Source organism: Bacillus yapensis (assembly GCF_005280205.1).
Classification (GTDB): Bacteria; Bacillota; Bacilli; order Bacillales; family Cytobacillaceae; genus Robertmurraya; species Robertmurraya yapensis.
This window is the reverse complement of record NZ_SUND01000006.1, coordinates 115,344-173,014: the sequence shown is the minus strand read 5'-3', so window position 1 is coordinate 173,014 and position 57,671 is coordinate 115,344. Positions and strand designations below refer to the sequence as shown.

60 protein-coding genes (1 of these 60 only partly in view) are annotated in these 57,671 nt (G+C 37.1%); 17 read left to right on the top strand and 43 right to left on the bottom strand.

What is annotated here, in order from left to right; all coding sequences use genetic code 11:
• The first annotated feature begins 5 nt into the window (after nucleotides 1-5).
• Nucleotides 6-395 (top strand): DUF7147 family protein, encoded by a 390-nt coding sequence (locus tag FAR12_RS09735; RefSeq protein ID WP_126408504.1) that lies wholly within the window; start codon nucleotides 6-8, stop codon nucleotides 393-395.
• Between the two features lie 34 nt (nucleotides 396-429).
• Here the strand turns inward: FAR12_RS09735 and FAR12_RS09730 are convergent, their stop codons facing one another.
• The 5 genes from FAR12_RS09730 to FAR12_RS09710 all read right to left on the bottom strand — a co-directional run bounded on the left by FAR12_RS09730 (nucleotide 430) and on the right by FAR12_RS09710 (nucleotide 2,549).
• Nucleotides 430-705, bottom strand: coding sequence for a YlbG family protein (locus FAR12_RS09730; protein ID WP_126408503.1), 276 nt, complete (start codon nucleotides 703-705; stop codon nucleotides 430-432).
• Between the two features lie 134 nt (nucleotides 706-839).
• Complete coding sequence (locus FAR12_RS09725; RefSeq protein WP_126408502.1) at nucleotides 840-1,283, bottom strand: YlbF/YmcA family competence regulator; 444 nt, start codon at nucleotides 1,281-1,283, stop codon at nucleotides 840-842.
• A 78-nt stretch (nucleotides 1,284-1,361) separates the two neighbouring features.
• Entirely contained in the window at nucleotides 1,362-1,772 is a 411-nt protein-coding gene (locus FAR12_RS09720) for a hypothetical protein (protein ID WP_126408501.1), read from the bottom strand.
• A gap of 114 nt (nucleotides 1,773-1,886) precedes the next feature.
• Nucleotides 1,887-2,126, bottom strand: a complete 240-nt coding sequence (locus FAR12_RS09715; protein WP_126408500.1) for a YlbE-like family protein — start codon at nucleotides 2,124-2,126, stop codon at nucleotides 1,887-1,889.
• Nucleotides 2,127-2,141: 15 nt separating this feature from the next.
• On the bottom strand, nucleotides 2,142-2,549 hold the full coding sequence (locus FAR12_RS09710; protein WP_126408499.1) for a YlbD family protein: 408 nt from the start codon (nucleotides 2,547-2,549) through the stop codon (nucleotides 2,142-2,144).
• Between the two features lie 124 nt (nucleotides 2,550-2,673).
• On the opposite strand from FAR12_RS09710, the gene FAR12_RS09705 reads away from it, so the two are divergent.
• Together FAR12_RS09705 and FAR12_RS09700 are read left to right on the top strand one after the other, a co-directional pair.
• The gene (locus tag FAR12_RS09705; protein ID WP_246010362.1) at nucleotides 2,674-3,174 is read left to right on the top strand and encodes a PaaI family thioesterase; all 501 of its coding nucleotides are present in this window, start codon (nucleotides 2,674-2,676) and stop codon (nucleotides 3,172-3,174) included.
• Between the two features lie 32 nt (nucleotides 3,175-3,206).
• On the top strand, nucleotides 3,207-3,584 hold the full coding sequence (locus FAR12_RS09700; protein WP_126408498.1) for a hypothetical protein: 378 nt from the start codon (nucleotides 3,207-3,209) through the stop codon (nucleotides 3,582-3,584).
• Between the two features lie 75 nt (nucleotides 3,585-3,659).
• Here FAR12_RS09700 and FAR12_RS09695 read toward each other — a convergent pair whose 3' ends face one another.
• Nucleotides 3,660-4,682, bottom strand: a complete 1,023-nt coding sequence (locus FAR12_RS09695) for a CAP domain-containing protein (RefSeq protein WP_126408497.1) — start codon at nucleotides 4,680-4,682, stop codon at nucleotides 3,660-3,662.
• A gap of 172 nt (nucleotides 4,683-4,854) precedes the next feature.
• Entirely contained in the window at nucleotides 4,855-5,289 is a 435-nt protein-coding gene (locus tag FAR12_RS09690) for a CBS domain-containing protein (protein ID WP_126408496.1), read from the bottom strand.
• Between the two features lie 227 nt (nucleotides 5,290-5,516).
• Between FAR12_RS09690 and FAR12_RS09685 the strand changes: the two genes are divergently transcribed.
• Nucleotides 5,517-5,876 carry a YugN family protein gene (locus tag FAR12_RS09685; protein WP_126408495.1) on the top strand — a complete coding sequence of 120 codons (360 nt, stop codon included), beginning with the start codon at nucleotides 5,517-5,519 and terminating at the stop codon, nucleotides 5,874-5,876.
• A gap of 217 nt (nucleotides 5,877-6,093) precedes the next feature.
• Here the strand turns inward: FAR12_RS09685 and ulaA are convergent, their stop codons facing one another.
• The 11 genes from ulaA to cyoE form a co-directional block, all read right to left on the bottom strand.
• Complete coding sequence (gene ulaA / locus FAR12_RS09680; RefSeq protein WP_126408494.1) at nucleotides 6,094-7,356, bottom strand: PTS ascorbate transporter subunit IIC; 1,263 nt, start codon at nucleotides 7,354-7,356, stop codon at nucleotides 6,094-6,096.
• A 4-nt stretch (nucleotides 7,357-7,360) separates the two neighbouring features.
• Nucleotides 7,361-7,633 carry a PTS sugar transporter subunit IIB gene (locus tag FAR12_RS09675; RefSeq protein WP_126408493.1) on the bottom strand — a complete coding sequence of 91 codons (273 nt, stop codon included), beginning with the start codon at nucleotides 7,631-7,633 and terminating at the stop codon, nucleotides 7,361-7,363.
• A gap of 2 nt (nucleotides 7,634-7,635) precedes the next feature.
• On the bottom strand, nucleotides 7,636-8,073 hold the full coding sequence (locus FAR12_RS09670; RefSeq protein WP_126408492.1) for a PTS sugar transporter subunit IIA: 438 nt from the start codon (nucleotides 8,071-8,073) through the stop codon (nucleotides 7,636-7,638).
• 128 nt (nucleotides 8,074-8,201) lie between these two features.
• A complete protein-coding gene (locus FAR12_RS09665) occupies nucleotides 8,202-10,223 on the bottom strand; it encodes a BglG family transcription antiterminator (protein WP_126408491.1) in 2,022 nt (673 codons plus the stop codon).
• Nucleotides 10,224-10,452: 229 nt separating this feature from the next.
• The gene (locus FAR12_RS09660; RefSeq protein ID WP_126408490.1) at nucleotides 10,453-10,920 is read right to left on the bottom strand and encodes a DUF420 domain-containing protein; all 468 of its coding nucleotides are present in this window, start codon (nucleotides 10,918-10,920) and stop codon (nucleotides 10,453-10,455) included.
• Nucleotides 10,921-11,137: 217 nt separating this feature from the next.
• Nucleotides 11,138-12,043, bottom strand: coding sequence for a cytochrome c oxidase assembly factor CtaG (gene ctaG, locus FAR12_RS09655; RefSeq protein ID WP_126408489.1), 906 nt, complete (start codon nucleotides 12,041-12,043; stop codon nucleotides 11,138-11,140).
• Nucleotides 12,044-12,130: 87 nt separating this feature from the next.
• On the bottom strand, nucleotides 12,131-12,463 hold the full coding sequence (ctaF, locus tag FAR12_RS09650; protein ID WP_126408488.1) for a cytochrome c oxidase subunit IVB: 333 nt from the start codon (nucleotides 12,461-12,463) through the stop codon (nucleotides 12,131-12,133).
• Nucleotides 12,464-12,466: 3 nt separating this feature from the next.
• The gene (locus FAR12_RS09645) at nucleotides 12,467-13,096 is read right to left on the bottom strand and encodes a cytochrome (ubi)quinol oxidase subunit III (RefSeq protein WP_126408487.1); all 630 of its coding nucleotides are present in this window, start codon (nucleotides 13,094-13,096) and stop codon (nucleotides 12,467-12,469) included.
• The gene (ctaD, locus tag FAR12_RS09640) at nucleotides 13,096-14,964 is read right to left on the bottom strand and encodes a cytochrome c oxidase subunit I (RefSeq protein ID WP_126408486.1); all 1,869 of its coding nucleotides are present in this window, start codon (nucleotides 14,962-14,964) and stop codon (nucleotides 13,096-13,098) included. The genes FAR12_RS09645 and ctaD overlap by 1 nt, the downstream gene beginning before the upstream one ends.
• A 66-nt stretch (nucleotides 14,965-15,030) precedes the next feature.
• On the bottom strand, nucleotides 15,031-16,101 hold the full coding sequence (coxB, locus tag FAR12_RS09635; protein WP_126408485.1) for a cytochrome c oxidase subunit II: 1,071 nt from the start codon (nucleotides 16,099-16,101) through the stop codon (nucleotides 15,031-15,033).
• Nucleotides 16,102-16,345: 244 nt separating this feature from the next.
• Nucleotides 16,346-17,284, bottom strand: coding sequence for a heme o synthase (cyoE, locus tag FAR12_RS09630; RefSeq protein WP_126408484.1), 939 nt, complete (start codon nucleotides 17,282-17,284; stop codon nucleotides 16,346-16,348).
• A gap of 642 nt (nucleotides 17,285-17,926) precedes the next feature.
• Here cyoE and FAR12_RS09625 point away from each other — a divergent pair.
• Entirely contained in the window at nucleotides 17,927-18,904 is a 978-nt protein-coding gene (locus tag FAR12_RS09625) for a COX15/CtaA family protein (RefSeq protein WP_126408483.1), read from the top strand.
• Between the two features lie 33 nt (nucleotides 18,905-18,937).
• On the opposite strand, the gene pyc is transcribed toward FAR12_RS09625, so the two are convergent.
• The 3 genes from pyc to FAR12_RS09610 form a co-directional block, all read right to left on the bottom strand.
• Nucleotides 18,938-22,411, bottom strand: a complete 3,474-nt coding sequence (gene pyc / locus FAR12_RS09620; protein WP_126408482.1) for a pyruvate carboxylase — start codon at nucleotides 22,409-22,411, stop codon at nucleotides 18,938-18,940.
• Between the two features lie 141 nt (nucleotides 22,412-22,552).
• Nucleotides 22,553-23,758: an FtsW/RodA/SpoVE family cell cycle protein gene (locus FAR12_RS09615; protein WP_126408481.1), complete on the bottom strand. Its 1,206-nt coding sequence runs from the start codon at nucleotides 23,756-23,758 to the stop codon at nucleotides 22,553-22,555.
• A 162-nt stretch (nucleotides 23,759-23,920) separates the two neighbouring features.
• Nucleotides 23,921-24,202 carry an Fpa/YlaN family protein gene (locus FAR12_RS09610; RefSeq protein ID WP_126408480.1) on the bottom strand — a complete coding sequence of 94 codons (282 nt, stop codon included), beginning with the start codon at nucleotides 24,200-24,202 and terminating at the stop codon, nucleotides 23,921-23,923.
• Nucleotides 24,203-24,383: 181 nt separating this feature from the next.
• Here FAR12_RS09610 and FAR12_RS09605 point away from each other — a divergent pair, with 181 nt between their 5' ends.
• Nucleotides 24,384-24,881 (top strand): peptidyl-prolyl cis-trans isomerase, encoded by a 498-nt coding sequence (locus FAR12_RS09605; RefSeq protein ID WP_126408479.1) that lies wholly within the window; start codon nucleotides 24,384-24,386, stop codon nucleotides 24,879-24,881.
• Nucleotides 24,882-24,916: 35 nt separating this feature from the next.
• Here FAR12_RS09605 and FAR12_RS09600 read toward each other — a convergent pair whose 3' ends face one another.
• Nucleotides 24,917-26,245 carry a PhoH family protein gene (locus FAR12_RS09600; protein ID WP_126408478.1) on the bottom strand — a complete coding sequence of 443 codons (1,329 nt, stop codon included), beginning with the start codon at nucleotides 26,243-26,245 and terminating at the stop codon, nucleotides 24,917-24,919.
• 188 nt (nucleotides 26,246-26,433) lie between these two features.
• Between FAR12_RS09600 and FAR12_RS09595 the strand changes: the two genes are divergently transcribed.
• Nucleotides 26,434-27,036 (top strand): YhcN/YlaJ family sporulation lipoprotein, encoded by a 603-nt coding sequence (locus FAR12_RS09595; protein WP_126408477.1) that lies wholly within the window; start codon nucleotides 26,434-26,436, stop codon nucleotides 27,034-27,036.
• A 164-nt stretch (nucleotides 27,037-27,200) separates the two neighbouring features.
• Nucleotides 27,201-27,401 carry a YlaI family protein gene (locus FAR12_RS09590; protein ID WP_126408476.1) on the top strand — a complete coding sequence of 67 codons (201 nt, stop codon included), beginning with the start codon at nucleotides 27,201-27,203 and terminating at the stop codon, nucleotides 27,399-27,401.
• Nucleotides 27,402-27,484: 83 nt separating this feature from the next.
• On the opposite strand, the gene FAR12_RS09585 is transcribed toward FAR12_RS09590, so the two are convergent.
• From FAR12_RS09585 to typA, 3 genes are read right to left on the bottom strand one after another with little or no spacing between them, the layout of a single operon-like run.
• A complete protein-coding gene (locus FAR12_RS09585; protein WP_126408475.1) occupies nucleotides 27,485-27,772 on the bottom strand; it encodes a hypothetical protein in 288 nt (95 codons plus the stop codon).
• A 12-nt stretch (nucleotides 27,773-27,784) separates the two neighbouring features.
• On the bottom strand, nucleotides 27,785-28,105 hold the full coding sequence (locus FAR12_RS09580; protein WP_126408474.1) for a YlaH-like family protein: 321 nt from the start codon (nucleotides 28,103-28,105) through the stop codon (nucleotides 27,785-27,787).
• A 24-nt stretch (nucleotides 28,106-28,129) separates the two neighbouring features.
• Nucleotides 28,130-29,968 (bottom strand): translational GTPase TypA, encoded by a 1,839-nt coding sequence (gene typA / locus FAR12_RS09575; RefSeq protein ID WP_126408473.1) that lies wholly within the window; start codon nucleotides 29,966-29,968, stop codon nucleotides 28,130-28,132.
• Between the two features lie 154 nt (nucleotides 29,969-30,122).
• Between typA and FAR12_RS09570 the strand changes: the two genes are divergently transcribed.
• Nucleotides 30,123-30,308 (top strand): YlaF family protein, encoded by a 186-nt coding sequence (locus FAR12_RS09570; RefSeq protein ID WP_126408472.1) that lies wholly within the window; start codon nucleotides 30,123-30,125, stop codon nucleotides 30,306-30,308.
• A gap of 50 nt (nucleotides 30,309-30,358) precedes the next feature.
• Here FAR12_RS09570 and FAR12_RS09565 read toward each other — a convergent pair whose 3' ends face one another.
• Both FAR12_RS09565 and FAR12_RS09560 read right to left on the bottom strand, forming a co-directional pair.
• Nucleotides 30,359-31,156, bottom strand: coding sequence for an inositol monophosphatase family protein (locus FAR12_RS09565; RefSeq protein ID WP_126408471.1), 798 nt, complete (start codon nucleotides 31,154-31,156; stop codon nucleotides 30,359-30,361).
• 199 nt (nucleotides 31,157-31,355) lie between these two features.
• Nucleotides 31,356-31,550, bottom strand: a complete 195-nt coding sequence (locus FAR12_RS09560; RefSeq protein ID WP_126408470.1) for a hypothetical protein — start codon at nucleotides 31,548-31,550, stop codon at nucleotides 31,356-31,358.
• A 168-nt stretch (nucleotides 31,551-31,718) separates the two neighbouring features.
• Between FAR12_RS09560 and FAR12_RS09555 the strand changes: the two genes are divergently transcribed.
• Nucleotides 31,719-32,339: a YktB family protein gene (locus tag FAR12_RS09555; protein WP_126408469.1), complete on the top strand. Its 621-nt coding sequence runs from the start codon at nucleotides 31,719-31,721 to the stop codon at nucleotides 32,337-32,339.
• Nucleotides 32,340-32,469: 130 nt separating this feature from the next.
• Here FAR12_RS09555 and FAR12_RS09550 read toward each other — a convergent pair whose 3' ends face one another.
• Nucleotides 32,470-32,739 carry a UPF0223 family protein gene (locus tag FAR12_RS09550; protein ID WP_126408468.1) on the bottom strand — a complete coding sequence of 90 codons (270 nt, stop codon included), beginning with the start codon at nucleotides 32,737-32,739 and terminating at the stop codon, nucleotides 32,470-32,472.
• Nucleotides 32,740-32,997: 258 nt separating this feature from the next.
• Between FAR12_RS09550 and FAR12_RS09545 the strand changes: the two genes are divergently transcribed.
• From FAR12_RS09545 to FAR12_RS09535, 3 genes are all read left to right on the top strand, one after another.
• Nucleotides 32,998-34,467: an aminotransferase class I/II-fold pyridoxal phosphate-dependent enzyme gene (locus FAR12_RS09545; protein WP_126408467.1), complete on the top strand. Its 1,470-nt coding sequence runs from the start codon at nucleotides 32,998-33,000 to the stop codon at nucleotides 34,465-34,467.
• Nucleotides 34,468-34,701: 234 nt separating this feature from the next.
• Entirely contained in the window at nucleotides 34,702-34,818 is a 117-nt protein-coding gene (locus tag FAR12_RS09540) for a GapA-binding peptide SR1P (RefSeq protein WP_126408466.1), read from the top strand.
• A gap of 129 nt (nucleotides 34,819-34,947) precedes the next feature.
• The gene (locus FAR12_RS09535; protein ID WP_126408465.1) at nucleotides 34,948-35,382 is read left to right on the top strand and encodes a DUF1885 family protein; all 435 of its coding nucleotides are present in this window, start codon (nucleotides 34,948-34,950) and stop codon (nucleotides 35,380-35,382) included.
• A 310-nt stretch (nucleotides 35,383-35,692) separates the two neighbouring features.
• Here FAR12_RS09535 and FAR12_RS09530 read toward each other — a convergent pair whose 3' ends face one another.
• The 3 genes from FAR12_RS09530 to FAR12_RS09520 all read right to left on the bottom strand — a co-directional run bounded on the left by FAR12_RS09530 (nucleotide 35,693) and on the right by FAR12_RS09520 (nucleotide 38,670).
• The gene (locus FAR12_RS09530) at nucleotides 35,693-36,493 is read right to left on the bottom strand and encodes an ExeA family protein (protein ID WP_126408464.1); all 801 of its coding nucleotides are present in this window, start codon (nucleotides 36,491-36,493) and stop codon (nucleotides 35,693-35,695) included.
• The gene (locus tag FAR12_RS09525) at nucleotides 36,494-37,873 is read right to left on the bottom strand and encodes a DDE-type integrase/transposase/recombinase (protein WP_126408463.1); all 1,380 of its coding nucleotides are present in this window, start codon (nucleotides 37,871-37,873) and stop codon (nucleotides 36,494-36,496) included.
• A 200-nt stretch (nucleotides 37,874-38,073) separates the two neighbouring features.
• Nucleotides 38,074-38,670 carry a DUF6431 domain-containing protein gene (locus FAR12_RS09520; RefSeq protein WP_170972156.1) on the bottom strand — a complete coding sequence of 199 codons (597 nt, stop codon included), beginning with the start codon at nucleotides 38,668-38,670 and terminating at the stop codon, nucleotides 38,074-38,076.
• A gap of 741 nt (nucleotides 38,671-39,411) precedes the next feature.
• Between FAR12_RS09520 and FAR12_RS09510 the strand changes: the two genes are divergently transcribed.
• Nucleotides 39,412-39,786 (top strand): small peptidoglycan-associated lipoprotein, encoded by a 375-nt coding sequence (locus tag FAR12_RS09510; RefSeq protein WP_126408460.1) that lies wholly within the window; start codon nucleotides 39,412-39,414, stop codon nucleotides 39,784-39,786.
• A gap of 53 nt (nucleotides 39,787-39,839) precedes the next feature.
• Here the strand turns inward: FAR12_RS09510 and lpdA are convergent, their stop codons facing one another.
• The 5 genes from lpdA to FAR12_RS09485 all read right to left on the bottom strand — a co-directional run bounded on the left by lpdA (nucleotide 39,840) and on the right by FAR12_RS09485 (nucleotide 45,980).
• Nucleotides 39,840-41,252 (bottom strand): dihydrolipoyl dehydrogenase, encoded by a 1,413-nt coding sequence (gene lpdA / locus FAR12_RS09505; RefSeq protein WP_126408459.1) that lies wholly within the window; start codon nucleotides 41,250-41,252, stop codon nucleotides 39,840-39,842.
• Nucleotides 41,253-41,256: 4 nt separating this feature from the next.
• On the bottom strand, nucleotides 41,257-42,549 hold the full coding sequence (locus FAR12_RS09500) for a dihydrolipoamide acetyltransferase family protein (RefSeq protein ID WP_126408458.1): 1,293 nt from the start codon (nucleotides 42,547-42,549) through the stop codon (nucleotides 41,257-41,259).
• A 120-nt stretch (nucleotides 42,550-42,669) separates the two neighbouring features.
• Nucleotides 42,670-43,647: an alpha-ketoacid dehydrogenase subunit beta gene (locus FAR12_RS09495; RefSeq protein WP_126408457.1), complete on the bottom strand. Its 978-nt coding sequence runs from the start codon at nucleotides 43,645-43,647 to the stop codon at nucleotides 42,670-42,672.
• A 3-nt stretch (nucleotides 43,648-43,650) separates the two neighbouring features.
• Nucleotides 43,651-44,766: a pyruvate dehydrogenase (acetyl-transferring) E1 component subunit alpha gene (gene pdhA / locus FAR12_RS09490; RefSeq protein WP_126408456.1), complete on the bottom strand. Its 1,116-nt coding sequence runs from the start codon at nucleotides 44,764-44,766 to the stop codon at nucleotides 43,651-43,653.
• Nucleotides 44,767-45,296: 530 nt separating this feature from the next.
• A complete protein-coding gene (locus FAR12_RS09485; protein WP_126408455.1) occupies nucleotides 45,297-45,980 on the bottom strand; it encodes a YkyA family protein in 684 nt (227 codons plus the stop codon).
• Between the two features lie 310 nt (nucleotides 45,981-46,290).
• Here FAR12_RS09485 and def point away from each other — a divergent pair, with 310 nt between their 5' ends.
• From def to rnjA, 3 genes are all read left to right on the top strand, one after another.
• Complete coding sequence (gene def, locus FAR12_RS09480; protein ID WP_126408454.1) at nucleotides 46,291-46,845, top strand: peptide deformylase; 555 nt, start codon at nucleotides 46,291-46,293, stop codon at nucleotides 46,843-46,845.
• A gap of 817 nt (nucleotides 46,846-47,662) precedes the next feature.
• Nucleotides 47,663-47,875, top strand: a complete 213-nt coding sequence (locus FAR12_RS09475; RefSeq protein WP_126408453.1) for a DNA-dependent RNA polymerase subunit epsilon — start codon at nucleotides 47,663-47,665, stop codon at nucleotides 47,873-47,875.
• A gap of 3 nt (nucleotides 47,876-47,878) precedes the next feature.
• Nucleotides 47,879-49,546, top strand: coding sequence for a ribonuclease J1 (gene rnjA / locus FAR12_RS09470; RefSeq protein WP_126408452.1), 1,668 nt, complete (start codon nucleotides 47,879-47,881; stop codon nucleotides 49,544-49,546).
• A gap of 44 nt (nucleotides 49,547-49,590) precedes the next feature.
• On the opposite strand, the gene FAR12_RS09465 is transcribed toward rnjA, so the two are convergent.
• The 7 genes from FAR12_RS09465 to ccpC all read right to left on the bottom strand — a co-directional run.
• Nucleotides 49,591-50,253 (bottom strand): potassium channel family protein, encoded by a 663-nt coding sequence (locus FAR12_RS09465; RefSeq protein WP_126408451.1) that lies wholly within the window; start codon nucleotides 50,251-50,253, stop codon nucleotides 49,591-49,593.
• 73 nt (nucleotides 50,254-50,326) lie between these two features.
• Nucleotides 50,327-51,214 carry a DUF4349 domain-containing protein gene (locus FAR12_RS09460; protein WP_246010361.1) on the bottom strand — a complete coding sequence of 296 codons (888 nt, stop codon included), beginning with the start codon at nucleotides 51,212-51,214 and terminating at the stop codon, nucleotides 50,327-50,329.
• Between the two features lie 110 nt (nucleotides 51,215-51,324).
• The gene (locus FAR12_RS09455; RefSeq protein WP_126408450.1) at nucleotides 51,325-53,151 is read right to left on the bottom strand and encodes an ABC transporter ATP-binding protein; all 1,827 of its coding nucleotides are present in this window, start codon (nucleotides 53,149-53,151) and stop codon (nucleotides 51,325-51,327) included.
• 10 nt (nucleotides 53,152-53,161) lie between these two features.
• Nucleotides 53,162-54,916 carry an ABC transporter ATP-binding protein gene (locus tag FAR12_RS09450; RefSeq protein ID WP_126408449.1) on the bottom strand — a complete coding sequence of 585 codons (1,755 nt, stop codon included), beginning with the start codon at nucleotides 54,914-54,916 and terminating at the stop codon, nucleotides 53,162-53,164.
• A 167-nt stretch (nucleotides 54,917-55,083) separates the two neighbouring features.
• Nucleotides 55,084-56,205: an N-acetyldiaminopimelate deacetylase gene (locus tag FAR12_RS09445; protein ID WP_126408448.1), complete on the bottom strand. Its 1,122-nt coding sequence runs from the start codon at nucleotides 56,203-56,205 to the stop codon at nucleotides 55,084-55,086.
• A gap of 56 nt (nucleotides 56,206-56,261) precedes the next feature.
• Complete coding sequence (gene dapD / locus FAR12_RS09440; protein WP_126408447.1) at nucleotides 56,262-56,975, bottom strand: 2,3,4,5-tetrahydropyridine-2,6-dicarboxylate N-acetyltransferase; 714 nt, start codon at nucleotides 56,973-56,975, stop codon at nucleotides 56,262-56,264.
• Nucleotides 56,976-57,063: 88 nt separating this feature from the next.
• Nucleotides 57,064-57,671, bottom strand: the 3' portion of a protein-coding gene (ccpC, locus tag FAR12_RS09435; RefSeq protein WP_126408446.1) for a transcriptional regulator CcpC. Its footprint extends 277 nt past the window's final position; the window shows 608 of its 885 coding nt (coding positions 278-885); its start codon lies beyond the right edge, outside the window; it ends in the stop codon at nucleotides 57,064-57,066.

The following is a 57,671-nucleotide window of genomic DNA, read 5'->3' as shown; positions in this document are numbered from 1 at the left end:
TAATTTTGATTCAACGTTTTATTGAATTAGGCGAAGGATATTCTGATATATACGAATTAATTGAGCAAGCAAAAGCAAATAAAGAAAGACTAGTACATATGATGGCCTATCACACCACAGTAAATAATCGAGAGGTTACTTCATTAGTCGTTGTGTTAAAGCCGACCGATCCTGGGAAATTTCAGCCACTCTATATTTGCCGTGAAGGGGTTCCAAATCCAAATGTCACACCGAATAAACGCTTTGATCTTTTTCGTGAAGCGGCTCAAGAACTTGGGAAAGAGATTATCCAGTTTGAAGTCAGACCTTCGACCCAGTTTGCGGAAAAAGAATTATTTTTCCAATACTTAATTGGTATTTTACGAATGAACCACTATATACCACCACTACAATAGACAGCAAAAAGGCGAAGCCATAGCGCTCCGCCTTTTATATTCCCATTCTATAGTCATATTCCTTCGCTTTATCTGGTTTAGAATTCTCGTACTCTGTTTTTAAAAACGGCTTGAACGAAGGCTCTACTTTTTTGACAAACGAATAGTTTTGAATTTTTTCCATGAGTGATTCAACGTCCTCTAAATCACAATAAAGGACAACGTATTTTAAACGTTTGGAAACAAAGTGAACATTTCCGAACTTTCTTAACATTTTGGCTTGTTTTAAAGAATACAGCCATACAATGATCCCTTGGCGCTGCCCTAACATACTATTTTCCCCTTCGAACACATTTGTTTTTATTAGTCTAGCAAACAATTCCATTTAATTCAATGATCTACCCTGGTTAAATAAGGCTGATTTCCTATGCCTATTAAAAAGACTTAGGAGAGTGTCCTAAGCCTTTACGAACAACCACAGCTTCCACCAGATCCACAACCGCCGCCGCAGCTAGAAGAACTATCAAAGAATGGGTTACCAGTTGGTACCTTTATTTTCTCTGAAACAGATTTTCCAATAATCACACTGACTTCATCCAATAGAGCCTGTAAATCATTTTCTGCTCTTTTAAATTCAGCAACATTGTCATCCATATCCATATCCCTTTTTAATTCGCGGATATTTCTCATGACTTTTTGATAATCAGGGTGATATCTTCCAAACCGTTGAACCTCTTCATAAAGCTCCTTTTCTTTCGTAAAAGCTTTAATTTTTTGCTGTGTTTCTTTGCTAGTGCGCAATTTATTTAAACATGATAAGTAATATTCAACAACATCAGATTGCAGAATCATACTAGAAAGCTGCTCTGCCTGATCTAAAATTTCTAATCTCTCTAAAGTAGCAAGCATGTATGCTCACCTCCGCACCCTATTTTAACATGAATCTAGGGAAAAGCGAAAGTTTTACTACAAGTTTTGAACAGCAAATTACTGAACAGAAACGGCGAATTCCTTTTTTAGATGATACGGTTCATTATTAGGTGTTACAACCTCTAGTGAAATTTGATGGGTGCCTCTTCCTAAGCCCTTGATGATAAAAGCAGCAGTATGAATTTCCTCTCTCTTTTTTCCATCAATCATAAGAATGATTTTTCCCTTGTTCTTACTATCCTCTCGAAAAGAAATATTTGGAATCATGCATTCGACAAATACATTATCCCCTTTCACATGATGCTGCACCATAAAAGGTTCTCGACCTTGTTCAACCGCTACAGGTAGATCATGTTCTGTATTGATTGTACTCATTGGTACTACTTGGAATTTAACCTCCGGCTCAGGCAATTCCTTTTGACAGCCTGTTATATTTAAAAGTAAAAAGAAAATAGATATATACTTCATCTTGGGTCCCCCGTTCATGATCCGGATTTAAGCATATTGTTAACTATCTTCATTATTTTTACTCTATTTCCTTGAATATAAAAGCAGCCTTCTCAAACTACACGAGAAAGCTGCTTATGCTTGACTATTCATCGCCTGAAACATTCCCATCATCATTGAAGCCATCTGTACGCCTGTTGAAAATTTTTCAACACGATCAGGGATTGTTTTTCTATGATACTGTAACGCCGCAATTTGAAATGATTGTAAGTCTCCTGGATTCCTTCCGAGCTTTCGGTACCAAATCGGCTGTTCGTGAAGAAATCTTTTTAAATCAGCGTCTGCCGAAATTACTTCCATTATCTCTCTTCTCACGCTAAATACCCCCTATTAATCCTTTCTAAATTGAAACGGATGTTGGGGTTGATTTGCTTTATTTCCCCTAGACACTTTAGATTGAGGGTTTCCCTGAAATTGCAATATTAACCCTTGAATGGCCCCAAGAGCTTGGCTCAGGCTCGAAATATGGTTCTGAAGCTGATTTGTATCCATATTTTTTACCGCTCCCATTACTTGCTGCATCCATTCTTTTTTCCCTTCATCATTTGTAGGAGAGGCTGTTGCATTTCCTTCTTTAAATTCATCCCAACGGGAATCGTCTTCACCTAGTAAATACCATTCTTCAAATAAATCTTGCCAGTTGGTTCTTCCTTTTCTTACCTCCAACACTATTTTGGGATTTTTCTTAACGAATTCTTTAAATTGCTGTACAGATGGATGGAGAGTTTTCTTTGACATACTGTTTCACCTCTAACAAAGGGCTTGTTTCTAAGTAAATCAATTCAAACTTTACTCTATATGTGAATTATTCACCTATGGTACGATATGATAAGGACTACAAAATTGTGATTAAGGGAAACAGATGAAACGAAGAAAGGTGACGGATATGAAAGAGAACATCACGCAATTATTTACGGAAATATTAGAAAAGGGTTCAGACGAGGATCTAAGTGTATTACAACAAGTTCTCGAAGGTTTAAATAATAAACAGCATACATATATCAATAGTCTTCTTCATATGGAGGGCGGTTTAAAAGAGAACTTCTTTGAAATTACAATCCCACTTCATACGCTTGTGAATAACCCATTAAATATCCTTCATGCAGGCATCACTGCAACCGTGATCGATACATGTATGGGTGCGATGGTCCATAATGCTCTCCCAGAAGGATTTGCAGCTGTCACAAGTCAGCTTAATATTCACTATATTGCACCTGGCATTGGTGACTCGATTACTTGTCGAGCAAGAATCGATCATCATGGTACAAAAACGATGTTGGTTTCTGCTGACGTATTCCGGTCAGATGGACAAAAAATTGCTCAAGCATCAGGAACTTTTTTCATTCTAAAAAAGAATAAATAATAACCTGCCTATTTTTTATACGAGGTGTTCCTATGGTTACCGCAATCGTAATTCCAATTTTGTGTATATATTTCTTCTGGATAACGAAAAAAGAAATGAATAAACAAAAAGAAAAATGGCTGCAATTGGAAAATATAATGGAGGAAGCAATTGTAGTAGGTGTAATCAAAGAAATTCGTGAGGAACGACAACGTTTTTACTATCATTATTACGTTCTAGTAACCGATTTAGTAGTCCAAACGGTTCATAAGTCCGTGAGGGTCAGAAGAATGATTCCACTATATAAGAATGTCCAACCTGTCTATCACTATCAAATCGGAGATACGATTCGGATATTTGGAAATTGGAAAGAAGACGTTTTTCTTTTTAATAGGATTGAAAAAATAGTGGACGAAGTCAGAAATCATTGATAGCAGTTTCTCTCAGGCTGATTGAAAACGTTTGTCAACAGCCTGAGTGGACGAAAATTAATTCGTCCACTCATCCTACCACTTTTGAATAAAATTTTGCGTGTAATGAAGCTGATAGACCCCTACACCGAGGTGGGTAAACTCACCGTTTAAGAGCGTTTCCCTATGGCTCTTACTATTCAGCCAACCTTCCATCACAGCTGGTGCATCCGTATAATTTGCAGCGATATTTTCTCCTGCCAACTGATAAAAGACTTCCCCTTCCTCGAGTCGATCCGATAACTCCCCATTTTTTTGAGAAGTGTGTGAGAACTCCTGACTCTCAAACATGTCCACACTATGTGCCAAGGCAACCTCAGAAGTTTTCTCATCCCATTCTAAAGGTTTTAAATCATGTCGCACGCGCATCAAATTAGAGATGTCAAATATTTGCTGGCTCGCCCCCGTGGAAATTGCCTTTTCTTTTTCAGCATCAATTGGGCTTGCTTGTAAAAGCTCTCCTAAGTATACAAGCTCATAGGGCTGCTGTTTGATCAGCGTTTCGGCATCCATAAAGCGAATACTCGAAACGGTACCATCAAATTTATCTAGAAAAACCTGAACATAAAAAGAACCTATTTGCACAAGGGGATGAGTATTTATATCCTCTTCTGTCAATTCAAAGCGGTACGAACTCCCCTCGTTTTCAACGTTGATATTAGACTTTATTGGTATTTTGGCATAGAGATTTTCGACCTTTTCTCCAATCTTGAATGGGGTAATATTTACGTCTTGACCGATAGCATAAAGCGTAACTACCTTGTTATTGGCGATTCCAACCTGAATGTACTCTGACAATCCCTTTTTATAAATCCACCAATCATAATCATATGCAGAAGGGTCAATTCTTTCTGGTTGTCCTAATTGTTCCTCAACATAGGCTGCATCCTTACCAATAAACGTGGCTAGTCCCTCTGTTGGAAGTTCTATCTGGTTTTGCTCCTTTTCCTCCACTTCAGTTGTTGCTTTCACTTGAGAAGCTACAATTTCATCTTTTGGAAAAAAATCTTCTAAAAGGTATAGATGTAAATAAAATACGATAGATAGTACTACTGCCATTACAACAAAAATACGAATAAGTACACGCAGAACGTATCCTCCTCTCTTTTACAAAACAATTAACTCTAGTAATTCTTTCTATCATTCTATGTGAGTAATAGAGAAATATGATTACTTCAACTAGTAATTTAAAATTTCTCTCCAAAAGAAAAGAGAACACACATGGTGTCCTCTAATGTTGCATGTGGCCATAGTCGTTCTCAGAGATTTCCGATAAAGCTTCACCAGCTTGGCTATCTGTAAGTTTTCGAACTGCAAAATCTCCTAATGACACAATTCCTACTAATTTGTCTCCCTCAACTACAGGGAGTCTTCTAATTTGATGCTTAGCCATTAATTCTGCCGCTTCCTCCGAGCTTGTTTCTGGTGTAACCGTAATAAGTGAATCACTCATAACTTTCTCGACCTTTGTCGAGCCCGGTCTCTTTTCGGCTATCCCTCGAACAACAAGGTCTCGGTCCGTAATCATCCCTAAAAGCTTTTCACCGTCTACAATTGGAATTGCTCCTACATTCCATTCCTTCATTTTCACAGCCACTTCATACACATTGTCGAGCAATGTACAACACTCCACCTCATCACTCATGATATCCCTGATTTTTTCCATATTATCACCCTCCGAAAAATAGTGCTCATACATCTAGTTATCATTCCCAAGATTTCAGAAATTAACTTGTGAATAATTTTTCCTCTTCCACAGTGAAAGAACTTTGAATTCTTTTACGATGTCATTGCAACTTTTTCACTTTTCAACTATTATTAGATTTGAGATTATTTTAGTAAATTTTACATAATACTTACGTTTACGTTCTATTTGTTTTAGGAGGGATTAAGATGAAATTTGAAAATTTAGGATATGAAGAGATTAAAGCAGATTTAAAGCGACTAGATGATGTAATGGCTGATTACGGATTGGTTCGCGCAGAGCAATGGGATTATGAAAGAGTATCCTACGATCGTAAATTCGAATTAAAAGAAGGCGTTTTTTACCTACGCGTCCTTGGCTATGCTGTTGAAGGTGATGTAGGCGCAAATAAAGCAGTTATTCAATTATTAACTCCTCTACTTGGCAAACACTACTATCCACACGGTGTTGAATATGGTGAAGGCGAGAGTTTCCCAAAAACATTAGTAAGTCAATGCGAAAAGATTTTAACTGAAGTAAAATCAGTTATTGATACTTTTTCAAACTAATAATAAGAAAAAATCGGCACATTTGTGAATTGCACCTCCATGTTAGAAACTTTAAATCTAACAATGGGAGGTGCTTTTCTTTTTGCCAAAAATCACACGAAAAAAACATACAATCATTGCGGAAGGGCAAAATAAAGAGCATGAGCCCGGTACAATACCGAGTTCATGCCCTCCAAGAAGCCTACCTGTCTATCTTTCATTTGGGAATATCTTTTTATTAGCTAAATAGACTGATGATGTACCCGATAATTAACCCAACTACACCGAAGTCTGCATCGCCAAATGTCGTTCCTTCGAACCCAAGCGATCCGAGAACTGGAAGTAAAAGAGCTGGTAAAAAGCTGATTAAAAGGCCGTTTGCAAATGCTCCAAAGATAGCTCCTCTACGACCTCCTGTTGCATTTCCAAATACCCCTGCTGCAGCACCTGTAAAGAAATGAGGTACTAGTCCTGGAACAATTACAGCAAGTCCAAAAATTGGTAGAAGCAACATACTAATTAGTCCTGCTACAAAGCTTGATAAAAACCCGATAATAACCGCATTTGGTGCAAACGGGAAAACGATTGGACAATCAAGCGCTGGTTTTGCGTTTGGAACCACTTTATCAGCGACCCCTTTAAATGCAGGAACAATTTCTGCAATGAGCATTCTTACACCAGCTAAGATAATGAACACACCACCGGCAAACGTGATGGCTTGTGTTAGAGAAAATACTAAGTAGTTTGTTCCACCACTTAATTCTTCTTCAATAAAGTTTGGTCCAACCACAAGAGCGACCACAAAGAACATTAACGTCATCGTAAGAGCAAGTGCGACAGATGAATCACGTAAGAATCCAAGTGATTTTGGCACCTTTACTTCTTCAGTTGTTTGTTGTTTGTTCCCAGTTAATTTTCCTACTTTTGCTGCTACGAAGTAACCAATGGAACCAAAATGACCAACTGCAATATCATCAGAACCTGTAATTTCTTTTACTGTCGGTTGAAGAAGCGCTGGCATTAACACCATTAAAAGTCCTAAAATCACAGATCCGACAAGAATAAGCATCGCACCACTTAAACCAGATGTCGATAATACCGCTGCAAGTAAACATGCCATAAACATCGTATGGTGACCAGTTAAGAAAATGTATTTAAATTTTGTAAAGCGTGCGAGTAAAATATTCACAAGCATCCCAAAGAGCATAATCATCGCTGTTTCTGCTCCAAAAGCATCTTGGGCAAGGGCTACGATTGCTTCGTTATTTGGGATAACCCCTTCAATATGAAACGCCTTTTCAAACATTTGGCTAAATATATTTAAAGACCCTTGTAATACAGTTGCCCCTGCTCCAAGGATAATAAAGCCCATAATGGTCTTCAGTGTACCGGAAATAACATCTGCAATGCCTTTTTTCTGTAAAAGCAGTCCGATAAAAGCGAAGAGTCCAACTAAAATCGCCGGTGTTCCGAGAATATCTTTCATAATTAAGTCAAACATCTTACTACCCCTCCAAAATATGCGCTTTTAACGCATCTTTAATTTCATTTAAGTTCACCATATTAACGACACGAATCGTTTTCTTCTTTCCATCATTTAGTTGATCCATAATTTCAGGACTTCCGATGTAATAATCGGCCTGTTCTGTTTTAGCACTGGCTAAATCCATGTTTTTGCAATCTCCATCAATATTTAATTCCTTTAATGCTTTGTTGACATTTAGTGAAAGCATAAAGCTTGTTCCAAGTCCGTTTCCACATACTGCTAAAATTTTCATTTTTATTTCCCCCTTAGATTATTTAAAAATTCTTCATAATTTGTGGCATTTAACAATGTTTCAATGTTTTCTTCGATTGATAAAAAATCAGAAATTTCTTGAAGTAATGTTAAATGGTTTGTTGCATCTTCTGCTGCGAGAACCAAAAAGAGATTGGCCGATTTGTCTGTTTCAAATAATACCTTTTCTTTTACAACAAGCAGGCTAATTCCAGTTTTTTCAACGCCATCCTCTGGTCTGGCATGCGGCATTGCCACTTGCGGCATTAACACAATATAAGGTCCAAAGTTTTTGACATTTTCAATCATCGCTTTGACATAACTTTCTTTGATGGATCCATTTTCAAGCAACGGGTTCGATGCGAGTTCAATGGCTTGCTCCCATGAATCTATCTTTTCTTCAAATTGCACCAATTCTTTTGTTAACCTTGATAAAAACATGTTTTATAATCCCCCCCTGTACTTTGAAAGTTTTATCATGCTCTCGATGTTTTTATATTACTGCATTTTTTTCCATAAAAAGAGACGAATTATTACCGTATATTACGGTAAAATTCGTCTTTTTTAATTTATATCGATTGATAGAATTCTTCTTTTGAACTGGCATTCTTCCAGGTTTCAACGATTTTGCGATTCTCTCCTAAAAGGTTGATTTCTTCAAACATTTTTTTAATATTTTCATCTTTTGCATCTTTAATTGCAAGCATACAGACAATTGATACAAGTTGATTTTTCCAGAGTACAGGATGTTTTAAAATAGCAAGTGCCACTCCCTGTTTTAACACGTTTTTCGGGTGCCCATGCGGGATCGCAATTTCTGCCCCAATCGCTGTTGACGCTAGGATTTCTCGTTCCTTTGCATCCTTTAGATATTCGGTATTTACATACCCTTTTTCTTGCAATCGTTGACTTAATTCTTCCATAATTTCATCTTGATTTGTCATTTCCTTTTTTATCAAAATCAAATCTTCTTGTAGGAATTTTTTTAAAATCGGAAATTGATTTTCTTTTACGTTAAAATTGGCAATAAACTTTTTTATCTTTTCCTCTTCTTCTTTTTGAAAAAGCGGAGATATCGTAATACACGGATAATCAATCTCTTCTAGCGCTATTGTGCTAATAATAAAATCAGGTCTTTCTACCTTTATGACTTCTTCCATTTCCTCGAGCGAAACACATTTTAGAATATCAAGAGAATGAAATTTTCGTTCCAATTTTGTCGTCAATAGCTGGGACATGCCAATACCCATCGAACAAACAACAATAACTTTTTTATGTTTCCCGTCTTCTTTTTGAATCCGCTCTTTTGATGCTTCAAAATGAAGAACCAAATAACCAATTTCATCTTCTGGGAGAATGAACCCAATTTCTTTTTCCATTTCTTTTGTAATGTGAAAAATCGTATCAAACGTGTACGAATACATTCTTTTAATATCATCAAGAAGTGGGTTTCGATGATATAGACGATACTCGAGTCGCTCATACGTCGTCTTCATATGGATCATAAGTCCTTCTACTAGTGTTTGGTCGACTTCGTGTTGAATGCCGGTTTGCTCGGAAACTTTTTTAATCATCGCCTGAATCAGCGTTATTACTTTCGGTGATAATACGTTTTTGTCAAAATCGGGTTTCCCTTTTTCTTTTGCACTAATGATATGTAGAAGAAAATAGCTGATTTCTTCTTCTGGAAATTTGATCACAAATGATCTTTCTAGCTCTTTCAGATGGTTTTGAACAACAACGTATTCTTTATTATTTTTTAAATTTGTCTGTTCATTTATCGATAACTGAATCGTTTGCTTCGCCTTAATTCTTTTTACCATTATCAATAAATGCAACACTAAATTATCCATTGATTCATTTGTAAAAGTTTTATGTAATTCACTTTCTATTTTTTTTAATTGTTGCTTTGTTTTCGTGATTTCAAAATTCGAAAACCATTTTTCAAAGAAAGATAATTTGTCTTTTTCTTGTGTAAATTGATGTATTCGAAGCAGGGCTTCTCGCTTATTTTTTTCATTTCCAATTATTTTCAAGCCAATTTTTTGTTTGGACTCGATTGATAAGTGAAAAGTTTTTATCCATTGCCCAATTTCATGTAAATCTTGTTTGATAACTTGCTTACTTACATAATATTGTTCGCATAGCTCCTGAAGAGATAAAATTTTATTGTCTCTTAAAAGCATGAATAGGATTTCTTCTTTTCTTTCCTTTTCATATGTTTTATTTAGACGGTTTTGATGATTTTGATGGTCATCGAGTAATTTCTTTTTTTCATCGCTTGAAATTTCAAGCTTTGCTCCTATGTTTGGTTTTCGAATGATTTTTGCTTGATAATCATTTTCAAGCCATTCATCAATCGTTTTAAAATCATTTCTTACCGTTTTTTCAGAACATTGAAGTGTTTCTGCTATTTTACTAATTTTTATATTTTCGTTTTTATTATTGTTTAGCAACAATGCTAGTATTTTTTCTTGCCGGTTGTTCAAAGTGATTTTCTGGTTTTGTTTTTTAACAGATTGATTGGTGTTAGACACCGACTTCTCTATTGTTTCTGCTTGAAAAGTATAAGATGGTTTTCCTTTATTCATTATATAAACTTCTCCAAATAATTAATTTACTTGTCTGTTATTTCAGTAAAAACTCCATTTTTTAAGTATACACTATTTTTCCAGCCCATTTCATCCGGAACTTTCATAGTTAAGGCTTGGTTAACAATATTATCACAGTATTCTAAAAGAAAAGGCAGTAGTCAAAATCGAAAATTTCCGATTTTGACTACTGCCTGGAAGCACCGAATTGCGATGCTTCTTTTTTATTTTATAGCCCTAAAATAGCTTTAATAACAGAAGTTGTCTCTCCACCATGATAAAACACATAAAGTAACAGATAAACCGCTACTCCCGTAATCGCTGTAAAGAACCAAATATAGCTTGTAATTGGTCCTAGCTTCCGATGAAAGCCGAAATTCTTTTTATAACCAGAAACTAGAGAAATAATACCCAGGACCGCTCCAACCGTAGCAAGGGTTATATGAAAAATCAAGAAGATCGTGTAGTATATCTTTATATCATCTGGTCCACCGAATGCAGTGTTTCCAATAAAAATCGTTCTTGAAGCATAAATGAGAAAAAAGATAATAGCAAAAATCGCTGCTAAAACCATCGTTTTTTGATGAGAGTCTCTTTTCCCTTTCTTAATTTGTGCCCAACCGATTGCAACAGTTATAGCACTTAACACAATGAAAGTAGTACTGATTGTTGGTAAAACTGGTAATGAAAAATTCATATAGTCGTCCTCTCTCAATTCCTCAAAGTAAGTATGTACATAATTATAATTTTAGTGAACTATTAACATTATTTCAATCCTCACAAGTAATAACCTTAAAATTGTTCTAAATCTGACACATTTACCTTGCTATTCTGTGACCCAGTTAACAAACAAATAGAATAATCTATGCTATAGCGATCAAAAAAGCACCCATTTAAGGTGCCATTATCAAGATTTATTCAACCGGTTGCGGATCTAAACGATGCAGTTTCTCGGCCTCTGTTTCCTCCTGCTCTTTTCGATACCACTCAAAAAATACTTGGAATAGAACAACTCCATAAACGATTTCCTGAAGAACTTTCATTAATACCCCACCAAGCTGTTGATCATGGACCAATGACATCGAATTGAACATCTCTGGACCACTTAGGCTTAAGGTGGACAGAATCGTCGGAGACACACATAACTCTAAAGCTTTCGCCCACGCACTTGGATCAGAAAATGTATCGTACATCGGCACATCAGCAAAAATAATGAGCGCACATGCCGGTGTCAACAGGATCCCGTCTGCAAAGATATACCCAATCTTCTTCACACCACTTAGCCTATGTTCACCTTCTACTTGATTGATTAATGGCCACCACATAAAGATCGCCATTATGAATAGTAGTACCGTATAAGAAGCATGCAACATCATGTCTATCTTAATGACATCAAAGATCAACGGAATATGGTAAAAAGAAAACATTCCATTAAAAAGGATTAAGGCAATGATTGGTTTTGTAAAAAATTTAAAAACTTTCTTCAACACAGGTTGATTTAATAGCTTTTTCCAAATCCATTGCGGAATTCCAACAATGAATAGTGGAGGAATGACTAAGTAAAGAACAGCCATTTGAATCATATGTGCATAAAACATTAAATGGCCCATTAAATCTAAAGGTGAACCTTTAATCGCGTACAACAAAATCATCCCAGTCATAAAAAAGAATCCCTGCTTTGTTGTTAAAGGCTCTGTATCTTTAAATTTATCTCGGTATTTGACCGTAATTAGAAAGAATCCGATGGTAACGATTAAAATCGCTAAAAAGAAAAACGGACTCCATAACGCTCTAAATCCGAACATATTCAAGGTTAACATTAACCCATCACCTCTTAAATTACTATGCTGCCTAAATTATAACACAAAAAAGAAAATCGGCCTAAGACAGCCGATTTTCAGTTTAACTTACCACCATACAATCGTTAAGAAAGTTAAAATGGTGATTAATCCTACTAATAATCCTGAATACAAGAACAACGCAGGAGCTTCATGTCCTTTGTGGCTCATATGCATGAAATAATATAGTTGAAATACTACTTGAATAGCTGCGAGCAGAAGGATGAATGGAACAGTAAACCATCCAGACATACCAGAACCTACAGCTACGAACGCTACAATCGTAAAGAAAATCATTAAGGCAAAAGTGATGACTTGATGTCTCATTTCCTCTGCATTTCTTTTACGGCGATATACGATATCTACGCTCGGGTTACCTGTATTTGTTTGATTGTTCTCCATCAGTTACCCCACCATTCCCATTAAATATACAACTGAGAAGATAAATACCCATACAACGTCAATGAAGTGCCAGTATAGACTGGCTAAATAGAACTTCGGTGCATTGTAAAGACTTAATCCTCTCTTAGCATTACGTGCCATCAAGATGATAATCCATGAAAGACCAAAAACAACGTGGCCCCCGTGGAAGCCAACTAATGTATAGAAGGCAGAACCGAATGCACTACTTGTAAATGTATGGTGATATTCATGTACATAATGATTGAACTCATAAATTTCACAGCCTAAGAATCCAAGTCCAAGTAAAACAGTGATCCCTAACCATAGCTGCATTTTCTTAAATTCAAAGTTTTTCATATGGTACATTGCATAAACACTTGTTAATGAACTAGTTAGTAGCAACATCGTCATCAAGAAAGCTAATGGAATTTCAAACAGATCCTCTGCTAATGCATGTTCTTGACTTGGTACCTTATCTTTTAAAGCAAGATAAGTGGCAAATAGGGAGGCGAATAAAACAGTCTCTCCTCCAAGGAATAGCCAAAATCCAAGGAATTTATTTTTTCCTTCAAGGGTTTGCTTTTCAGGCGCAGCAGGCCATTTTTCAAGCGTCATTTTTTCTTCAGCGTGCATTATGCCTTAACCCCCTTATCATTATCATCAGTTAATTCTTCCTTATGGATGTGGAATCCATGATCATCCTTGACAGAGCGGAAGAACATGGAACCAAATGTAATCGCCATACCAAGAATTAATACTGGTAAGCCCCATGCATAATCTAAACGGTACATTGCACCAAATGCTGCAACAAACAGTCCGAACGAAATCACAAATGGGATAAAGGAATTATTCGGCATATGAATATCTCCTAATGGTTCAGCAGGAGTCATGCCCTTTTTCCCTTCCATTTTTTCAATCCAAAGTGGGTCTAAGCCACGAACTAAAGGCAATTGCTTAAAGTTATAGAATGGTGGTGGAGATGGGATAGACCACTCAAGGGTTCTTCCATCGCCCCATGGATCGTTGCCAACCTTTTCATTTTTAACACTAGTTATGATTACGTTGATAAGTAATATAATGACTGATGCCGCCATAAAGAAGGCGCCAATCGTACTTACTAGGTTCGCCGTTTCGAAGCCTTGACCTTCAAGGAACGTAAAGACACGTCTAGGCATTCCCCATAATCCTAAGAAGTGCTGGATAAAGAACGTTAAATGGAATCCAATAAAGAATAACCAGAACGTAATTTTACCTAAAACTTCATTTAACATTGTTCCGAACATTTTTGGCCAATAGAATTGTGTTCCTGCTAGGACAGCGAAAACTACCCCACCCACAATTACATAGTGGAAATGCGCAACAACGAAATAAGTATCATGGTACTGGTAATCAGCTGCGGCTGTCGCAAGCATAACCCCTGTTACCCCACCAAGTAGGAATGAAGGAATAAATGCTACAGCATAATGCATTGGAGTTGTAAACTTAATGCTTCCTCCCCACATTGTAAACAACCAGTTAAAGATTTTAATACCTGTTGGAACCGCAATAGCCATCGTTGCTACAGCAAAAATTGCGTTCGCAATTGGACCAAGACCAACTGTGAACATATGGTGAGCCCATACCATGAAGCCTAAGAAACCGATTAATACTGTTGCAAAGACCATTGAAGAATACCCGAATAGTCTTTTTCTAGAGAACACTGGAATAATCTCTGAGAATATACCAAATGCTGGCAAAATCAAGATATAAACCTCTGGGTGTCCGAAAATCCAGAATAGATGCTCCCAAATAACTGTGTTACCACCAGCTGCAGTAACAAAGAAGTTTGAGCCAAATAATCGGTCAAACATTAACAAGAAGATACCAACTGTTAATGCTGGAAATGCAAATAAAATTAGCGCTGATGCGACAAATGTTGTCCAAGTGAACAACGGCATGCGCATATAAGTCATTCCTGGAGCGCGCATATTAATGATTGTTACAAGGAAGTTAATTCCCCCCATTAATGTACCAGCACCCGATATCTGTAGTCCTAATAAATAGAAATCAATACCGTGACCTTCCGATGCTAATGATAACGATGCATAAGAAGTCCAACCAGCATCTGGTGCTCCGCCAAGGAACCAAGAAAGATTTAGGAAAATTCCCCCGAAGAAGAATAACCAAAAACCAAGTGCGTTTACAAACGGGAACGCAACGTCACGTGCTCCAATTTGCAAAGGCATAACGGCATTCATGAAACCAAATAATAGTGGCATCGCTGCCAAGAAAATCATTGTAGTACCATGCATTGTTAAGATTTCATTATATAAGCCAGCGCTAACGAAATCGTTATTTGGAACTGCTAGCTGGATTCGGATAAACATCGCTTCGAGACCGCCAACTAAGAAAAAGAAACCACCTGCAATCATGTATAGAATGGCAATTTTCTTATGGTCAACTGTTGTTAAATAGTCCCAAACTGTTGCGCCGAACCCCTTTTTCTGAGCGTTCGTACTCACAATTTTACCTCCCTTTGAAAACTAATCCCCAATTAATAGAATTAATTTTATGATGATTCAATGATGTTATTTTTGTACCTTTAATCCGGATAAATAAGCTGCTAATGCATCAATCTGTTCTGGTGTTAAGTCACCATAAGTATCTGTCATTTTGTTCGCAGGCTTTACTGTTTCAGGATCAGTTAACCATTTTTTAATGTTATCTTCGTTGTTTTCTAAAATACCAGCAACATAAGCTCTGTCACCAAAGTTTGTTAAGTTTGGTGCTTGACGAGCCGCTTCTGGAGTCGTATTTGCTGGTGTTACAGCGTGACATCCAATACAGCTGTTGTTGAAAATTTCTTGTCCTTCTTGCGCTTTTGCAGTATCTGCTTGTACAGGCTCTTCAATGCCTTGCATTGTTGCTACCCATTGGTCAAAATCATCACTTGGAAGTGCTCTAACTTTAAAATCCATCAAAGCATGTGAAGGACCACATAGCTCCGCACACTTACCATAGAATAATTCACCAGCTGCTTCAGCACCTTTAGAATCAAATTCTAACCAGAACTTATTGATATTATCTGTGTTCGTATCCATCTTTCCACCAACTGCAGGAATCCAGAAGGAATGCTTCACATCAGAAGACTTTAAATTGAAATAAACCTTTTGATCAGTTGGAACAACAAGCTCTTGGCTCGTTACTATTTTTTCATTCGGATACTCAAATTCCCACCAATATAAATTAGCGCGAACATTAATAACAAGAGCTTCCGGATTACCTTCTTCATCCTTCTTATCCATTGCTGACACATCTGCAAGCTTAAAAGTTTCTAATACAGTTGGAACAGCAAGAACTAGAAGCAATAGAATTGGAATAACAGTCCAGATAATCTCTAATTTATGACTGCCTTCTACTTGTTTCGGAATACTATCATCCTTACGTTTGAAGCGGAAAAGTACAATTAGGAAAATAATCGTTACAATGATGAGAACTCCGACCATAATGACTGTACTTAAAACCATTAGATCAAACTGACTTTTCGCTACCTCCCCAGCAGGCTGGAGGGTAGATAAGTAAGGTTTGCCACAACCGGAAAGAATGAGCGCCATCAAGGTTAATAGTAAAAACAGACGCCATTTCGCTAGCTTTTTCATAGCTTAAACATACCCCTCTTTCATGTGAAAAATATTAGAATTCAGATGAGAAAACTTCATAAAGTGTATTGCTGAAAAACGAGGTTTTAATTGATATTTGTAAATGATTTCTGTAAATTACTTTTTTCGTTTTTCTTTTAAAGGCTACTTTATGAAATTAACCCTCATTTAAAAATTTATAGATAAATCCCCTTTACCGCATTAACCGTAAAGAAAAATTTTCCCAGAATTGAATATGTAATCTTTAAATAATCGTGACGATAACCATAGCTACAAACATGATTGTCATATATTGTAGTGAGTATACAAACATCGTTTTAGCCCACTTGATATCATCTTTTTTACGATATCCATACAAGCCCAGAATGAGCCAGCCTATATTTAATATGGTTGCTAGTATCAAGAAAGGTATACCTAACGAAAGCAACAAAAATGGTATTGGGATTAGTACCGCAATCCATACAAGTATATGTTTCTTCGTCGTATCAAATCCTTTAACGACCGGTAACATCGGTACACCCGCTGCTCTATATTCCTCCACCCTTCTCATCGCAAGCGCGTAAAAATGAGGAGGTTGCCACGCAAACATAATAAGGAATAAACTCCAAGCAATAATATCAAGGTTCGGGTCAATCGCAGCCCATCCAATTAGTGGTGGGACCGCACCTGAGATACTTCCGACTAAGGTATTTGAAACATACTTTCTTTTTGTCCACATTGTATAAAGAACGACATAACTGAAAATACCAATGATTCCAATCAATGTCGCTGAAAACGTTGTCAGTAATAGAAATATTGTTCCAATAACGACAAGTCCTAATCCAAAAATTAGCGCTTTCGTGGAGTTTACAGAACCAGTAACCGTTGGTCGTTTTTTCGTTCTCTCCATTAACGGATCAATATCTCGATCATAAACATTATTGATGGCACATGAACCTGCAATAATAAAGGAAGAACCAATCAAAGTATAAAAAACAATATCAAGATTGGTGAGAAAACCTGCATTCGTAAAATGGATTGCCAGCCACAAACCAGTAAAAGTTGTAATCATATTAGAATTGACGATTCCAATCTTAATTAATGCTAAGAAATCCTTCCATACACTCGTTTTCTGTTTTATAGCTTCGAGGCTCTCTTCATCACTATCTACGGATGATTCACCCAAAGCCCGCATATTACTCATTATTCTTCCTCCCTAATTACAAATACACCATATGTATACACAACCATGAACGATATAATGACCTACACTGCTATATTTGTATTTAAAAACGAGGTAAGCCAATTCAAACTTTTTAAGGATAACTTTTTCACTATCTACATAGTGTTAATGTTGCTAATTATTCATGTTTTGTTAAGGTTTTCCTATAATTTATTAAACCATATTTTTACTTGTTCTGTGAACATTTTTTGAATTTTTTTTGACTAAAATGTGAACATCGGGTCTTTTCGCTCATTCTTACTGTTATTTTCTTACAATAACAAAAAAACAATCAAAATTCCCGCCCCTTCTATCTCCTACAGGAAAAAGAAAAAGCCTAACTTCTTAGCAGCTTTTTCCTCTTTTTTGCAGTACATTTAAGTCATTTGAAAGCGAATTACCCTTCTATATTTCTAGCAAACTCTCATCTATTTTGCAACCTTTTTACTATAATCACATTGTTTATTTTAATAATCATTGTAAAACATTGAAATTTTGTGTACTATCAAAAAAGTGACTCTAAAATAGATTAATTTCTGTTATTTTCCTAAAAATTTGATATATTGTTTACATGTAGTTAGTACAAAAGATCACATTCATAGTTTTTATAAGAGGTGTATAACTTTGACGAGGTCACTTAAATGGTTTGCCGTCTTAACAACAATCGGGATGTTGTTCATCTTGATTGGCGGAGCTCTTGTGACGAAAACCGAGTCCGGAATGGGCTGCGGTCGTTCTTGGCCACTGTGTAACGGAGAACTCATTCCCACAAATATTACCTTTGAGCTTGTCATCGAGCTTGCTCATCGTGTTGTTTCTGGTACTGTAGGATTTATGGTACTGATTTTATCCTTTTGGGCATGGAAATCGATAGGACATATACGCGAAACAAAATTTCTAGCGTTATTGTCATTTTCATTTTTAGTTCTACAAGGACTAATTGGCGCAGCAGCAGTTCTTTGGGGACAATCGGACTTTGTGCTTGCTGTTCACTTTGGAATTTCACTCATTTCGTTTGCGGCAGTATTGCTTTTAACCTTACTTATCTTTGAAGTTGATAAAAAGTTTGAAGCAGAAAAGCTTGTGATAGATGGAAGAATGCGTAAGCATATCATCGGGGTCACCATTTATAGCTTTATTGTTGTTTATACAGGAGCATTGGTTAGACATGTCAACGCAAGTCTAGTATGTCGGGATTGGCCATTGTGTGTGAATGCAGAACCAAACATTCCTATTTCGTTTCATGAATGGGTTCAAATGGGGCATCGTTTTGCAGCAGGCATTATTTTCATTTGGATTGGCTATATTACATATTTAGCTATTGTTCATTATAAACACCAAAAGGTTGTTTATTGGGGCTGGATTGTATCCTTTATCCTTGTATCATTACAAGTAATTGCCGGGGCATTAGTTGTACTTTCCCTACAAAATCTGTACATTGCACTTGCCCATGCTTTCTTTGTTTCTTGCTTGTTTGGCGTATTAAGCTATTTCATTCTATTAACTTCAAGAAGCAGAAAGAACGAACTATTACTTCAACAATCAAAATCGGTCGGAGAACCGATTAATATCCCACCATTAACTGTCCGAACTACGGACTAAAAAAGGTTGCAGCAATTTGCTGCAACCTTTTTTCTATCTTGAAACCTCGATTAATAAATCTCCAGTCTGTATGGCTTCTCCGTTAGTAACGTAAATATCCTTAACAATTCCTGAAAAAGGCGCCTGTACAGTTGTTTCCATTTTCATTGCTTCCGTAATCATGAGATGGTCACCTTGTGCGACCTTTTCTCCTTTTTCCACAAGCACTTTAATAACTGTTCCTGGCATTGACGCACCAATTTGTTCTTCATTTTTTGGATTAGCCTTCACTTTCGCAGCAACAGTTGCCTTAATACTTTCATCCTTCACAACGACCTCACGCGGTTGACCGTTCAGTTCAAAATAGACAACTCGAGTGCCATCTAACTGAGGTTGCCCGACTGAAACCAATTTCACGATAAGCGTTTTTCCTGTCTCGATCTCAATCTCAATCTCTTCACCCAATCTTAAACCATATAAGAAGGTTGGTGTATCTAAGACAGAGACATCGCCAAATTTTTCAACCGTCGCAGTGTATTCTTTGAACACTTTCGGATATAAGGCATATGCAATCGTGTCAAAGCTTGTTATTGGTCTTCCGAGCTCTTTATAAAGCTCGTCACTAATCGCCTGGAAGTTGACCGGCTCAAGCAGTTCTCCAGGTCGAACTGTTATTGGTTCTTTTCCTTTTAAAATGATTTTTTGAAGTTCTTTCGGGAATCCACCAGCTGGCTGTCCTAAATAGCCCTCAAACAATTCCACAACAGAATCTGGGAAATCTAGTGAGGCTCCACGACTCAAGACATCCTCTTCCGTTAATTCATTTTGGACCATATACAAGGCCATGTCCCCTACTACTTTAGAAGATGGAGTTACTTTGACAATATCACCAAACATCTGGTTTACACGAGCATACATTTCTTTTACCTGGTCCCATTTATCCCCGAGCCCTACCGCTTTTGCTTGTTGCTGGAGATTGCTGTATTGTCCACCTGGCATTTCATGCTGGTATACTTCCGTATGCGGTGCTATCATACCACTTTCAAAATCCTGATAATATTTTCGAACATCTTCCCAGTAATGAGAAAGCTGTTCTAATGCACCAATGCTTACGTCAGGCTTACGATTTGTTCCTTCAAGAGCGTAATATAATGAATTTGCACTTGGCTGTGAAGTCAGACCTGCCATTGTACTTAAAGCTACATCAACAATATCTACTCCAGCTTCAATTGCTTTTGCATACGTATAGATTCCATTTCCACTCGTATCATGGGTATGTAAATGGATTGGAATATTAACTGTTTCCTTAAGCTCCGAGATTAATGCATAGGCAGATTGCGGTTTTAGTAATCCAGCCATATCTTTTATTGCTAAAATATGTGCCCCTTGTTGCTCTAATTCTCTCGCCAAATTTTTATAATAATTTAGATCATACTTTGTTTTTGAAGAGTCTAAAATATCCCCCGTATAACAAATCGCTGCTTCTGCAATCTTCCCCGTTTGTCTTACAGCATCAATTGCTACTTCCATCCCTTTAACCCAGTTTAAGCTATCAAAGATTCGGAATACATCAATACCTGCATCAGCTGATTTTTGAACAAACTCATGTATCACATTATCTGGATAGTTTTTGTAACCTACCGCATTAGCTGAACGTAATAACATTTGTAGCAATACATTTGGCATTAATTTACGAAGGGTAAGGAGTCTTTCCCATGGATCTTCTTTTAAGAATCGATAAGCCACATCAAATGTTGCTCCACCCCACATCTCAAAGCTAAACATCTCTGGAAGAAGCTTTGCTGTAGGTTCAGCGATATGCTGAAGATCCTTGGTTCGAACACGTGTAGCTAGAAGCGACTGGTGAGCATCACGGAATGTTGTATCTGTGAGTAGAACCTTTTCTTGCTGCTTGATCCATTCAACTAACCCGTCTGCACCTTTTTCGTCTAAAATTTGCTTTGTTCCATTTTGATAAGGTGTACCTGCCTTTAACTTTGGTTTCCTAGGTGTTTCAAAAACGGGACGCTTTTTCTTTTCGATACCAGGAAAACCATTCACTGTTACATTGGCAATATAAGTTAACATTTTTGTACCACGGTCTTTGCTTACCGGGAACAAGAACAGTTCAGGTGTTTTATCGATAAACGAAGTATTATACTCTCCTGAAACAAACTTCTTGTGCTTCACTACATTTACTAAGAAAGGAATATTTGTTTTAATCCCACGAATCCTAAATTCCTGTAGGTTTCTTATCATTTTCGAAGCTGCGTGCTCGAAAGTTAAGGCATGAGTAGAAAGTTTAACGAGTAAAGAATCGTAGTAAGGCGTAATAACAGCTCCAGCAAAGCCATTACCAGCATCTAAGCGAACACCAAAACCTCCACCAGAACGATAAGCATTAATTCTTCCAGTATCCGGCATAAAGTTATTTAACGGATCTTCCGTTGTTACACGCGATTGAATGGCATATCCATGAATCTTAATATCCTCTTGTTTCGGTATAGCCACGACTTCAGAGTGAAGAGAATGTCCTTCTGCCACTAAAATTTGCGACTGGACAATATCAATACCTGTAATCATTTCTGTAATGGTGTGCTCTACCTGAACACGTGGATTCACTTCGATAAAATAAAATTCATCATTAGCAACTAGAAACTCGACCGTACCAGCATTTAAGTAATCAACATTTTTCATGAGGCTGACAGCAGCGTCACAAATTCTTCCGCGAAGGTCTTCTGAAATCGAAACACAAGGAGCAACCTCTACTACTTTTTGATGTCTACGTTGAACAGAACAATCTCGCTCAAAAAGGTGAACAATATTGCCATGTTCATCACCAATGATTTGCACTTCAATATGTTTCGGATTTTCGATAAAACGTTCTACATATACTTCGTCATTCCCAAAGGCCGCTTTTGCCTCTGACTTAGCACGGTCATAAGCTTGCTCAACCTCTTCTAAGCTTTTGACAATTCTCATACCACGGCCGCCACCACCGAGGGAAGCTTTAATGATAATTGGGAATCCGTATTGTTTTCCAAATTCGATTACATCTTTTACATTCTCAACCGGTCCATCACTACCTGGAATCACAGGAATGTTAGCGATTTGAGCTTGCGTTCTAGCTTTTACCTTGTCCCCGAACATATCAAGATGCTTGGATTTTGGTCCAATAAAGACAATACCTTCTTTTTCACACCGCTCTGCAAAATGAATATTTTCTGATAAAAATCCATATCCAGGGTGAATTGCATCCACATCGGAGGCTTTTGCGATTTCAATGATTCCATCAATATCTAAATAGGCATCAATAGGTTTTTTTCCTTCTCCAATTAAATAAGCCTCGTCCGCCTTATAGCGATGAAATGAACCGGAATCCTCTTTTGAATATATTGCTACTGTACGAATGTTTAATTCTGTACACGCTCGGAATACACGAATGGCGATCTCTCCCCTATTCGCAACTAAGACCTTTTGAATCTTTCTTGTCAATGGACACACCTCGTCTTCTCTGATATTTTCCATACCTGTAGCATTCTTAAATTTAGCGATTTAAAGTATCATAGCATAAAATCGCATTGAAAAAATTGATAATTTGAACAATGCGAAAAATAAATAATTTTTGTTATTTTATTTTACAATAATTTTTCAGAGAATAAAGAGTTTTCAGGCTCTAAAACTATTTCTAGTTTTATTTGTAACAACCTTCAGTCCCTCTTTTTCATTTGATTTGTACTTTTTCTCATAGTTCACAAACATCGAGACATTTACAAGAATCCCCATCGCGATAGACAATTGCAATAACGAAGAACCTCCATAACTAACGAACGGTAGTGGGATACCCATCAAAGGAAAAATACCCGAAATACCTGCAAGATTGATGAACGTCTGGATTCCAATCATGCCGGATATACCAATAGCTAGTAAACTACCAAAAGGATCCTTCCCTTTTAAGCCAATAAAGATTCCTTTTAAGACAATGAATCCTAAAGAAAGAATAACAAACGCGACACCAAACACACCCAGTTCCTCTGCAATAATGGCCATAATGAAGTCAGTGTGTGGTTCAGGCAAATACCCTAGTTTTTGTACACTTTGTCCAAGTCCTAAACCATTAATGCCTCCACTTCCAATCGCATAGTAAGAGTTGATAAGGTGATAGCCTCCATCCTCTGCAACACCATCTGCAAATGGATTCGTAAGAACAGAAAATCTTTCTAAACGCTCCATTGAAAAAATTTCATCTTTTAAAATAAAGACAAATGGGCTAAATAGTATCAGTCCTAAAAGAGCTAATTTAATAATGGTTTTGAAATTCATTCCCGATGAAACAATAATCATGCCTGCAATCATGACAATAATTGCCGTAGTCCCGAAATCTGGTTGCAAGGCAACTAAAGCACAGACCATCACGATAAAAGCTAGAGGTGGTAATACCCCTTGGTTAAACTGATTTATGTATGGTTGTTTTTTTGCATATACAGCTGATAAATAAACAATGACAGCTACTTTTACGAATTCAGAAGGCTGCAAGCGAAGCGGTCCAAATTCATACCAACTCTGTGCATTTCCAGCAACCGTACCAAACTTAAATATCCCTAGCAGTGAAATTAATGATAATAACACAATCGTTCCTAGTACCTTATTATTTAGATAGAGCTTGTATGGGACTAGTGCAAAAAATATAAATACCAATGCTCCAGCGAGCAAAAAAATCTTTTGCCTTACAAAAAAATGATCACTCTCGAAACCATATCTTTGAATTGCCGTCACCATGCTCGCGCTGTATACCATGACTAGTCCAAATATTGCCAGTAGGACAACTACTATTATGAGTGAGTAATCGTATGATTTAAGGATTTTTTTTAACATACTTTATCTTCCTTATCCGTATTATCAATTTTTCTACTACAAGGAGAGTCCCTAATTTTTGAAAGGACCGATCTTGATAGAACCGTAAAATAGACTCGATGAAAACAGCCTTATGTAAAAAAACTCAAACGATCTTTCATTGACGTTTGAGTTTTTTATTTATTATTTTTTTTGTGATGCTTCATGCAGAGCAGAAAGTTCTCTTTCCAATTCAGCCAAAATAGCTTTTCCCTCTTTATCCTCAATTAATCCGAGGCGAACAGCAAAATCTATCTCACGAGATAACCCAAACATTTGCGTGTCCAAAACCTCTTCATACAAAGGACATTGTGGCATTGTTAAGTTATCCATCTGCACCTTAATAAGCTTCAATATTTTATCAGCGTCAGCCTTTAACAAGGCATTGGCTTTTTCTTGATGATCTACTATCATTTCAGACGCCAACCTTGATCCCCCCGTTTCCGAGCGATTATCCTATCTATAAATTTTAACTGTAAAAGATGAAAAATGCAAGAACAATAGGGTCTATCGCTTCTATTTTCCCAAAAAATCTTAAAAAGTCTGAAGATATGACAATTTGCAATATTATCGTTATACTTAATCTAAAGATAAATAGGAGGCTACCATGGAATCAATCATACTTATATCTGGCAAAGTAAAATATAGCATAACATTAGATCCTAGTGTATGGATTTTTGATGACAGAAAGCAAGAGTTGCATTCATTTTTTCATGACGAAAAAGAAGAAATAGATACTCTAGAAGAATATACAAAGGAAGTTTCCAAGCATTGGGACCGCGAAATTATTGAGGGGGCCATCGTTCCACCAACCTTGAAGACCGAAAAGAAATTTATAAAAGAAGAATTAATAACTGGCACATTCTGTATTCCTTTTAAACCGTTCTTAAAAAATGCTGAAGTCCACGAAGATGCTCGCTATCTGATTATTGTCTCAAATGATGGTGAAGTAAAACTTCCATTAGAAATTGCTGAGGAAATGGTTTTAGGATTCTCTAAAGATGGAAAACCACTGAGAGAAGATGGTCCAGTCCATTGCTATTATCGAGATGGCTCGAATTTTAATAATCCAATTAAACACGTGAAAGAATTTCGAATAGAATAAAAACTTCCACCTTGTGATGGAAGTTTTTTTGTTTCCTACAATAAATCTGCTGCGAGCTGCGCAAGACCCGAACGTTCACCTTTAAATAACTTTACATGACCAGAAATCGTTTCATTCTTAAACTTTTCCACAACGTATGTAAGGCCGTTGTTATAGGCATCTAAATATGGATGATCGATTTGTTCTGGGTCACCCATTAAGACAATTTTGCTTCTCTCCCCTACCCGTGTCAAAATTGTTTTTACTTCATGCTTTGTCAGATTTTGCGCCTCATCAATGATAATGAATTGGTCAGGTATACTTCTTCCTCGAATATAAGTTAAGGCTTCCACTTCGATTGATCCCATCCCAGCTAGAATTGCGTCTAACTCACCAGGCTTTTTTACGTTAAACAAATACTCTAAGTTATCATATATAGGCTGCATCCACGGTCGAAGTTTCTCCTGCTTTTCCCCAGGTAAGAAACCAATATCTTTCCCTACTGGTACAATCGGCCTTGCAACTAGTAATTTCTTATAATCTCCATAATCCTCTGTTTGCATAAGCCCTGAGGCTAATGCCAATAACGTTTTTCCTGTTCCAGCTTTACCAATTAACGTAACTAGCGAAATATCCTTTCTAAGTAGCAACTCAATCGCCATGGTTTGGTGTACATTTCGAGAGCGTATGCCCCATATATGATCATGGTCGAATACAAGCTTTCGAATTATTTTTCCCGTTTGGTCAACCATTCCAATTGCAGAAGACGAAGAGCCCAATGTATCCTTCATGATTAAGAATTGATTTGGGTAAAGTGTCATATTAGGAAATTCAGAAGCTGGAATCTCCTTTTTTTCATAAAAAGTATTCAGTAACGTAATATCAACAAATTGCTCAAGCACTCCTGTATAAATATGATCATTTTCAACTACCCGATCACTTAAAAAGTCCTCAGAATAAAGACCAATCGCGTCTGCCTTTACTCTAACTAATGTATCCTTACTAACTAAAATGACCCTTCTTCCCTCCAACTTCGTTTCTTCTTCGAGGGATAAGTTTTTAGCAACGGCCAGAATGCGATTATCATTTGTCTTTTCCACAAAAATATCCTGTAATTGGTGGAACGAACGATGATTCAATTCAATTCGTAAAGCACCGCCATTTTCAAGAGGAATTTTCTCATGCAGTTTCCCGTTTTGTCTTAAGCCATCAATGAGTCTGGATACTTGTCTCGCGTTTCTGCCGATCTCATCCATATTACGCTTTTTGGAGTCGACTTCTTCGAGTACTACTGCAGGAATCACTACTTCATTGTCTTCAAATGAAAAGATGGAGTATGGGTCCTGTAACAAGACATTCGTATCTAACACATATATTTTTGTCATCCATTGCCTCCTGCTCCTCTTAGGTCTTTGTTTGTAGGTTTATCCCAATGGAAAGGTAGAGCTTTTGTAAAATATATGTTTTTTCGAATAAAGATAGAAGAAGTTTTACACAATAAACATAATGAATCATATCAGATTTTCCCCGGATTACGATTTCGATCAGTAACTTTTGGAGGTGTATTTACCATATGAAGAAAGGGATCATTTTCATTTTACTATTAGCACTTATTGCTGGGTGTGGAGCGAATAATAACAACGCCCACGAAGGAAACAATAACCAGGATAATAAACCTTTAAACGTCAAAAATACAACGATTCAAAATGTCGGCCGTCAAACTGGACAAGAAATATCAGAACATCTTGTTGATTTAGCGACCAGCATTCCGAATGTCAATGATGCTACTGCTGTCGTTCTAGGAAGATATGCCATTGTAGGCATTGATGTAAAAGAAAACATTGAGCGTTCTGAAGTCGGCGCCATTAAATATTCTGTAGCTGAAAGTCTCAAACACGACCCTCACGGTGCGCGTGCTGTAGTCGTGGCAGACCCAGATATGACAGCTCGTATTCGTGAAATAGGAGATGATATTCGTAATGGCGAGCCCATCCAAGGAATTATTAATGAGCTTGCAGATATTTCTGGTCGATTGATGCCTGAGGTGCCCGCTGATATTATCGATCCTGATGCGAAGAAGAACCAAGTAGATGAACAGAAAGAAAAGCTCAACAACTCTGAAACGAAGCAAATTGAAAAGGAACAAAATGACCAGTCCAATCATCATATGGATTAGTTAGTCCACAATTCTAATTTAATAACAAAAGGAGCTTAGCCTTAAAATGGTTAAGCTTCTTCTATTTTTTCAAAAATATGTAAATGGTCTAATTCAAGCTAGGACAAATCCGAATTGAATGTTATACTAAAAAACAAGCTAGTTATTCATGAAGAGGTGTTATCATGAGAGTAAAATGTGTCATTTGCGATCAAATTCAATCCATTGAAGATGATTCATTTCAGGCGAAGAGACTTAGAAACCGCCCTATCCATACATTTATGTGCAAACCATGCGAAGAACGCATTACAGAGAAAACAAACCAACGAATTGCAACTGGAAATTTTAAGCTTTATCGTTCAAAAAGCGAAGACGATGAATGGTAATTAGAAAAGCGGAATGCACCCGCCTATCGATTCGAACTAAAACAAAAAATCCGCTCCCTAAAAAGGTGAGCGGATTTTTCCATTTATATCGGGTAATTACGATACCGTTCCGGCTGCTGATTGATTTGATTAAGCATCACTTCGATCAGTTCCCGGGGAAATCTTTGTTTTTTTCTTTCACCCTCATGATCGAAGTGAACATAGTACATCTCGTCATCCTTCGTGACTTCAATGTTTGTAAGGGAATGGTCATCCTTCAACATGTCATAAAACGTTTTTTCAGTCTCAACTGCAGCCGTGTCATCGGGACGTTCATCGATAACGACTTTAATCGTTAACCAATTATAAAGCGCATCTTGTAATGAATTCATAAAGTTTCCCCTTTATACTTCATTTCCTTGACTTTGCTGTTTCTTTTCTTGGTGTAAACGGATTTTGTAAATAATCAAGATTAAAGCAGCCACTACAAGCCCTTCGGCAATCGGTAGAAAGACCGCAAAGAATGTCAGGATTGTACATCCTAATGCTAAAAAGGCATAAATGACTACATTTTTTAACATCGGTAGCTTTCTGGCAAATCCTAATTTATATACGACCACACATAGGAGAATAATCGTAATATAGAGTAACCACATGCCTAGTTTTGGGTTTTCATTCACTTTAAACAGCGCAGCGAAAAACGTCAGACGTTCAGTAATATCCATTCTCCTATACTCCCCTTTAAAGCACTAGTTCATTTCAACAGCTTTCTTTTTCTTCGTAACTCTTTCTCTTTCACCTTTTTCAAGGATCTTCTTACGAAGACGGATTGATTCTGGTGTAATTTCGCAATACTCATCATCATTTAAATACTCTAATGATTCTTCAAGAGTCATGATTCTTGGTTTCTTCATTACATTTGTTTGATCTTTTGTAGCAGAACGAACATTCGTTGCATGCTTCACTTTAGTGATATTAACAGTAAGATCATTTTCTCTGTTATGTTCTCCAACAATCATACCTTCGTAAATTTCAGTTCCTGCATCAACGAAGATAACTCCACGATCTTCAACCTGCATAATTCCATAAGTCGATGCTTTTCCAGTTTCCATAGACACTAGAACACCTTGACGACGTCCGCCAACTTGACCTTGAGCCATTGGTTGGTAGCTATCAAATGTATGGTTAATGATACCAAATCCACGAGTTAACGTTAAGAATTCAGTTGTATATCCAATTAATCCACGAGCTGGAACCATAAAGATTAGTCGAACTTGACCTGAACCATTATTGATCATATCAAGCATTTCACCTTTACGAGCACCCATTGATTCCATGATTGCACCTGTATTTTCTTCAGGTACATCAATTTGCACGCGTTCTACAGGCTCACAACGAACTCCATCAATAACTTTAACAATTACTTCAGGCTTACTTACCTGTAGCTCATAACCTTCACGACGCATATTTTCAATTAGGATTGATAAATGCAACTCACCACGTCCAGAAACAACCCATGCATCTGGAGAATCTGTATTTTCAACACGTAAGCTTACATCTGTTTGTAATTGAGCACGTAGACGCTCTTCAATTTTTCTTGCCGTTACGAACTTACCTTCGCGACCAGCAAATGGACTGTTATTCACTAGGAATGTCATTTGTAGAGTTGGTTCGTCAATTCTTAAAACTGGTAATGCCTCTTGATCCTCGATTGGACATACCGTTTCACCAACGTTAATGTCTTCCATTCCAGATACAGCTACCAGATCACCAGCAACAGCTTCTTGGATTTCTTCACGTTTTAGACCGAAGAAACCAAAGATTTTTGTTACACGGAATTGTTTTACAGAACCGTCTAACTTCATTAATGCAACCTGTTGTCCTACTTTCATTGTACCACGGAAAACACGTCCGATACCAATTCTTCCCACATAGTCATTGTAATCAAGCAATGCTACTTGGAATTGAAGTGGCTCTTCACGATTGTCCACTGGCGCAGGAATGTGTTCAACAATTGTGTCATATAAAACCTGCATGTTCTCGTCTTGCTGTTCAGGGTCTGCACTTGCAGTACCGTTAATAGCTGAAGCGTAAACAACCGGGAACTCTAATTGGTCTTCATTTGCATCTAATTCGATGAACAAATCAAGTACTTCGTCGATAACTTCTTTTGGACGAGCAAAGTCACGGTCGATTTTGTTTACAACTACAATTGGCGTTAAGTTTTGCTCTAAAGCTTTCTTTAGAACGAAACGAGTTTGCGGCATACAACCTTCATATGCATCTACAACTAGTAGAACTCCATCTACCATTTTCATGATACGTTCAACTTCTCCACCAAAGTCAGCATGTCCTGGTGTATCGAGAATGTTAATTCTTGTATCTTTATATTGAATCGCTGTATTTTTCGCTAAAATCGTGATTCCACGTTCTCTTTCAATGTCGTTCGAATCCATTGCACGTTCTTCCACATGCTCATTCGTACGGAAAGTACCAGATTGCTTTAACAATTGGTCAACCAAAGTTGTTTTCCCGTGGTCAACGTGGGCAATGATCGCGATGTTGCGAATATCTTCTCTTAGTTTCAAAAATTCCACTCCTACCTTTATTCAATCTAAAACTTTATTTATATTTTGCAGTCTAACTGAAATATTATAACACATTTGTTGTAGAAACCTAATAGCTTTTTATGTAAAATATAAATGAATAGAGCTTTTTTTCGGAAAATAAGGGGGATTTGTCATGAATCAAATCAAGTGGCCATTTTTATTTTTAGCATTAGCAGCTGTTGTATGCTTGATGGGGACAGGCATTGCCATAAGTTTCAGAAGCCCAATCGGAATTATACTTACATTAGTCGCCTTTATTTTTGTGATGGGTTTTGGCTTTAAAACGAAAAAGAAAATGCGTGAAAGCGGGAAACTATAAATTATTGTAAAAGTAAAAAGGAAAACCGGGAATTCTCCCAGTTTTCCTTTTTACCATTCTTTACCCTTTAAATAGTTTTCCACGATTGATTTATGTAAGCCCGGCTTAGAAATAAAGACAGAGTTTTGTTGCAACAGCTGTATTGGTTCCCCTTTAAGTGTAGTTGAAACCCCTCCAACCTCTTCAATTAAAATAAGACCCGCAGCAAAATCCCATGGAGATAATCTCATCGTAATGTAAGCATCTAATCTACCAGCAGCCACTTGAGCAATTTCAATTGCAGCTGAGCCATACGATCTTGTTCCACGAACATCCCTTACTAACGTTCCTAAGATTAATGGATCGATTCTCCGATTCGGCGTAACCCAAGTGGCATTTAAACCAATAATCGCCTCTGAAACGGATACTTCATTTAATTTTTTTAGTGGAAGGTCGTTAAAAAAGGCACCTTTTCCCTTAACCGCATGATATAACTCGTCATGAACGACATCATAGATGAGTCCGATTTTCCCTACTCCGTCTTCATAAATCCCAATCGAAATAGCAAAATTTCTTTGCTGGTGCACAAAATTCATCGTTCCATCGATGGGGTCAATAATCCAAACAACGCCCCCTAAATCTTCAAGGTTATCTCCGTTCCCTTCTTCACCTAATATACGATGTTCTGGAAATTGCTCGTTAATTTTTGTAATAAAGAACTGTTCTGTTTCTTTATCGATATTTGTAACAAGGTCATTAGCATTTGATTTCGTTTCAATATTCAACGTTGTTTGAAAAGATTTCTTGATCTGTTCTCCGGCCTCTTTAATCCAGCTTTTCGCATAGGTTAAAATTTCATTTTCCTGCACCGCTCATCAGCTTCCTATCTTTGAATATTTTCTACTTATTAATAGGGTAATGGATCTATGGGTACGGTTCAACTTATATTACTTTTCCCATGCTCGAAAAATAAAAAACGAACCCCTACTTAACTTCCTTAGGAATTCGTTTTAAGATGTATTATCCAAATCACCGCTCATATTATCCATATTTACAGTTCTCCTTGGTTCATAGAGCTTTTAATTTTAAAAGTTCCGTTCTAATTTTTTCAAGCTTTGCTTTACTTTTTATCTTTTGGGTTTCATTATTGTCTGTCATCGCATCAAAAAGAGTAAGAAGCTCATAATCCATTTCAAGTCTTAACATCGCTTTTCGTTCCTTTTCAGGATCCTTCTTCGTTAAAGAATTCATTAGCTGTTTCAATCTACTTCACCCCTTTCAACTCTTTTAATATCTTATGAGGGTATTTTTTTTATGCAACAAATTTGTGTTATTGCCTAATCCTGGCGAATTTTCACGATTTGAGCCTTCTTCTTTCTCGAACAATCCACAATATGCTACAATATTTGACATAGATTAAGGAGGGAGAACATGATTTTTTCAGGATTCACTAATCAAGATTTCGATGTTTTTAAAATAGATGGATTTGAACCTCGAATGGATGCATTAAAGTCTACTATTAGACCTAAATTAGAGGCTCTTGGTCAACATTTTGCCCCAACTTTAGCAACTATGACTGGGACAGAGATGTTTGCTCATGTAGCAAAGCACGCAAGGAGAACTGTAAATCCCCCTAAGGATACTTGGGTAGCCTTTGCAAGTAATCCTCGTGGGTATAAAATGTTGCCACATTTTCAAATTGGCTTATGGGAAACACATGTATTTATTTGGTTTGCTGTTATTTATGAAGCACCTAATAAGGAAGAACTCGGACAGAAGTTAGCCAAAAAGGTTAATACGATTTATAAAGAAACGAACAAGGACTTTGTTTGGTCTGGTGACCACATGAAGCCTGATGTATCTTTCCATAGTGAGTTATCTAAGGAAGAATTAAAAGCGATGTTTGAGCGCCTACAAACTGTGAAAAAAGCTGAAATTTTATGTGGCTATCAAATTCCGAGAGAAAAGGCAGTAGCTATGTCACGAGAGGAATTCATTAGTAAGGTTGAAAGTGTGTTTAATGAATTACTACCCCTATATAAATTGGCTTAAACTTTTATAAAAAAGGTTCGATGCCCATTTAACATGGTTATTTAAATGGCAAAAGTTTGACTAACAAAAGAAGGCTGTTCCTAAACGACCTTAAACAGGTCTTCGGAACAGCCTTTCCTTATACTACGACTTACATCTTAATCTTTTGTCCACTTTCAGCATCTTTTGCCTTCTGAATGGTACGATATGAGGAATAACCACTCATCTCCTCAAATTCACCGCAGATCTTTTTTTCTTCTGCTTTGCTCGGGACAATTTCTTTAAAGCGTCGATAAGCATTCATTAAAGAATCTCTTGCAATCCCTTTTTCATAAGCTGCTTCAATGTGTTCAAAGAATTTTATAACATCGACGATTTCTTCAGTCGACCAATGATAATCAATCGGATATTGATATTCCATTTCTTCACCTGCTTCATATGATAACTATTGTGATTGTACCGATCTGCCTTCTAAATTGCAAATCATTTATCCATATTTTTCAATCCAGCAAACCTTGATTTCATGAGTTATTTTCCTTTTATCATCGAAAACTAAGATTGGAGAAATATTTTTCTATGCAGAGAAAATGAATAATGCTATAATTCATTTGTTTTATTTCTTTTTTAAAACGAACAAACATCAAAGAATTGAAAATTTGTAAAGAGGTGTGGAAGAAATTTGTCACAATTTGAAACTCCGCTTTTTAGTGGATTACTTGAACATGCAAAAAAGAATCCAATTCAATTTCATATACCCGGCCATAAAAAGGGTGCAGGAATGGACCCTGAATTTAAGAACTTTATCGGAGAAAATGCCTTATCCATCGATCTGATTAATATCGGACCGTTAGACGACTTGCATGCTCCTAAAGGCATCATTAAACAAGCTCAGGATTTGGCTGCTGAAGCTTTTGGTGCAGATTATACGTTCTTTTCTGTACAAGGTACAAGCGGAGCAATCATGACCATGGTGATGGCAGTATGTGGCCCTGGAGACAAAATTATCGTTCCTCGTAACGTACATAAATCAGTCATGTCAGCGATTATTTTCTCAGGTGCGATACCTGTCTTTATACATCCAGAAGTCGATGAGCGTCTCGGGATCTCCCATGGGATTACAACAGACTCTGTTGAAAAGGCATTAGAGCAGCATCCAGATGCAAAAGGTGTATTGGTGATTAATCCAACCTATTTTGGAATCTCTGCTGATTTAAGAAAAATTGTTGAAATTGCTCATTCACATAATGTGCCTGTCTTAGTTGATGAAGCGCATGGTGTTCATATTCATTTTCATGAGGAATTGCCTTTATCCGCTATGCAGGCTGGAGCAGATATGGCTGCTACTAGTGTTCATAAGCTTGGTGGTTCAATGACACAAAGTTCCATCTTAAATGTAAGAGGAAATCTTGTATCTCCAAAACGAGTACAATCTATTTTAAGTATGTTAACGACGACATCTACTTCATACTTACTACTAGCCTCTTTAGATACTGCCCGTAAGCAGCTTGCGATTAAAGGTCATGAACTGATTGATAAAACAATTCAACTGGCTAATTATATTCGCAATGAAATCAATGAAATGGAGCATCTGTTTTGTGTTGGGGAGGAAATTCTTGGTTCAAAGGCAACGTTCGATTATGACCCAACCAAATTAATTATCTCCGTAAAAGAGCTTGGCATTACAGGCTTCGAAGTCGAAAAATGGCTAAGAGGAATGTACAACATCGAGGTTGAACTTTCCGATCTGTATAACATCCTTTGTATTGTCACTCCTGGTGATACGAAAAACGAAGCTGATATTTTATTAAAGGCACTTCGCGAGCTATCAACAATGCGTATTGAAAAAACGCAGGCGCTCGATGCTAAGGTACTATTGCCTGATATTCCATTGCTTTCATCAACACCTAGAGATGCATTTTACGCAGAAACTGAACTTGTACCTTTTGATGAATCAGAAGGAAGAATTATCGCTGAGTTTATCATGGTATACCCTCCAGGCATTCCGATTTTCATCCCTGGCGAAATCATTACAAAGGATAATCTCCTATATATTAAGAAAAATATCGAAGCTGGACTTCCTGTCCAAGGACCTGAAAACTTTGATGCACGTATGCTAAGAGTTATTAAAGAACATAAGGCAATTGAATAAACTAAAAATCGGCATAAATGCCGATTTTTTTATGTCCTATTTTTGCTAAAAAAACTTAAATGTGTTATACAATTTATCCTTGAAATATTAATAGTGTTATATTATTATTGATTTAAAGGTAATTAAACGTTTTCAAAATTGTTGTTTCTACAATTAAATCCATACTTTTTATTGCAGGAAACAACAATTAACTGAATAAAAAATAAAGGATCTTACAAAGGAGAAGTGAGAAAAATGGGCACTATCGTTTGCCAGACATGTGAGGCTACTATTGATCATTTTGAAGATGAAAAGGTAACTGTCCTTTACGCAAAGTGTGGATGCTGTGACTCTCCAAAAGAAGAAAAATAATCTCTAATCCTTTATTTAAACCGAGCACTCAAGAAGTGCTCTTTTTTGTTGTCACTGGTTTCAAAACTTTGCTAGAATATAATTGAATTAAAATTGCAAAAAATGTATGGGAGAATCGGGGGAAGTAAAATGTCTAGTCATGCATACATAAAGCTCGTTCCTTCATCTGAGAAGGAAAGCGTTACCACGGAAGATGTTCTGGAGTTGTTTCACTATTATAAGGATATTACCCAAAAGACAGGAAAACAACTGAACTGGCAATACGGGGAGGCCTCTTTTCCATATGAAATTAAAGAAAAACCTGAAGGAAAAGGGAAATGGTTCTATCTTAAATCCGAACAACACAACTATCGCATCATGCTTCTAGGAGTTGATACGGAGCTTGTACGTTATGAAGACGGTACAGAACGAGAGCAAACTTACATCCAAATCACCCTACCGGAAACATCAACCTTTGGCGATAAAGGAAAGGCAAACGAATTTAGTAAATTCCTTGCTAAAAAGCTTAAAGGGGAATTACATTTATTTAACGGAAGAATCATGTATTATTATCCACGAAAATAAATCGCGAGGACGACATCCACTGTCGTCCTCTTTTTCTTTTAGTGGCTTCAACTTCTTCTCTAATCGACTCTTCATTGCAACTACACCCAAACAATAATAATATACTGAGCATTACAAATATCTTGTCAGGAGTCATTTTTAATGACGGTGATTTCGGAAACGCAAGTGTCGGTGACGAAGTATATTCGCCACCGACACTTGCGCTTCCTTTTTAATTTCGCCATATTGACTGGCAGTATATGGATACAAGTACCATTGAATTCAATTGTATTTTGTATTAATCTCAAATAGAAAAAGGACCTCAAAGGTCCTAAAAACGGTAGTCGTCGATGACTCTCTCCACAGAGTCTTCATCGACTAACTCTTGTTTTCTGGAAACTGCATCTAACAGGCATTCTGTACATAAACGATTGGTCAAACGCAGAATGCCCCTTGTTTCCTTATATATCATCTTTAAAGAAGCTTCAGTAAAAATCTGGTGTTCTTCACCAGCCATTTCTAATTGATGATTAATATACTCGCTCATTTCCTCATAATTCAATCCTTCTAGATGAAATCGTGTGCTAATCCGTTGTGAAATAGCTTCTAAACTTCTTAAACGTAACTTATCTCGTAATTCAGGCTGCCCAACTAGGATAAGGGCAAGTGGAGAAAGTGAATCAATTTCAAAGTTTGTTAGAAAGCGAATCTCTTGTAACATCGATGGTGACAATAAATGAGCTTCATCAATGACTACGACAGGCGTTTTCTTATTATTTTCATAGATATCCATCAATGCAGCTTTGAATTGTCTCTTTAAATCACTAGCTAAAAACATAGGTTCAATTCCAACTTGAAGAAGCATTTCACGATAAAAATCACGAGGCTTCAATGCGGAATCTGATAAATAAAGAAAAGCATACTGATTATCTTCTAACCGATCTTTTAATGCTCTAATGGCAGTTGACTTTCCTGCTCCTACTTCGCCTGTAATCAGACCAAATGAACGTTGTTGTATCATAAATGTCAGTCGGGCTTGTAGCTCCTTAAATTGTTTAGTCTGAAATAAATGTTTAGTTTGAACATCTTTTTGAAAGGGCGTAAAATTCCATTTAAAATGTTTAGAAATCATCTATTTATCTTCCTCCTCCATAAGTGATTGATAGCTTATTATTCCTCGTTTTTCTTTTTGTTTTTCTTCATGACTAGGTTCAGTTAATTCAAGAAAGTTTAGGCCTGATTCTTCAGTTGTTTGAATCGGTTCTACAGATGCTGCTTTTTCATGTTTTGGTCGTGAAAGATTTAAAGGAATGGCATTCTCAAATTCTTTTCCGTCAAACCAAACCTCTAATTTCTCAAGGTCATTGGGATCAAATCGAATTGTGATGTATTCACCCACAAGCTGCGAATCGACCTCATACTTGTTCCCTTGAAAGGAAATACAGCCAGTTTTATCAACCTTTCGTTCCTCTTCCCAATAAAAAGCATTTTTTAAATCATTTATTGAGATAGAAACCGAAGGTTGCTCACACTCATCCCATCTTTGTCTTGGGGTTTGTTTCGTTTCACCGTGCTTACGCTCATGATAGATGGATTCTTTCCAAATATGAAAATATCGATTCAACTGTTCAATAGACTGAATCCTTCCGGATTCAATTAAGTCATAGGCCTCGGGCTTGAAGGAAGAATCTACGAATTGGAAAAAACGTTCTATTTTCCCACGCCCTTGGGGTCTTCTGGGTGTAGAATGGGTTAGTTTAATCCCGAGTTTCGCACAGGTTGTTTCTAATGCTTTGGCTCTATAAATTGATCCATTATCCACATAGATCTGTTCAGGCTTTCCATTACTCAATATGGCTTTAAACAGACAATCTTCTAACTGTGCACCTTTTTCTTCAAAATAAAATTGGCCATGAACTATGAATCTAGAATAATCATCAATAAAGGCAAATAACTTTGCTACACGCTTCTTATTCGAATCTTTTGGATCCGGCAAATAGAGAGTATGCTGCACATCTCCTTGCCAACAAGCATTCCGATAGGGAAATTCAAATCGACGAAATTGTTTCCCATTTGGTTTCTGTTGTAACTTTTTACGTGTAATTCCTGCTTTACGCAATTGTTTAGATAATGTACTTTCCGAAATAGACCCCGGTTCTACTTTTTCAGCCAGTTCCATTATTCTAATAATCTGTTGTACTGATCGCTCTGGACGCTCTGTTTTCAATTGAATAGCTGTATCCAATAAATCATTGGCAATAGCTCTTGGGGCATATCCACCCCTTTTTGACGGTTTTAATGCTTCAAATCCACCATTGCGATAAAGTTGAAGATAGCGTTCTAATGTTCGAAGCCCGACTTTTTGCTTCTCACCATAGGGATTAAGATGTTCATTTGCCGCAATGTTCCGAAGTCTTTGTGCTTGTTCTCCTTTTGGAATCCCTCTTGTTACAATTTCTGCAATAAGTCCAAAACGATACAAGGCAATATCATTTCTTAATTTCTCATCCATTTACAGCTCTCCTATCTAAATTAAAATTCTTATATGTTCCATTTAATAATGAATATCGATAGAATGGGAGAACCCATATTATGTGGGAACATCCGTTTTAAAGCGTATAAAATGGGTCGAATTGCCCCGAAGGGGCGACAAATTAGGTTCGGAAGTTAAATAGGCGGTCAAAATGAATGGGGGAAAGTGGGCGTACTGGGTTAAATTTTATTCATTAACTGATTTATCCAGTTAAAAAAGCCATAGAATGGGCAAGTGGTTGTAGAGTGAAAAATTTTCCACACTTTTGGAAGGATATATAGTAGGGTCTGTTCATCAGTTAATGGTTTTATTTCTCTAATGTCTATTGCTGTCGGATGAACATCAACCAAATGATACACAAGTAAATGAATCAAGGATTCCTTTTTAATTCTCCATAAAGAATCCCAGCGTTTAATAGTCTTATAGGAAATCCCACCGGTTTCATTTAAGAAAATGGCTGATTGAATACGATTGTAACTATTCTCTCTCACATACCGTAATATCCATGCTTTTTGAAGGATCCATCCACTTTGAACAATGTATGGATAAAGAAAATCTGGCAATATAGAAAACGTCTTTCCGCAAGATGGGCAGAATCTACGGTAAATCGGAATCCTTGTGATTGCTTTTCCAGTGATAACGGAACGATAGTAGCGACCATGTTTATATAATTTACCATGACAATTAGGGCAGCTCTCTTCACACTTAGGAGGTACATCTTGGTAACGTCGCAAATAGCCCTTGACCGTCTTTCCCAGATATTTTATGATAATCATAGTTTTTTAGTTGAATCTGCCTCAAAGAGACGGCCATCTCTTTGGGGCTTTATTCTTGTCCTCCTCCCGCCAGGGAATGATTTACATTTCTACATTGTCGCATAATTCCCTCCAAAAGTACCGACATAAAATTTTCCTAAAACACCAAAAAACACTGCCATTGAAAATGGCAGCGGACAATATCTACTTCAAAGCTGTCACCTCAAGATGTCAGTATCTATTATTGTATTCATTCAATAGAATTTAGGCTAGAACTGATTCAAGGTGACATGAATGGAGCTATAGAGTAATAAGCTGGCTAGGGTAATTACTAGAGTTTTTTTAGTTGATTTTAGAATATAATTTCCCAAAATCACAGCTATATAGACGAAAACAAAAAACATTAAAATATTGTAAATGATTTGGTCGTTCTTTGACAGCCACTCAGTCAAAGTATAGCCACTCCAAAGGATTAAGTGTAGTAAAAGGACAACGTAATTCTTCAAAAAAACCACCCACTATCTTTTTTATACCCAGTTATAAAGTTACTAATCCAAGTTAAAATAAGTCTTATTAATAAACTATTACTATTAGTGTATGACAGTTTTGCAAATGATATTTTTCATTTTTTTAACATTTGGATGACATTGCCTTTTTTGGTTACCTGCTATGTTACTATAAAAGAAAAATTAGTATTTGAAATTTATGTAATCTGCAATGTGCTTGATTGATAATATATTGAAGGAAATGTGAGGCTATGCTATGAAGGTCTTGCCAATAATATTGATGGCCCTATTAATTTCTACTTCCTGCGCGAATAACGAAGACGTCCCTTTAGAATTGGACAGTAGTGCGAAGCAAGTTATTTTTTTATCCGATGAAACAGAATCTGCTAATTTACAAACGGAAGCCCCCTATTACGATGCAATAATTGAACTGAGACAACAATTCCCAAATGAATTCAAAAATATGAAAACCATATCTCCACATAAAGCAGAAGATTACTTCGATTCAATCGAAAAAAAGGAATGTCCAGCTCTCTTAGTTATCCAAAACGACAAGATTCTTGTAAAAATTGTAGGCAAAAGTAGTAAAGAAGAAATCATACAACCCATTGAAGCAGCGCTTGCTAATTGAACTATTTTTCATACAAAAAGTCCTTCTCATAATCGAGAAGGACTTTGTCATTTTTACTTAATAATATGGATTGGGCTGCCTAGAGCAACTTCTGCAGCTTCCATTGTGATTTCACCTAAAGTTGGGTGAGCATGGATAGTTAGAGCTAAATCTTCAGCTGTCATACCAGCTTCGATTGCTAAACCAAGTTCAGCGATCATATCAGAAGCGCTTGGTCCTGCGATTTGAGCACCAATTACTAATCCATCTTCTTTACGAGTTATAAGCTTTACGAATCCGTCTGTGCTATCAAGAGCTAATGCACGACCATTTGCAGCAAACGGGAACTTCGCAGCTACGATTGCAATACCTTCATCCTTCGCTTGCTTTTCTGTGTAACCAACAGTTGCAAGTTCTGGGTCAGAGAATACAACAGCAGGAATTCCAAGATAGTCGATTTGTGCATTGTGGCCAGAAATAGCTTCTGCAGCAATCTTACCTTCGTAAGAAGCTTTATGTGCAAGCTGTGGTCCAGCAACAATATCACCGATTGCATAGATGTTAGGGATGCTTGTACGGCATTGGTTATCAATGTTAATCACACCACGATCAGACATTTGAACACCAACTTGCTCAAGACCCATTTCATCTGTGTTTGGACGACGACCAACTGTTACTAAAACATAATCTGCTTCAATTGTTACTTCTTCACCTTTTGCTTCATAAGTAACTACAACGCCATCTTCTTTTTCAACAACGCCTTTAGCAAGTGCTTTCGTTACGATTTCAGCACCCTTCTTCTTCAGGTTACGTTGAACGATAGATGTCATTTGCTTTTCAAATGCACCAGCAAATAACTCTTCGCTTCCTTCAAGAATCGTTACTTCAGTTCCGAAGTTAGCATAAGCAGTACCTAGCTCAACACCGATAACTCCCCCACCAATAATCACTAATTTCTTAGGAATTTCTGGTAAGCTTAAAGCACCCGTTGAGTTGATAACACGATTAGTGTACTTGAAAGTTGGAATTTCAATCGGACGAGATCCTGTTGCAATAATCGCATTCTTAAATTTATAAGTTTGTGCAGAATTTTCATCCATAACACGAATTGTGTTCGCATCTACGAAATAACCTTCTCCACGTACGATCTCAACTTTATTTCCTTTTAGAAGACCTTCAACACCCGTAGTTAGTTTGTTAACAACGCTGTTCTTCCATTCTTGAACCTTTGTGAAGTCAACTGTTACATTTTCAGCCTTAATTCCTAGAGATTCAGAATGTAAAGCTGTTTCATAACGGTGACCTGCTGAAATTAACGCTTTTGAAGGAATACATCCTACGTTAAGACAAACACCACCAAGGTTTCCTTTTTCTACGATCGTTACTTTTTGTCCAAGCTGAGCTGCACGAATTGCAGCTACATAACCACCAGGACCTGCCCCAAGGACAAGAGTATCTGTTTCAATAGGAAAATCGCCAACTACCATTTTATTACCCCTCCATTAACATTAATTCTGGGTCATTTAATAAACGCTTAATATGGTTAAGAGCGTTTTGAGCTGTAGCACCATCGATCATACGGTGGTCAAAGCTTAAAGATAAAGCAAGTACAGGAGCAGCTACAATCTCACCATCTTTAATGATTGGCTTCTCTGCAATACGACCGATTCCAAGAATCGCAACTTCTGGATGGTTGATAACTGGAGTAAACCATTGTCCACCAGCAGAACCGATATTAGAAATTGTGCAAGAAGCACCTTTCATTTCGTCTGGAGCTAATTTACCATCACGAGCTTTAACTGCAAGTTCATTAATTTCTGCAGAAATGTTGAATACAGACTTGCGGTCAGCATCCTTCACAACTGGAACTAATAAACCTTTTTCAGTATCAGCAGCGATACCGATATTGTAATAATGCTTATGAATAATTTCACTTGTTGCATCATCTAATGAAGTGTTTAAAGCTGGGTACTCACGTAATGCGCTTGTTAAAGCTTTTACTACGTAAGGAAGGAATGTAAGTTTGATTCCTTTATTAGCAGCAACTTCTTTGTACTTCTTACGGCTTGCTACAAGCTTCGTCACATCAACTTCATCCATTAATGTAACGTGTGGAGCTGTGTGCTTAGAGTTAACCATTGCCTTCGCAATTGCCTTACGGATACCGCTCATTTTTTCACGAGTTTCAGGGTACTGACCTGCAGGAATTGGAGTAGCTGCTGGTTTAGCAGTCTCTGCTTGTGCAGCTGGCGCTTCTTGAGTTGTTGCCGCCGCTGGTGCTGCTCCACCATTTAAGAATGTGTCGATATCGTCTTTTAATACACGACCATTGTCGCCAGAACCGCTCACTTGACGAATATCTACACCTTTATCACGTGCATATTTACGAACTGAAGGCATAGCAATAATGCGACGGCTTGGATCAACTGGCTCAGCGTTAGCTGCTGGAGCTGTTGCAACTGGTTCAGCTTCCGCTTTTGCAGGTGCTGCTTCTGATGCAGGAGCGTCATGGCCTTCGTCACCTTTGAATTTAATATCTTCATATCCAGGAGCGTCGAAAGTAATAAGTACTTGACCTACAGTTGCTACTGTTCCTTCATCTACTAGTACTTCCAGAACAGTTCCTTCTACTGGTGATGGAATTTCAACAACTGCTTTATCGTTTTGTACCTCACAAAGCACGTCATCCTCTTGAACTTTATCACCTGGTTTAACAAACCATTTTACGATTTCACCTTCATGGATACCTTCACCAATATCCGGCAATCTAAATTGGAAAGCCATTGATTCATCCTCCTAAAAAATTCATGTTTGATTTTGCGTTTCGGATCAAATTTAAGGGTAAATGGAAGCCCATTTCCCTTAAACCTTTTAATATCTTTAAAGTAGTTATTCTAACAAAAATTAGAAATTAAGTACTTTTTTACTTGTTTCAATAATATCTTGTACGTTTGGAAGCCATACAGATTCAGCTTCTGGGAAAGCAAATACTGTATCTGGAGCTGCAACACGTAATACTGGAGCTTCTAGGCTAAGGATTGCACGGTCGTTAATTTCTGCAACGACATTAGCTGCTACACCAGCTGATTTTTGTGCTTCCTGAACAACAATTGCACGACCTGTTTTTTCAACAGAAGCAATGATTGTATCGATATCAAGTGGACTTACAGTACGTAAATCTACTACTTCAACAGAGAAACCTTCTTTTTCAAGCTCTTCTGCTGCCTTGATAGATTCATGCACCATTGCACCATAAGTAATAATAGAAAGATCTGAACCTTCACGCTTTACTTCTGCTTTTCCTAGTGGAATCGTGTATTCACCTTCTGGTACTTCTTGTCTGAATGAACGATATAGTTTCATATGCTCAAGGAAAATAACTGGATCGTTATCACGAATCGCAGAAATTAATAGACCTTTTGCATCGTAAGGTGTTGAAGGAATAACAACTTTCAAACCTGGTTGTTGTGCCATTAAACCTTCTAAGCTATCTGCGTGCATTTCTGGTGTATGTACACCACCACCAAATGGTGAACGAATTGTAACAGGTGCATTATAACGGCCGCCAGAACGGTAACGCATACGTGCTAATTGACCAGAAATAGAATCCATTACTTCATATACGAATCCAAAGAACTGGATTTCAGGAACAGGACGGAAGCCTTGTAAACTTAGGCCAACTGCCAATCCACCGATACCAGATTCAGCTAAAGGTGTGTCAAACACACGATCTTCGCCGAATTCTTGTTGAAGACCTTCAGTAGCACGGAAAACCCCGCCGTTAACGCCTACGTCTTCTCCGAAAATTAATACATTCGGATCATTTCGTAATTCAGTACGTAACGCATCCGTGATTGCTTGAATCATTGTCATTTGCGCCATGGCTTACTTCGACTCCTTCTCTTTATAGATTGCATTTTGCTCCACTAGGTTTTGCGGAAGCTCTTCATACATAATTGAGATCAAATCCGTTACCTTTTGTTTTGGAGTATTATCTGCTTCTTTAATTGCAACTTTAATATCTTCTTTTGCTTTTTCAATTGTTTCGTTTTCCATTTCTTCATTCCAAATTCCTTTTTTCTCTAGGAATTTACGGAAACGTACAAGTGGATCTTTCTTTTCCCATTCGTTATCTAAATCAGATGTACGGTAACGAGTTGGGTCATCTCCAGCCATTGTATGTGGACCATAACGGTAAGTCATTGTTTCGATCAATGTTGGACCTTCACCGTTTACTGCACGCTCACGAGCTTCTCTCACAGCCGCATAGACAGCAAGTGGATCCATACCATCAACAACAACACCTGGGATACCAGCAGCAACTGCTTTTTGAGCTAATGTTTTAGCAGCAGTTTGCTTTTCACGTGGTGTTGAAATCGCGAATTGGTTGTTTTGAATAATGAAAATTGCAGGAGCCTTGTATGCACCAGCAAAGTTAATTCCTTCGTAGAAGTCACCTTGTGATGTACCACCGTCACCAGTGTAAGTAATCGCAACTGCTTTTTGACCGCGCTTCTTCATTCCAAGAGCAACTCCTGCTGCTTGAACATATTGAGCACCGATGATGATTTGTGGAGAAATTACGTTAACGCCTTCTGGAATATCTCCACCTTTAAGATGTCCTCTTGACCATAAGAATGCTTGAGATAGCGGTAAGCCATGCCAAATCATCTGAGGAACATCACGATATCCAGGAAGAATAAAGTCTTCTTTTTCTAAAGCGAACTGGGATGCAAGCTGAGAAGCTTCTTGTCCAGCAGTTGGTGCGTAGAATCCAAGACGACCTTGTCTGTTTAAAGAGATAGAACGTTGGTCAAGAATACGTGTGTATACCATACGTTTCATTAGCTCTTGTAATTGTTCATCACTTAATTCAGGCATTGCAGCCTCGTTTACGACCTCTCCTTCTTCATTCAGGATTTGAATCGTTTGAAACTGTTCTTCTACTTTTTCAAGCTGCTTCATTGCATCTAAACTTGCTTTGTTAGTTTTAGAAGCCATTAAAAAGTCCCCTTTCATATAAAATAGGATATTGTTTTTAAATTTTTGGTTTCTCAGGCATATGCATGTCTATTTCTTGTCATTATGTAGGAAAAGTAGCCGTAATTTGGCACTTTCTTATTTTTAGAAACAACGCATTCTGACTGATAACCTCGAAAATAGTGGAAAGCATACTACCAAAAGTAGTTTTCCACAATACTGCTCAAATAAAACGCGCGTTTTATACTTACTGATAGTATAAGCTGTATTATAATTTTTGTGAAACAAATTGATACAACTCCGAACTTCGTTTTAAGTGTACACCAAGCAAATCAGCATAGTCAATTACTTAGTATCAAGTTTTTTCAATCTAAACATAGTTTTTATCTAACATTGCATTTTTGAATCTGTACTACAAACTATTCACTTCTGTACTATAAAAAACAACACAATTATCCACTGTTATAATAAAGATGTTTATGTAAGAATTATTTTAAAATAAAACGTTTTCTTCCATAAAATAGAATAAGAATCGACATAAATGTCGATTCTTATTGATTGTTTTCTTTTTCGTCTACTTCAATTCCTGCCGCTTTGTAGAAATCAAGTTTTATTTCATTATACTTTTTCGTATGCTCGTTAAATTGTTCATTTGATTCCAACACGATTTTGTATGTCTCATTAATTTTAGCAATTTGCTCTTCTAATTGTTCGATCGATAATTCTTCATTTTGGAACATTTCGTATAGTTCTTTATCATAACCTAAGCCTTTTGTATATTTCGCAAACAAAGCATCATGACTTTCATATCTTTCCATCATCGTGTCATACAGCTCATTGGCTTTCTTTTTTAAGTTCTCGTCTTCTAATTCTCCAATCAATGGTTTTAGCTTTCCGAATTCCTTCTTCGAAGCTTGAATACTATCTTCTTCCTTTTGCATGAATTCTTGACGCTTTCCAACGATTGTTAGGGCCTCATTCGAAAGGGAGACAATTTGATCGAATTCCTTCATGCCTAAAGCGATAATCTGGCTATAAATTTCCTTCTCTTCTCTCTCTAATTCGACTAATGGTTCTTGTTGATCCTCAAAATCCTTTTCAAGTGTTACCACATTTTCCAATACTTCATACATTTCATCTACTGTTGATGTTCGATTTAGACACCCAGACAAAATAGTCGAACCAATAATCAATAAAAGAAACAAATAAATTTTAGGTCTTTTTAATGTCGACATTTTGCAACCCCCTTATTTTAACATTTATTACTATATCGATTGTTTGATCTTATTACAATATCCCGAGTAAAAAATTGTAAAAAAATTCTTTAAACATGTCTAATTGTTGTTAAATCTACCAATTCTTCTATTAATCCATCCTATTCAAATCTAGTAGCATTTATGCCAGATTCAAAATGATATTTTAGCTTTATCATTCAAATAATGACCATATACATGTTATTCGAAAACATCCGCCTGTACTGGATTTTTGATTTCTGTTAAAATAATGCCATACAAAAATGAGAGTTTAATCTTGGGAGTGAATGCAATGCTAACAATGGAAGACATTATAAGAGACGGTCACCCCTCTTTGCGTACAATCGCAAAAGAGGTTCCGCTTCCAGCATCTGAAGAAGATAAGAAAATATTAAAAGACTTGCTAGAGTATGTTATCTCAAGCCAAAATCCTGAAATCGCGTACGAAAAAGGACTTCGCCCTGCAATCGGTCTCGCTGCTCCGCAAATAGATGTAGCAAAGCGTATGCTCGCTGTTCATGTAACAGATGAAAAAGAAAACCTACATAGCTATGCCTTGTTTAATCCAAGAATCATTAGTCATTCTGTAGAAAAAGCTTATTTAACGGCTGGAGAAGGATGTCTATCTGTAGATGAGTCTATTCCGGGTTATGTGCCACGCTATGCAAGGGTAACGGTAAAGGCAACCACATTAGAGGGGGAAGAAGTTCAACTTCGCCTAAAAGGACTACCTGCTATCGTCATCCAACACGAAATTGATCACCTAAACGGCGTCATGTTCTATGATCACATTAACAAAGAAGCACCCTTTGAACCAATCGAAAATGCGATAGCTATTGAAAGATAAAAAAGAGGTTGTCCATGAAAATCGGATTAACACGAGTATAAAAAGCTTTATGAATGCTCATGATAAACCGATCTTGAGGACAACTTTTTCAATTTTTACAGGTAATATATTATACCCACATCAACTGACAAAGCGGACCCGCATAACCATTATTCCTCCAACAGTATCTCTTCTTATTTTTTCAAAACATTCAAGTTTAATTTGTACCATCTTTATCCATGAAAAAAATCAGCGATAAATCCATATAATATAAATAAGAAAGGACTCATAGGGACTTTACTTTGGACAAGGATCGTATATTATAAGAAGTAAGGAGATGATCCACGATGTTAAAGAAGCTAAAGAAAAAGCTTGTTGAACAGTGGAAAGATTTGCTTCGAAAAAAATCAATTGCCTAAATTTTGAGCCCTTCTAGCTTGCGGAGGGCTCCTTCTTTATAGTAAATTGGATATTGTTGTTTATTTACATATGTTCAGATTTTGCATAGGGTATTCGGAAGAAATGAGCTACACTCCAACGAAATATATGTAGAATCCGCTAGCAAGAGCTTTAAAGACTTGAGTCTTACATAATACAATTTCTTTATTTATCATGTTTTAATACAAATAAAAAACTATTCAATATTAGCTTTTTATAAAATGTCAAGAAGAATAAATAAGTAAAATACATGAAATTAAAGGTATTTTTATATATAATATAAAAAGTTACCATTGATTCGGAAATCTAAAATTTTTTTGAGTCGACATTCTGTACGGATTTATTTGAAGTACATTAAATGAAAATCAACTTTATAAATAGATTAAGGAGAGATTTTTTTATGATTTTTAAAGTTTATTATCAAGAATTAAAAACAGAAGCACCTGTTCGCGAAAAGACACAAACTGTTTTTGTAGAAGCGGGATCAGTGAGAGAAGTACGCTCAAAATTGGCAGATCGTCCATTTAATATTGAGTTTATTACTCCAGTTGACGGAGCATTCTTAGAATATGAACAAAAAAATGAAAACTATAAAGTATGGGAGCTAGGATAATTTATGAAATTTGTTAAAAATGATCAAACCGCCGTGTTCGCATTAGGTGGATTGGGTGAAATCGGTAAGAATACATATGCGGTTCAGTTTCAGGATGAAATCATCTTAATTGATGCAGGAATTAAGTTTCCAGAAGATGAACTGCTCGGAATTGACTATGTTATTCCCGATTATACGTACTTAGTAAAAAATGTAGATAAAATTAAAGGTCTTTTCGTAACGCACGGACATGAGGATCATATCGGTGGAATTCCCTATTTGTTAAGAGAGATCAATGTTCCGATTTATGGTGGAAAACTTGCGTTGGGCCTTATTCGTAACAAATTAGAAGAGCACGGTTTATTAAGAACTGCAAAGCTGCATGAAATCCAAGAGGATGATGTGATCAAATTCAGAAAAACTTCTGTAACGTTTTTCCGAACTACTCACAGTATTCCAGATTCATTTGGAATTGTTGTAAAAACGCCTCCAGGACAAGTTGTCCACACTGGCGATTTCAAGTTTGATTTTACACCTGTTGGAGAACCGGCAAACCTAACAAAAATGGCGGAAATCGGAAAAGAAGGCGTACTTTGCTTATTATCTGATAGTACAAATAGTGAAGTTCCTGATTTCACCATGTCAGAACGTCGCGTCGGAGACAATATCCATGACATTTTCAGAAAAGTAGATGGACGGATTATTTTTGCTACATTCGCTTCCAACATTCATCGTTTACAACAGGTGACAGAAGCAGCGGTTGCAAACGGTAGAAAAATAGCTGTTTTCGGACGAAGCATGGAGGCAGCAATCAATATTGGGCAAGAATTAGGATATATTCGCGCTCCAAAAGATACATTTATTGATGCTCAGTCTATTAACCGTCTTCCGGCTAATCAAGTAACTATTCTATGTACAGGAAGTCAAGGGGAGCCAATGGCGGCACTATCTCGTATTGCCAATGGTACTCACCGTCAAATCCAAATCATCCCTGGTGATACAGTAGTGTTCTCTTCTTCACCTATCCCAGGTAATGCACTAAGCGTAAGTCGTACAATTAATATGCTGTTCCGTGCTGGTGCAGAAGTAATTCATGGAAAATTAAGCGATATCCATACTTCTGGTCATGGTGGTCAAGAAGAACAGAAGCTTATGCTTCGCTTAATTAAACCAAAATTCTTTATGCCTATCCATGGTGAGTATCGCATGCAAAGAATGCATATGAAGCTTGCTACAGATTGTGGAGTAAAAGAAGAAAACTGTTTTATTATGGACAATGGTGAAGTACTTGCTCTAAGTGAAGATTCTGCTCAAGTAGCAGGAAAAATCCCTTCAGGCAATGTCTATATTGATGGTAGTGGAATTGGTGATATTGGAAATATCGTGCTACGTGACCGCAGAATTCTTTCTGAAGAAGGTCTTGTAGTCGTAGTTATTAGTATCAATATGAAGGACTTCAAGATTGCTTCTGGTCCAGATATCATTTCCCGCGGATTCGTCTATATGCGTGAATCAGGCGACCTGATCAATGATGCTCAAAGCTTAATTTCCAAGCATTTAAATAAGGTTATGGAAAGAAGAACAACACAATGGTCTGAGATTAAAAATGAAATCACAGACACACTAGCTCCATTCCTATATGAAAAGACGAAACGTCGTCCAATGATTTTACCAATCATTATGGAAGTATAAACATTAAGGGGAGTGTCCAAATTATGGACACTCCCCTTTTTAAATTAATTGTTCATTACCTTTTTTTCAAAACGATTGATATCTGAATCTGCACCGATAACAATCAAGACATCATTCTCCAAAATGACTTCAGACGCTTGTGGAGACACATTTATATCATTTCCTCGTTTAATCGCAACAATGTTAATTCCATACTTTGCTCGTATATCGAGATCAATGATACTGTGACCAACCACGCCACCACCAGCAGCAATTTCAACGATACTATGCTCATCAGAAAGCTCTAAGTAATCTAGAACACTGTTTGACACAAGCTTGTGTGCGATTCTTTTTCCCATATCTCTTTCTGGATGAACAACAGTATCTGCCCCAATTTTCAGCAGCACCTTCTCATGGTAATCATTTTGAGCTTTAACAGTTATATGCTTAACCCCGAGTTCTTTTAACATAAGGGTAGTTAAAATACTGGCTTGAATATCGTCTCCAATCGCAACAATGACATGGTCAAAGTTACGAATCCCTATGCCCTTTAAGACAGATTCATCAGTCGTGTCACCCATTACAGCATGGGAAGCGATCATCGAAAATTCATTAACACGCTCTTCTTTAAAATCAATTGCCATCACTTCTAAGCCCTGATCAGCCAATTCACGTACAATACTTCCTCCAAATCGACCGAGTCCAATTACAGCAAATTCCTTCTTCACTTTTATTCCCCCGAGTAAAATGATGTCCCTATTTTAGCATATTCCTTTAAAAGAAAATACATTAGTTTGCATCTTATTTGTCATCCGAAGTTTTATTATTCCATCTTTTTCTCATAAGAATAAAAACGGGAATTCCTAACACGACGAGCAATACAAGGATTGGAATATTCCCTATCACGAGGACCACCAAGCCTGATGCAAGAGATAGTAAATAATGAAGACTTGTGATAAATTGATTCTTTGTTCGCTCCCAAGTATTTAAATCCTTATTATCCACATTTGGAGTAGCAATCTTGTCTTCACTTAAAGAGATTGTAACCGTTGAAAACGCACTCTGATTTTCTAGATACTTCATTCTCCCTACTATCTGCTCTATTTCTTCCTGAACTGTAGCCAAGTCGTTTGAAATTTTTAAAAGGTCTTCAGTTTTTTCTGCTTTTTTCATAAACTCTAGCAACCGCTCTTCTACCACCCGTTTAGATTTCAGCCTCGATTCAAGGTCTATGTACTCCTCGGTGATATCCTCCCCGTTCACAGTGCGATTGTAGACCTTTACCGCTAGTCCTTCTGTGTCATTCAAAAAGGCCTGAAATTTATCTTGTGGAACCCTTGCGATAATCGTGCCGCTATATATTTCGTCTGCATCTTGATATGTATTAGATTCAACAATATATCCACCATAATTTGCTGCTTTCGCCTCAATCTGAGTCATAGAATCCTGAAAATCCTTCACTTCAATGCTTAGTTCCGCATTGTAGATGACCATTCGGTTCATCTCTTCTGACGGATTTTCCTCAGCCTCACTGCCACCTTCTGTAAGCGCAACATCTTCATTTTTGCTACCTGAATTTTCAGTTGCCATATCCATTGCACTTTGTTCTTTGCTCTCTTCCGACCCAGCACTACAAGCACCCAAAATCATTACCGTTGATAAAGTTAGCAAAACTAATATTTTTTTCATAATCACCCAAATTTCACCCCTTTTTTGTATTGACGTCTAAAATTTGGAAAAGTTACAAACAACAAAAAAACGAACATTATCACTAACGTTCGTTTTTTTGCCAATAAAAATTAAATTGCACTCAGCATATTAAACTGGGCTTTGATGAGGTGATAATACTCACCTTTCAAATCCATCAATTGCTGATGATTTCCTTGTTCAATAATATTCCCATGGTCAAGTACAATAATATTATCCGACTCACGGATCGTCGATAAGCGGTGAGCAATAATAATCGCTGTTCTTCCTTTAAGTAAAGTTCGTAAAGCGGTTTGTATCTTTACCTCGGTTTCAGTATCAATACTAGCTGTCGCCTCATCTAAAATAAGAATCCGTGGGTTTGCAAGGATTGCGCGCGCGAACGAAAGTAGCTGACGCTCTCCAACTGATAGCACATTCCCCCGCTCTTCTACCTCAGTCTCATAGCCATTAGGTAATCTTTCAATAAAGCTATTTGCGCCGACAGCCTCTGCTGCACGTCTTACCTCTTCATCCGTTGCACTTGGGTTACCAAAACGAATATTTTCCGCAATCGTACCTGAAAAGATAAATGTATCTTGAAGTACAACACTTATTTGCTCACGTAAGTCTTTTAAGGAAACATCCTTTAAATTATGGCCATCAATCAACACTTGACCATCTGTTGGGTCATAAAAACGGCTGACAAGATTGGCAATTGTTGTTTTTCCTGAACCAGTATGCCCTACTAGGGCAACAGTTTGCCCAGCTGCCATCTCTAAATTAATGCCTTTAAGAGCTGGGCGTTTTTCGTCATATGAAAAGACAACATCCTTGAATTCAATATGGCCATTTATTTCCTCTAATTGAATTGACTCTTTTTTCTCTGAGACAATCGGTCTCTCATCCAAGAATTCAAAGATTCTCTCTGAGGAGGCCATCCCAATTAATAATTGGTTATACACTTGACCTAAACGGGAAATCGGTTCCCAGAACATCCCTAAATAGAAGGCAAAAGACACAAAGACACCAATTGACAAAGAGCCTGTTTGCATCAAGTGCACCCCATACCAGATTAGAACCGCTGTCCCCACTGCATTCGTTAGCTCTACGAATGGTCTGAACATAGAGTTTTTCTTAGAAGCGACTCTCCAGCTTTCAAAGGTCTCCGTATTCACACCATCAAAGAATCCCATGTTCTCCTTTTCCTGTGTAAAGGATTGGGTCACGCGAATCCCTTGAATACTTTCATTTAAATGAGAATTTAGCTTTGATTGATTCAATCGAACAATTTGCCATGAACGACGGATATTCCTTCTTAAGCTCGTTGTAATAAAAAACATTAGAGGTAGAATAACCATGACAGCCAGTGTTAACTCGGGGCTTAAAGAAAACAAAATCGTAAATATCCCTACAAGTAAGATCATGTCCATCAATAGATTAATGACCCCATTCGTAAATAATTCCTGTAAGGAATTGATATCATTCATGATACGAACGAGTATTGAGCCTGCAGACCTTTGATCAAAGAAGCGATGCGAAAGGCTCTGAACATGTGTAAATAAATGTTGTCGCAAATCATAGATAACGCTTTGCCCTAACTGATTCATCCATCGTATCCTTAGAATATTGGCGATATAAAAAAGAGCATACAAAACAGCGATCCAAATAATTAATTGAGTTAACATGCCGGTATCTTTTTCAATGATCGCTTTGTCTAGTACATATACCCCAATCAAAATTGGGATGATGAGACGTACAGCTGTAGTTAGGAGTACCATCAGAACCGACAAAGGTAAGTAATTTTTACTATAAGGCTTCATGTAACTAAAGAGCCTAATCATTTGTGCCCAGTTAAAAGGCTTTTCAATTACTTGTTCTGTAGAATATTGAAATCTTTTTAACACATTTTCATTGATTGATTCCTTTTTCTTGTTCATCGAATCCCTCCTAACCTATCTGCTCGTGCATTACTTTTTCTTGATCCTGATATTGAATATTATAAATACGCTGATATGGACCATCATTAGAGAGAAGAAATTCGTGTGTCCCACGCTCAACGATTTTACCATTCTCTAGAACAAGTATTTCATCAGCATGCTTCAAGGATGAAATACGATGAGCAATAATAAAGGTTGTTCGCCCTTTCATGACTTCTTTTAACGCCTTCTGAATTTGAAATTCTGTTTCCATATCAACAGCACTCGTTGCATCATCAAGGATCAAGATACTCGGGTCAACACAGATAGAACGGGCAATCGCAATCCGTTGTTTTTGACCACCAGACAGCCCCATCCCTCTTTCTCCTAGCATCGTGTCGTAACCATCAGGTAACTCCATAATAAATTCATGAGCTTGAGCTCTTTTGGCTGCATCAATAATTTCTTCCATTGTTGCATCAGGACGTCCATATGAGATATTCGCCTTAATAGATGACGAGAATAGAAATGATTCCTGTAAGACAAAACCGATATTGCTTCTTAACGAATGTAGAGAATAGTTTTTTACACTAACTCCATCAATTAACACATCTCCGCGAATTGGTTCGTAGAATCGTGTCATCAATTGGGTCAAACTTGTTTTTCCAGAACCTGTTGAACCGATAAGTCCAATCACTTTTCCAGGTGAGGCTTTGAAGCTGATATCGTACAATGCCTCCTGATCGTCCTCCCCATAGCGTAGAGTGACATTTTGAAACTCCACATCACCTTTTAGTTTATTCGCTTGAATCGCATCATCCATATCAGTGATTTCGTTATCTTCCTCAAGTATTTCTAGTAATCTCTCGCCAGAAGCCTTCGACTGTGAGAATAGATTAATGACAAAGCCAAGATTCGCAATCGGCCATATGATATAACCCACTAAACTATAAAAAGCAACGAGCTCTCCTGGTTGGAGACTGTCGTTAATGACCAAGTATCCTCCATAAGAAAAGAGAAGAACGACACTGATATTCCCTAGAAACTCCATAAGCGGGAAGTACTTAGCCCAAATACTGGATGTAAAAAGATATTTGTCTTTATAATCACCATTCGAAGAATTAAATTTATCGATAACAAAATCTTCACGCGATAAAGATTTCACCGTATTAATTCCGCTAATATTTTCTTGAACATTTGTATTTAGTTTTCCAAAGGATTTTCGGATTCCTCTAAAAGCAGGATGTACGGATTTTTCAAATTTGTAGACAACAATCGCTAAAAAAGGAAGCGTTGCTAACGTCACAAACGTAAGTGATGGAGAATAATAAAACATAACCCCAAATGTTGTTGCAATCAAAACGATCAATCTTAATAATTCAGAAAATCCAAAAGATAAAAAGAATCGGAAGCCTTCAACATCTGAAGTCAGTCTCGACATTAAATCCCCTGTCTTTGCATTATCATAATAGCGAAAAGGCAAGTATTGTAACTTTCCATATAAGGCATTTCTTAATTTGTATACAGAGGTGATCCCAAACAGTTCACCTGTATATTGATGAATATACGTTCCTGCCCCTTTTATAATCATAATCCCGATAAAACCTAGTGCTAAGTATGGAATCCATTCGTATTTTCCACCAAGTACAACTTCATCAATGGTAATTTGAAGAATAATTGGATAGACAACCGTAATTCCAGTAATTAGCAGCATAAACAAAATAGACCATAAAAAATATTTCTTATAAGGCCAATAAAACTCTTTAAGCTTTTTAAAAGTTACCAATATCTATTCCCCCCTAGTTCTTAAAAAAATTAGAACGTAAATACAAATATAACGGATTGCGAAATAATTTACCACTATTTTTTCGAATTATTTTCCTTTTTTGAAAACTTTTTCATCTTGATCAAAGTCTGTTTAATACGGATAAGAAAAACCAGAGCTATTGTGAATTAGCTCTGGTTCCCTTTAAACTTAATATATTCTGAGATAAACGAAATTGCCTTGTCGATGGCATCCTCATTTGGATTCAACTTCGAATGGTGGAGACCAAATTCTGAATCCACACCGAGCCATAACATGAAGCCTGGAATTTCTTTTAGCATATAGCCAAAATCTTCACCTGTCATCGCCTTTTCACATTCAATCACATTGATTTCGGTATTCTCCGAAACAAAATCCATGAATTCTCTTGTTAATGTTTCTTCATTATATACCTGATAGTACATGCTTCCATAATCAATGCTTGTTTCACACTCATATCCTACTTCGATTCCCTTAACAATGGCTTCAATTCTCTTTTTCACCTTTACCATTGACTCCGCAGAAAGGGTTCTAATGGTTCCTTCTAACCTTGCTTTCTCTGCAATGATATTTTGTACCGTTCCACCCGTGATCTTCCCAATCGTGATGACTGCACTATCTAGCGGATTCACATTTCTAGCAACAACCGTCTGTAATTGTGTGACGAGCGAACAAGCGGCTACAACCATATCATTCGTTTGATGAGGATAAGCTGCATGTCCTCCCTTGCCTTTTAAGTCAATAAATAACTCTGACGTATTAGCAAACAGTAAACCTTCTTTGATAGCGATAGAACCTACAGGATATTCAGGAGCAATATGAAGGGCAAAAATCATATCAGGCTTCCATTCCTGCATAATCTCCGATTTCAACATCGGTTCTGCACCGCCAGGGCCTTCCTCAGCCGGTTGAAAAATAAACAATAGGTTATCCATAATTGGATTTTGCACAAAATGGGTGACCAAGCCTAAGGCAATACTCATATGAACATCATGCCCACACGCATGCATGTTATCAGGATGCTCTGAATGAAAAGGCAAATTTGTCTCTTCGACGATCGGAAGTCCATCAATATCCGTTCGATAACCAATCGTTTTTTGGGGGTTGAGCCCATCAATCCTAACAAAAATACCGGTTTTCCATGTTTTTATTTGGAGACGATCTTGAGGTAAAGATTGTAAGTAGTTCAACAAATAACTCTGCGTTTTAAACTCCTGAAAGCCTAGTTCAGGTATTTTGTGTAAGTCTCTACGTATTTGAACAAATGGCATTCCTCATCCCTCCGCCTATTAAGAAAGCGTGGATACGTATCCACGCTTGAACAGTTTTATAGATTGCGTAATGCCTGCATAATTTCTGTTTTAGATAATGTCTTCTCATCGATTTCTTTGATGACACGTGCTGGAACACCTGCTACTAATGTGTTTGGTGGCACGTCTTCAATAACAATTGCACCAGCAGCTACACGAGCACCTTTTCCAACTGTTACACCTTCAAGAACAACAACATTTGCTCCGATAAGTACATCATCCTCAACAACTACCGGCTTAGCAGATGGTGGTTCAATAACACCTGCTAAAACTGAACCAGCACCGATATGGCAGTTCTTTCCGACTGTAGCTCTTCCACCTAGAACAACGTTCATATCAATCATTGTTCCTTCACCGATAACAGCACCAATGTTAATAGAAGCTCCCATCATAATAACTGCATTTTCACCGATTTCAACCTGGTCACGGATAACCGCACCTGGCTCAATTCGCGCTTTAATGTTTTTCATATCTAAAAGTGGAATCGCAGAATTTCTACGGTCGTTTTCCACAACATAGTCTTCAATTTTCCCTTGGTTTGCTTCAAGCACTGGACCGATTTCGCTCCACTCTCCGAAAACTACACCAGTATTACCAGTGATGAAAGATTTTGAGCCTGTCCCAAAATCGATTCCATCTAATTGACCCTTCACATACACCTTTACTGGTGTTGATTTCTTGCTATTTGCGATAAACGAAATAATTTCGTTTGCATCCATCATTTTAGTCATTTATGTACCTCCTATGTTTACTCATACATTTATTATGTACATTCTGAATCTTACTTTAGCAAAATAAAAAAAGCAAAACAAGCAAAATCTATTTTGTCTCTTCTTCAATATATTCTTGTATTAAACTAACAAAAGCTTGAACCTGCTTTAACTTAAAGGCCGATTCATAGCCAAGGAGCCATGTATCCCTTTTGAGTGGTTCCCCGTTTTCATCCAGCAAAGGAATTTTAAATATATCCTTCTCGCTACCGTTCAACGTAATCGCAGGAAGAATGGCATAACCAATTCCGTTAAAAGCCATTTGCTTACATGTCTCAATTTGGTCAACGACGATCGTTCTTTTTGGCATCGTTTGAAACTGACGATGCCACCAGTCTTGAATTTCCTGAAAATAGTTCGAATCACTTTTAAATTGAATAAATGGTCGATCGGTTGTCAGTACTTGTTCAGGGGATGTGATTTCTTTATCCACCAAATATAAATGGTCTTCAAAAAGATGAATTTTTACACCCTTCCAATCAGGTGTCCCTCTGATAATTCCTATATGAACATCGTCTTCATAAATCGAACGTAATATCTCACTGCTCCATCCTGTCACCAATTGAACTTTGGCATGGGGATATCGATCTACGAATCTCTTTAATACTTTTGGCAGCCAATTTTGACCTACGATAGAAGCGACCGCTATCTTTAATG

Coding starts and splice junctions, on each gene's coding strand:
- FAR12_RS09520 (WP_170972156.1), bottom strand. CDS start 38,670: ATGATTATCATAAAATATCTGGGAAAGACGGTCAAGGGCTATTTGCGA.
- FAR12_RS09540 (WP_126408466.1), top strand. CDS start 34,702: ATGGGCACTATCGTTTGCCAGACATGTGAGGCTACTATTGATCATTTT.
- FAR12_RS09550 (WP_126408468.1), bottom strand. CDS start 32,739: ATGGAATATCAATATCCGATTGATTATCATTGGTCGACTGAAGAAATC.
- FAR12_RS09525 (WP_126408463.1), bottom strand. CDS start 37,873: ATGGATGAGAAATTAAGAAATGATATTGCCTTGTATCGTTTTGGACTT.
- def (WP_126408454.1), top strand. CDS start 46,291: ATGCTAACAATGGAAGACATTATAAGAGACGGTCACCCCTCTTTGCGT.
- coxB (WP_126408485.1), bottom strand. CDS start 16,101: ATGAAAAAGCTAGCGAAATGGCGTCTGTTTTTACTATTAACCTTGATG.
- FAR12_RS09660 (WP_126408490.1), bottom strand. CDS start 10,920: ATGAATTTTTCATTACCAGTTTTACCAACAATCAGTACTACTTTCATT.
- FAR12_RS09695 (WP_126408497.1), bottom strand. CDS start 4,682: ATGGCAGTAGTACTATCTATCGTATTTTATTTACATCTATACCTTTTA.
- FAR12_RS09455 (WP_126408450.1), bottom strand. CDS start 53,151: ATGAACAAGAAAAAGGAATCAATCAATGAAAATGTGTTAAAAAGATTT.
- cyoE (WP_126408484.1), bottom strand. CDS start 17,284: ATGAGTAATATGCGGGCTTTGGGTGAATCATCCGTAGATAGTGATGAA.
- FAR12_RS09590 (WP_126408476.1), top strand. CDS start 27,201: ATGAGAGTAAAATGTGTCATTTGCGATCAAATTCAATCCATTGAAGAT.
- FAR12_RS09510 (WP_126408460.1), top strand. CDS start 39,412: ATGAAGGTCTTGCCAATAATATTGATGGCCCTATTAATTTCTACTTCC.
- FAR12_RS09675 (WP_126408493.1), bottom strand. CDS start 7,633: ATGAAAATTTTAGCAGTATGTGGAAACGGACTTGGAACAAGCTTTATG.
- FAR12_RS09445 (WP_126408448.1), bottom strand. CDS start 56,205: ATGCCATTTGTTCAAATACGTAGAGACTTACACAAAATACCTGAACTA.
- FAR12_RS09460 (WP_246010361.1), bottom strand. CDS start 51,214: ATGAAAAAAATATTAGTTTTGCTAACTTTATCAACGGTAATGATTTTG.
- FAR12_RS09605 (WP_126408479.1), top strand. CDS start 24,384: ATGGAATCAATCATACTTATATCTGGCAAAGTAAAATATAGCATAACA.
- FAR12_RS09500 (WP_126408458.1), bottom strand. CDS start 42,549: ATGGCTTTCCAATTTAGATTGCCGGATATTGGTGAAGGTATCCATGAA.
- FAR12_RS09585 (WP_126408475.1), bottom strand. CDS start 27,772: ATGAATTCATTACAAGATGCGCTTTATAATTGGTTAACGATTAAAGTC.
- dapD (WP_126408447.1), bottom strand. CDS start 56,975: ATGACTAAAATGATGGATGCAAACGAAATTATTTCGTTTATCGCAAAT.
- FAR12_RS09690 (WP_126408496.1), bottom strand. CDS start 5,289: ATGGAAAAAATCAGGGATATCATGAGTGATGAGGTGGAGTGTTGTACA.
- FAR12_RS09645 (WP_126408487.1), bottom strand. CDS start 13,096: ATGCACGCTGAAGAAAAAATGACGCTTGAAAAATGGCCTGCTGCGCCT.
- ctaG (WP_126408489.1), bottom strand. CDS start 12,043: ATGTTAACCTTGAATATGTTCGGATTTAGAGCGTTATGGAGTCCGTTT.
- pdhA (WP_126408456.1), bottom strand. CDS start 44,766: ATGGCTTCTAAAACTAACAAAGCAAGTTTAGATGCAATGAAGCAGCTT.
- FAR12_RS09595 (WP_126408477.1), top strand. CDS start 26,434: ATGAAGAAAGGGATCATTTTCATTTTACTATTAGCACTTATTGCTGGG.
- FAR12_RS09705 (WP_246010362.1), top strand. CDS start 2,674: ATGAAACGAAGAAAGGTGACGGATATGAAAGAGAACATCACGCAATTA.
- FAR12_RS09495 (WP_126408457.1), bottom strand. CDS start 43,647: ATGGCGCAAATGACAATGATTCAAGCAATCACGGATGCGTTACGTACT.
- FAR12_RS09720 (WP_126408501.1), bottom strand. CDS start 1,772: ATGAAGTATATATCTATTTTCTTTTTACTTTTAAATATAACAGGCTGT.
- FAR12_RS09665 (WP_126408491.1), bottom strand. CDS start 10,223: ATGAATAAAGGAAAACCATCTTATACTTTTCAAGCAGAAACAATAGAG.
- ctaF (WP_126408488.1), bottom strand. CDS start 12,463: ATGGAGAACAATCAAACAAATACAGGTAACCCGAGCGTAGATATCGTA.
- FAR12_RS09535 (WP_126408465.1), top strand. CDS start 34,948: ATGTCTAGTCATGCATACATAAAGCTCGTTCCTTCATCTGAGAAGGAA.
- FAR12_RS09685 (WP_126408495.1), top strand. CDS start 5,517: ATGAAATTTGAAAATTTAGGATATGAAGAGATTAAAGCAGATTTAAAG.
- FAR12_RS09730 (WP_126408503.1), bottom strand. CDS start 705: ATGTTAGGGCAGCGCCAAGGGATCATTGTATGGCTGTATTCTTTAAAA.
- FAR12_RS09530 (WP_126408464.1), bottom strand. CDS start 36,493: ATGATTTCTAAACATTTTAAATGGAATTTTACGCCCTTTCAAAAAGAT.
- FAR12_RS09485 (WP_126408455.1), bottom strand. CDS start 45,980: ATGTCGACATTAAAAAGACCTAAAATTTATTTGTTTCTTTTATTGATT.
- FAR12_RS09710 (WP_126408499.1), bottom strand. CDS start 2,549: ATGTCAAAGAAAACTCTCCATCCATCTGTACAGCAATTTAAAGAATTC.
- ulaA (WP_126408494.1), bottom strand. CDS start 7,356: ATGTTTGACTTAATTATGAAAGATATTCTCGGAACACCGGCGATTTTA.
- FAR12_RS09600 (WP_126408478.1), bottom strand. CDS start 26,245: ATGACAAAAATATATGTGTTAGATACGAATGTCTTGTTACAGGACCCA.
- FAR12_RS09570 (WP_126408472.1), top strand. CDS start 30,123: ATGAATCAAATCAAGTGGCCATTTTTATTTTTAGCATTAGCAGCTGTT.
- FAR12_RS09700 (WP_126408498.1), top strand. CDS start 3,207: ATGGTTACCGCAATCGTAATTCCAATTTTGTGTATATATTTCTTCTGG.
- FAR12_RS09670 (WP_126408492.1), bottom strand. CDS start 8,073: ATGTTTTTATCAAGGTTAACAAAAGAATTGGTGCAATTTGAAGAAAAG.
- FAR12_RS09580 (WP_126408474.1), bottom strand. CDS start 28,105: ATGGATATTACTGAACGTCTGACGTTTTTCGCTGCGCTGTTTAAAGTG.
- FAR12_RS09475 (WP_126408453.1), top strand. CDS start 47,663: ATGATTTTTAAAGTTTATTATCAAGAATTAAAAACAGAAGCACCTGTT.
- FAR12_RS09725 (WP_126408502.1), bottom strand. CDS start 1,283: ATGCTTGCTACTTTAGAGAGATTAGAAATTTTAGATCAGGCAGAGCAG.
- FAR12_RS09555 (WP_126408469.1), top strand. CDS start 31,719: ATGATTTTTTCAGGATTCACTAATCAAGATTTCGATGTTTTTAAAATA.
- pyc (WP_126408482.1), bottom strand. CDS start 22,411: ATGGAAAATATCAGAGAAGACGAGGTGTGTCCATTGACAAGAAAGATT.
- lpdA (WP_126408459.1), bottom strand. CDS start 41,252: ATGGTAGTTGGCGATTTTCCTATTGAAACAGATACTCTTGTCCTTGGG.
- rnjA (WP_126408452.1), top strand. CDS start 47,879: ATGAAATTTGTTAAAAATGATCAAACCGCCGTGTTCGCATTAGGTGGA.
- FAR12_RS09615 (WP_126408481.1), bottom strand. CDS start 23,758: ATGTTAAAAAAAATCCTTAAATCATACGATTACTCACTCATAATAGTA.